Genomic DNA, 57,671 nt, shown 5'->3' on the forward strand with positions numbered 1-57,671 from the left:
GGCGCCCCAGGAGGCACGACCAGTGCCGTTGGTTGGCGAGCCATGGCCCGGCATCCCGGTCCGCGGGCGCAATGCCTCGGCACGGGCTGACGCGTGCTGGGCCCCGATCGCCAGGGGGCTCACCCCCCACGGTCTCCGCCACTCCCACCGGACCCACATGGAGGACGTCGGCACGGAGAAGGTCCTCATGGACGAGCGCATGGGCCACATCGACGGCTCGGTCTCCGCCCGCTATGCCCACGTCACACCCAGCATGCGGAAGCGCCTGCTGCTCGCCCTTACCGAACAGTGGGACGAGGCACTCGAGGCCCGCCTGGAGATGAGCCCCCGCTCACCGGTCCGCGTATTCGACGCGCTCCTGCGGGCACGCCACGCGGCGCTGTAGCCACAGGCAGGTGGGCGTCGTGCCCTGTAGCAGGGCACGACGCCCATCGAGGACGGTTCCTCGGTGGATTGGGCCGGGATGACATCGAGGTTCGGGTGCTTCTTTGAACAGGTGCACCAGGTTGCCGCCGTCGAGAAGTTCGAGCCGTCCGTGCTCGTTGGCGAAGGCTTCGCTGCGCCGCCCGAACCAGGAGGTCGTCACCAGAATGCCCTTGGCGGCTCGTTTGTGTTCCACGACGCCGGCGAGCGCGGACACCGTCTCGAACCGCACCACGTTCTTGATGCGCTTGGCCGGATCGCACCCATTGGCCGCCCTACTCCTCGCAGTATCCCCACAGTCGACGGCGTCAGTTGGTGTTTGTAGGGGCCGCCCTGTTCTGATCGGCCTTCGGCCGTTCACCTGGTGCTCGGTGGAGTCGGCCACGGGGTCCCGTGGGCAGAGGCGTCGAGGACGTCCCCCAGCCGGAGCCATGCTGTGGGACCTGAGTAGGAGGCGGGACTCGACGCGAAGCGTTCCCACGCCTTGTCGCTGCCACCGAGCGCATGCATCACGACGGTGGTGACGGCCTTGTGCGTAGTGCTGTAGCGGGAACCTCCGCCCACCGTTAGGGCGGTCCAGGCGGGAAGCGCACGGATCAATTCCGGATTGATGTCGGGCAAAGCGAGCACCTCTCGTGCCCATGCCTCCCGGTAACTCGGGGAACCGCCCAGGCGGCGCCGGAGATGGGTGGTGATATCCATCAGAGCGGCCTGGGGCGCGGAGTGGCGGGCCAGCACGTCGGTGAAGGTGGGCTTCGGTCGGGAGGAACCTGAGGCGAAGGCGAGAAGCGCCTTCTCGACCAGCTCGTCGTTACCGCCGTGCCGCGTCAGATAGTCCTCCAGCACCTCCCCGGTTGCGCCGGAGAGGTCCCGCACGGTGACGGTGTTCGGATCGCCAAGCGCGGTCTTGCGGCTCGCTGCCGAAGGGTCGCCGATGATGCGCACGATCGAGGCACGGGTCTCGGACAACTGTCGCTCTTGGTCCAGGGCTGTGTAGCCATGGGCCCGGGTGTACGGATTCGGGCGCGAGTCCGCCAAAATGGCACGCACCCAGGTCTCCACCTTGTCCGTCACGGTGGGCAGGTGCACCAATGTGGAGTGAACCCAGCGTAGGTCGGACTGAGCTCGGTGAGCCGTGGTTTTCTGGGGTTCCCAGAGCTTCAGGGCTTCGACGCCCACCTCCGCGAATCGCCGGCTCAGGGAGCGCAGGAGTTCGTCTGGAGAGCGCCAGGTGTGAGGCTCGCCGTAGCGCTGTTTGGCCTCTGCGGGGTTGAGGATGTATCGCCAGTTGCTCTTCGCTGCGTTTTCCACCCACGAGGTGGTGGCGTGCTCGCCATGTTCTCGGAGGTCCGCCACGTTGAGGATGTATTCCTCAACGTGGCGGAGGCTTTCGGGCTTCAACGCGCTGAGCTCATCCCCAAAGTGGGAACGTACCTGCTGCTCGGAGGCGCCGTCCCTGGACATCCGACACACACGGGTGAGCAGTGAGCTGTCCTGGAAGTGCGCGAGATCATCTTTCGCGATTTCTTCCAGGAGGCTTGGCTCGACGTCCCAGGGGATGGTGCCGAGCAGGTGCTTGCGGATGACGTGGTCGGCATCGGATTTCTCGGCCCAGGCCACAAGCTGTCGGTGGCGCGTGGTGTGGGTGGACACCACCTGTTCCCACATCTTCTCCCAGGCGTTCCTTTCGGCCATGTATGCGTCCCACCAGGCGGTGAAGTCCTCTACCTCGCCTTGGCGCGTGGGGCGGGGGAACGTCGGAAGAAGATCGAGGGCCGTGGCGAAAACCACGTCGTGCACATCCGCCTGCCGCAAGATCATTTGTGCGGTATCCGGCTCCTTCAACAGCTCCGGATTCATAGGCTGACTGTGAGGTCCGCGCCGTCGTAGTTCGGCCGCGATCCCGTGGGCAACCGGGTCCGTGCACCCAGCGCGACCAAGGCTGCCGAGCTGCGGCACGGAGCAACGACGGAGGGCCTCCATGCGCTGCGTTTCGGTGCACGAGGGGTTGGACAGGGCTGCGGAAGCCAGTTTCATGGACCCGCCCCAGCACGGCTCAGTCGTTCGTCTCAGGTCTTGGTCGATCGCAGTCTGGAGCAGCCAATCCGGGGCGCCGTCCCTGAGCGCTCCCCCCAGTAGCGCCAATACGAGGTCATCGCGCGCGACGCCCTCCGACAGAGCACGTACGTGCTCTACGGCCGCACGTGTTGGAGGGGACTCGGGCCCTGACTCCGCGACGACGGCGCGAAGGAACTCGACCGGAAGCCCGGCGCGCGGCCCGTTCATACTCACAGCAGCCCCCACAGGTATCGAACCGTATGTCCGCCATCGTGCCGGACAACACTGACAGTTGCGGTCGACAGCTGAAAGGCCATGCACGGATACCTGGAATGACGAGATCTCGTTGATGGGCATCCGGCGGCGCCGTCGACCTGGCTCAATAGGGGCATGGAGACCGGGGAGTGCTGGGCCTACCGAGCCAGGCCGAAGGAACTGGGTGGCGCTCTGCGCCAGGTGGAGATCGTCCGGGTAGGCGCCTCGGGCAGAGCCGGGCGGGTTCACGTGCGGTTCCTGGACGGTGATGAGACCGGGCTCCAGGAGTGGGTGAGCGGCGGCTGTCTGGTCACGCCTTGGTCCGACGTTGAGCCGTTCCGGGTGGATGATGCGGCCGAGCTGGTGCTGGCTGAGGCATCGAGGGAGGTGCGGGGGAGTGCTGAGTTCGAAGCGGCCCGGATGATCCTGGGCTTTGTCCGGCCCAAGGGCCGGCTGCGGCTGCGCAAGGCGGTCGCCGACGCAGGTGTCTTGGAGTTTGGCCATCTCGACGAGACGGCGCCGCTCGTCGGCGTGGACTCTGTCGAACTGCGGGGCGATCCGATGGTCTACGAGGACCGCAACGGCCTCTGCACGCTCGGCTGGCCGGTCACCGAGCGGGTCGCCAAGCAGGCTGCACAGCGCCTGGCCGAGGAGATCCTGCCGGAGGTGGACCGGCGGCAGCAGGCCCTGGAGGAGGAGCGCGGCCAGTCCTCCTGGTACGGATATCGCCGCCGGGACGACCGCAAATTGGATGCTGAGGCAGCCTCCCTGCGCACGGTCCGGGAGTGGTGCGGGCAGGAGAAGGCGGAGCGTTACGACGAGCTGATCGCCCTACGCGCCGAAGTACTGCGACTCGGCGAAGTGGGTGAGCGGGCCGTGAAGGCGCTCCGCGACCGCGGCCATGGCGTCATCGCCTCCACCATTGAGCGCGACCTGGGTGTCCATATCTCCAGCCTTGGTCCTGACGTGCGTCGTTGAAGCCGTTACGCCCCCGCTCGGGTTCCGGCCTGGTCGGTACGGGCTCCGCCGGTGGTTTCACCTTCTCCGGGCGTTGTGGGTGCCAGCCGGCGAGGAACGGCCGCAACTCGTCGCCTGTCGGCTCCGCATGGAAGTTGCGGGTGCCGAGGCCCCTCCCGTTCAGGGTGGGGTCGAGCCGGTCGGCCTCCGCCCTGCCCCACGCCGACCATTCCCGCAGCCGCTCGGCCTCGAAAGGGTCCCCGGCCTGGGCGGCGGTCTCGTCCAGGGCGATGCAGAAGGTCCGGATCTCTCCGGCGGCTCGCCACTGCTCCAGGGCTGTGCCGAAGTGTTCGGCCCGGGTGGCATCCACCGCCTTGATCGAGGCCACGCTGACTGCGGCCTCCCACTCGCGCTGAGTGCGCTCTCGCTGTTCGGCCTCCTCCCGGCGACGTTCAGCGTCCTGCCGCTCCCGTTCCTGCTGCTGCCGGCGCTGCTCCGCCTCACGATTCAGCCGTGCCCGCTCCTGTTCCTCAGCGCGGGTCTTCAGCGCCCGAAGTATGGAGCCGATCTGTTCCTCAAGCGGCTTCTTGGGAGTGTCTGCCCACTCCTTCTTCCAGCCGTAGCTGTAGTTGTCTTGCTGGGAAAGCTGCAGCTCCAGCTCGCCGGAAGGCTCGAACCGCCGCGCCGGTACGACCCGCTGCCAGTCGTACGTGCGACGACCCTCCTTCTTGGGTACATACCGGACCTGCTTCTGGCGCTCCTTGAAGCCGATCTCGAACGTCCTGCCATGGACCGTGAGCAGCGGCCTCGGCTGCCTGCGCTTCTTGGACACCGCGATCTCCCCATGGAGAGGAAGAACCTGCTCGGTGAGAAGGCGGAGCAGAGCCAGCACCCGGGGGAGCACTCCGTCGGAGACCTCGAAGGCGCTGTGGTCCGCAGTCACGGCGGCGATGACGTCGTCCACGTCGGTGATCACCCGACTGCGTGCCAGGCGGATCCGGTTCCACTCCGTGTCGTCCTCGCCGGTCACCCGCAGCAGCCCCAGGAAGAAATCCCCCTTGGCCCGCCCGCTGTACTTCAGGTGGAACCCGGCAGGCGCACACTGACGCGCGGCGTCGAAAGCCCTGCGGTATCGGGCCCGCACCGCCTCGTCCGGGTCAGGGATACGCAGGAAGCGCCCGGCCTGCTGCACCTCCGCGATCAAAGCCGGCCCGACGGCTACCGGAGAAGGCCGTGGGGTTTTGGCGACGCTCCGCGCAGGGGGCTTCTGCTGAGCAGCGGCCGTCTGCTCGGGGCGGTCCGATTCCGGCTGCCCAGGCTCGGGGTTCGCCGGTCGGGACATTCGTGGTGCTGGCTCAGGCCGGTCCGGGTGATGCCCGTGCTGGAGGTAGAAGCGCCCGGCGTCGGTAATCTCCGCCTGCCACTTCCCACCCGCCTTGGGCATGATGATGTGCCCCCGCTCCTTGAGGGCCTTGGCGGTGAGGGCAAGTTCAGGGGCGTCTGATGTGACGGGGTCGACACCCTCCCCGATGCGGGTGAGGAGGACGAGCTGGCGATCGTTGAGCGGTGACCAACGGTGCATGTGATGGTCGTACCGTCAGAGCTAATGCCGGCACAAGCTGTGCGGTGAGCTCTGCTCGTCGGTCGCTCCCTGGGAGCCGGATCGAGAACGACTCCCAAACGGCTCCCAAGATCCCCTGGAAACGAGACAGGGCCCAGATTCTCAGTGAGAATCCGGACCCTGACCTGCTGCTACACCGTCGGGGTGGCGGAATTGGCCTTTTCGTTTCGATGCGGTCGGGACAAGATCGCTAGCTGGGCGGTTGGTGTCGCTGCTGGTCAGGGGGTTGGGCTGAATAAGTCTGGGGCGGCATCGGACTCAGGGAGGGGATCGGCTCCCAGCCCGGGGTGACACGCAGTAGGCGTATCGCCAGCGCCTCACCCCATCCGGTTCCGTTGGGCTTGTTGGGCCGCGTCGAAACAGGATCGGAGGTCTGCGGTGCCGTCAGCCATCCTGGCGCCCTCTTTTCACCAGCCGGTCTCATAGCTCAAACAGTCCGTCTCCCGTGTCCGATGCCGCCCTCAATGGCTTGGCCGCCTCCGGGGGGACGGGAAGGATCCCCGCCGTGGTCAGGTCCGTCACCGTGATCAGCGGGCTCGTGCACACGTCATCGAGGAGCGCGGCCTGTGCAGGTTCCTCGCGTATGAGCAGGCCCAGGACGTTGAGCAGTCCGAGTAGTTCAGTGGTCCAGACGGGGAGCCAGCGCTGAGCGACCACGTGGTCCAGTTCGAGGCGTCGTTTACCGGCAGGCTCCTTTCTGCGGTATCCGAACCACTTGTCGAGGACGTTCATTCCGGACACCTCGTACTCCCGGACTGTGCGGGGAACCGGGCTGATCCGCCCGGCGCCGATCCACAGATCCTGGGTGACAGGGTCGTACTCCAGCTTCTCCGGCATCGCTTCGGGATCGTCCGGGATCTCCTCCACGCACCGGGGGCGGTCGCGCGGCAACAGCACTCTCCCGTAAGGGCGTCCGGCCGCATCGTCGGCGTACCGCTCGCCGTAGGTATGCAGCCACAGAACGCGTCGACCGATGCCGACTGCTTGCTCCCACAGGCGCGAATCGGCTGTGAGGGGTATCCGCGCGCCAGGGACTTCCAGGTCTTCCTTGAACCGCGCGGAGTAGTCCGGGTGTGACGCGACTGCGGCGATGTAGGCCAGGAGATCCTCTGGTGTGAGCGGCACGCCGAGTCGCTCGGTGAGCAGGGAGAGCAACCCGGGGGCCAGGTTGGGCAGCGTAGCGGCCGCGTTGCGATAGAGAGGTCGGGCGCAACCGCTTCGGTTGTTGTAGTAGTCCATGTCGGTAATGAGGGCGCTGAAGACCAGTCCCGGTCCGTTGATGACCGGGTGGGCGTTCTGCTCGACGGTGTAGATCTGTTCGTCGCTGCGGACTCGCCAGAGGTCGGCTCTGCCTCGCTCCATTAATCGGCTGTCCGGCAGGACGTATTGCCGGTCGAACGACCGGAACCCGATGCGCACCGGTTTGGCGTTTGCCCTGTGCTCAGCGGCAAGCGGTGTCCGGCCATGAGAAGCGACCCCTGGCAACGGTGGGAGGTTGTCCTCAGGCGTTCGCTCCCCGGAGTCTCCCAGCATCGCGCGTCGCTGCTCGGTGTCGGCTGCGAGGAAGCGTCGCCATCGATCCTGAAGCGTCTCCTCGTCCGGGGCGTAGACCCACATACGCCCCGGGGTGACGCCGCGTGATGACCACGGCATCAGGTCTTTCAAGCTCGGGCTGGACTCCCACAAGTCGCTGCCGGGCGGCAGAAAGGGGTCTGTGGGCCCCGATGCGCAGTAGCGCCATTCTGGATCGTTGAGCGTGAGGGCCGTCAGGCGTTCGACCTTTTCGTGGCGGCGTCCGAAGACCTTGACGTGTCGTACCTTTGCGGTCTTCCGAACCGTGGGCGGCCGGGGGCTGTCCCGCCACCGTACGAAGATCGCGATGCACAGTTCCTGAGCGACCTCGGGGAAGATGCGGGTCGCGACGTCCGCACGGTGGCCCTGTGGGGACAAGTCGATGATCCACCCCTCGTCGGCTGTCTCCCGTAGGTAGCGGCGCATACCCGCGAACGCCGGCCCTTTGAGCCATGACTTCGGCGTGATCAGCGCAACTACGCCGAAGGGTGCGTCGTCGTGTGCATCGAAAACCTTCCAGGTGGCCCAACGCCAGAAGTAGACGTAGAGGTTGGCGATCTTCGACTCGTATCTGCCGTTGCCCGGCTGTCGGAAGCTGTCCAGCGGGGCCGGGATACCCGCTTCTGGATCACCTCGTTCCACCCATTTGCCGGCGCCCCGGCGCACGGCGTCGTGCGGCGGGTTGCCCATGACGACCATGACGCGCTCGTCTCGCTTGACGTGGTTGGCCTGACGGCGTGATTCAGCGAGCGCCCGGTAAGTGTGGGGAATCCAGTTGAACTCTGCTGTCGGACTGTCCAGGGCATCTGCCACCAGCAGCCTGAGGCCCGCGGCAGGGGCCGCGGACCCGTACTTCTTGAGCATGGCGTGCATACGCAGTTCTGCGACCGCGAACGGGCCGACCTGCATCTCGAATCCGACCAGCCGACGCCCGACCATCTCCCGCAGGCGCGGGCCCACGGCTCCCGGGCCCTCGTCCTCGGCAATGGTTCGCGCGGCAAGTTCCAAGGCCGACAGCAGGAATGTCCCGGTGCCCATGGCTGGATCAACAAGAACCACGTCGGGGGAGGCGAAGCCGGACGGGATACGGAAGCCATCCCGCCGCAGGACGTCCTCGACGAGCCTGGCCATCGCCGAGACGACGCCGTGCGGTGTGTAGTACGAGCCTGTGCGGATCCGCAGGTCCGGATCGTAGATATGGAGGAACTGCTCGTACAGCAGGAAGTAGGCGTCTCCGGTGCCGTCGTCCAGTACTTCCCATCTGACCGCGCCAATGACCCGGAGCAGCGTGTTCAGTGTGGTGGACAGTCCAGTAACCGAGTCTCCGGCAAGGACATCCAGCGCCTGGCCCATCAGGGAGTGCTTCTTGCCGAGCTTCGAGGCGATGCCGCGCACGGTATCGCCTTCGAACACGATCCCCTCGACCCGGGCAAGCAACAGCGCGAACACCACGGCCTGGCCGTACTGTTCGATGAATTCGGCGTCGCTAGTCTCCGGGAAGAGCAGATGACGCCAATCCTTGGCGAGCGTCGTGAAGGTCGGCGGACGACGTCGCTGCTTTTCCTGCGTGATCGCCTCTCCGACTTCCTCCGAAAGCAGTTGGCAGAGGCCGGCGATTGCTCGGATAAGTTGACTCGTCGTCCGGGGTGTCTGCGGCTCCCACGTGAGGAAGTCGTACAGCACACGGGCCAGCGCCCCGTCTGCTGGCGCAAGCCGGTCGCCGGAGGTGAGGACCGAGCCCCTCATATGGGCTACTTCACCGACCCGTTGGCCGTTCTGGTGGACTGAGAACTCGTTGCCGTCGCAGAGCAGTACGTTGTTGAGCAGCCGCAGCTTTCTCCACTGCTCGGCGTTGCGTCCTGTGTAGACGGACGGGTCAGCCTGGGTGCCAGGTTTCTTGAGTTCGATGTAGCCGACGAGAGCGCCGCCTACCTTGACCTCGTAGTCAGGACGGGCGCGCAGGTCGACGAGCGGGACCTCGCCGGTGAGAGTGACCTCAAGGCCCAGGCCATGGCACACGGACCAGACCAAGTTCTCCAACGGCCCCCGAAGCTGATCCTCCTGCCATCCACTGCCTCTGAGCTTGGGCGTGACCTCTGCTCCGAACGCGGACACAGCGGACTGAACTGCCTGTTCGTAGCTGTCATGGATCCTGCGTCGGGAACTCATGCCGCCCCCATCCCCATGGCGGCAGAGCTGGCCGACGTCAGGCCAGTGCGGTCACCTGCCGCACCCTGCTCCCCGTCGGAGCCGGACTAATTTCCGACCCTCGCTCTCAATGACAGTACGAAGGGAGCAGGGGCGCTTGGAGGGTGCATGCGGGAGCGCGTGGAGGCACGACTGCACGCGCTCCATGCGCTGGCGCACGCTGAAGCGCAGCGACAGTGCCGAACGTCCCAAGCTCCCCTGCTGAGGCGCCACTTTCCGGATGGCGGAGGGAATTCCGTCGCCCACGTCTCGACATCGTTTACCCGAGGAAGGCAGATTCAGGCTTCTGTGCTGGGGTGAGCGGCGGGAAGGCTACTGCCAGGCGGGGGATGGTGCCGCAGTTGCGCCAGGCGAGACGGCTACCAGGGCTGCGCGATAACGCCGAAGGAGCGCTGCTGGCAGGCGACGGCGCTGGGTGGGGCGGCCTGCCGTCCACGTCACGAGTCGGTGAATACGGCGACGTAGCGGAACTCGCCGCGAGGTCCGTCTTGCAGTGAGTACGGCTGCCAGTTGAGGGGGTAGGAGCCGTGCAGGGCTCGTGTGTTCGACTTGTAGTCGCCGCCACCCCAGAGGAGTTGGCCGGCCAGGGCGCGGCCCTCATGGATACGGAAGTCGCGGTCCCGGGTGGGCTTGCCGCCTGGCTTCGGAGGCGTCCACAGGCCAGCTGCGTTGGTGATGAGGAGGGCCAAGCCGTTCTGGTCGGGGCGGTTGCCGAAGCGCTCAAGCCTGGCGATGTCGGAGACGAAGCCGAGCCTGGCCAGGTCGGTGGCTGCGTACGACTTCAGCGCGTACTCCTCCGGGACGGATCCGGCTGCTCCAGTCCAGTTCGCCGTGAAGTACTTGAACTCGATGGCCGTGCGGGCCGAGGGGCCGATGCAGAGCAGGTCGAGGTACTCGGCGCCGGCGGCGTCGGGTGCGTGCTGGCGCACCTCCAGCCTGGACTGGATCTTGGGCGCCAGGTCCCACAGCACGCGCGCGAAGCTGTGCTGGAGGTCCGCCTCCGAGTGGAACACCGGCCGGTCTTGCCGGAGCCGGGCCATGACCTCGGCCAGCGGCATTTCTCCGGCTAGCAGAGGCTCGGCACTCATCGTGGCCTCCATACCCCATGCCGCTGCTCTCGCTGATTTGTACCGCGCATGCTTCCCCCAGCTGCCGACGTATCCGTCGTGGCGACCGTAGCGCCGACACGGGGACTATCTCAGGCGTTCCGCCCGGCAGGGCCGTTCCCACCCGGGAGCCGGATTTCGAGAACGGCTCCCAAACGGCTCCCAAGAGAGCCTGGAAACGAGACAGGACCCCGATCCTCAATGAGAATCAGGGCCCTGACCTGCTGCTATACCGTCGGGGTGGCGGGATTTGAACCCACGGCCTCTTCGTCCCGAATCACGGGCACAGCGATCGTTGAGGCCATCTACGCACGTCAGAGGTAGTGCAAGGGTCGTTGGCGGTCGCTGCCGGTCGGGCCGGTTGCTGTACTTCGCTGCTGTACTTCCGATGCATCACCAGGAGAACGCCGAACCCCGCGAGGACTGCCCCGAATACCGGCGCTTAGCCGGCGCCCCGCCGGGATCCACCCGCCGGTATATGGATCGCTGGACCCTAACCCACTACAGCTGGCTCGCTCATGAGTTGAAACCGGGGCGGCGGACACCCTTGTGGATGTCCGTCGCCCCGGTTGTGACATTGGGCCTAGCGCCTGCCCGTCATCTCACCAAGGCAGAGGGCAGACTGGTCTTCTCGCGTGTCACGGACGATCCGGAGAACCGGAGATCGGTGCGTGACCGTCGGTCTCGGTAGCTGGCCGCACGCCCACGGCGCAGTGGTAACACAGGTACTCGATCTCGTCGTGCCGGTACCACTCATGCGCGCCGCAGTCCTTCGAGCCCTTCGGGAAGAGCCGTCCGAATGCGGAGGGGAGGATGCCTCTCGCTCTTGTGCGCCATCTGTACTTGGCCATACTGGCTCATTTCCGTATCTGTCGAGAATGGCTGGGGTCACGTCACCATGAGAAGGCCCAGGATCCCAGCGCACCCAATCCCAACCCTGCCCCGACGATTTCGCAACCACCGAAGAAGCACGCGGCACCGGCTGCTGCGACCCCCAGTCCCCCCAGCCCCCACTTCGCGTAGGTGCGTAGGTGATGATGAGCACGGTGGTGCTGTCGGTTGTTCCGCCCCTGTGACTTCTTCGAATTGCTGCTACGCGATCCCCTGCTGCCGCGGGCCTTTTGTTCCTTCTTGATCTTCTGCTTCATCGCTTTGGGCGTGCTCGGTTGCCGATAGAAGTGCTCAAGTTCGGTATCGGACCAGTCCTTGAACTCGCTGCTGCGCTGGTTACCTCGGGCCGTGCGCCCGTCCAGATCGAGCCCGTTCAGCGGGTCCTGGTTGGCGTAGTCGTAGGCGTTGGAGCTGCCACCGGGAACCGGGTCGGTGGACAGGAAGCGGCCGGTGGTGGGGTCGTAGAGGCGTACACCCATGAGGGTGAGGCCAGTGGGGGTTTCGTCCGAGCGTTGCTTGCCACCGAGCCAGGCGTAGCGGGTTGCGATCTGGCCGGCCCGAGGGTTGCCGTATTCGTCAGCGTCCAGGACGGTGGGCGCGACGCTGGTGTCGACGGGTAGTTGCATGGTGATGTCGCCGTGCAAGTTGGCGAGTTGGAGGATGGTTCCGCCGGTTTTGGTTGTGGTGGCGGCAATGTTGCCGTCGAGACCATCGACGTCGCGGGTGATGCTGCCGGCAGTGTCCTCAGTAACCCAACGGGGAATGTCGGAGGTGGAGTCGTAGTGGTTGACCTTCGAGCCGGTCTGCGTCCAGGTGCCGGCGTTGTTGCTTTCGGTGGTGTAGGTGCGAAAGCGCAGGGCGGAGTCGATGGTCCAGGTCTGCCGCTGGGTTCCAGCGGTCTGCTGCTGGGCCAGGTCGTTGGCGTAGTACGCCAACGCCGTGCCGGGTTTGGCGGAGGTGCGGCCGAGGGCGTCGTAGGTGTAGCCGGAGTTCACCAGTCGGTCTGCGGTGTCGTAGGTGTTGGTGACGGTGGTGCCACCGGTGGTGGTGCAGTCGGCGTTGGGGCCCGCAGTGGCGGTGTTCAGGGTCTTGCGGTTGGTGTTCTTGTCGAAGGTGTAGCTGCGGGTTGTGCAGACCGCGTCGGTGCCGGTGTCCTGGGCCTGGGTGAGGCGGCCGATCTTGTCGTAGGTGTAGTTCTGCGACGCGGTCACACCGGGGGTGCCGGTGTGCGTGGCCCACTGGCCGTTAATGGTTTCGGTGATGCTGTCGGAGACCAGGACGGTGCCGTCGCCGTTGCGCGTGTAGGTGCGCGTGGTGGCCTCGCCGATGGGGTCCTGGTTCTCGGTCATGGTGTAGCCGCCGGGCAGACCCTGCGAGGCGAGGTCGCCGTCAGCGTCATAGGTGGCGGTGATGGGGCCGGCGACTGAGTCGGAGACCTTTGTGGTGATCCCGCGCGGATCGAGCGCGGTGTCGTAGGTGTACGTGGTGGTCGACGGCACTGTGTCGGTCACCGTCGTGGGCCGGTCGAGTGTGTCGTACTGGGTGGAAGTGGTGGCGCCGTCAGCGTCGGTGTACGACATCTGGCGGCCGAGCTGGTCGTACGTCTTGGTGATCGTGCCGCCGGCCGTCGAGGTCTGGGTGAGCACCGCCCCGGTTGCGGTGTCGTAGGCCGTGGTCACGGCGGGCACCGCAGTGCCCAGGCCGCCAGTGATGGTGACAGTGGTCGGGCGTCCAGCACCGTCGTAGCCGGTGGTGGTGGTGCGCGTGACGCTGTTGGCCGTTTCGGTAAGGACGGTTGGGTCGCCCCACACGTTGTACTGGGTGGTTGTGGTGGGGAGCTGGGTGGGGTTCGTGCCGCCGCCAGCAATTGCGGCTGCCGGTGCGGTCTGGCAGACCGTGTCGGCCCACTCCGGCCTTCCGCCGCAGGGGGCGCTGCCGGTGCCGGTGTAGTAGGTGGTGGTAGTGGCGCCGGCGTCGGTGCCGGTGGAAGCGGGCTGGGTGGTCTGGGTGACCCGGCCCTGGTCGTCGTATGCGGTGGTGGTGGTCAGCGCCAGGCTGCCGGGATCCTTCGTAGTGCTGGTGGGCAGGCCCTTGACCCAGTCGTATCCGGTGGTGGTCACCCTTGGGTCAGCGAGCAGGTCAGGCCATGCGCGGGCTTGGGCGCCGGTGGTCTGCTTGGTGACCTGGTTTTTAACGGTTGCGGTGCCGTCGGTGGGGCGGCCGGTGTCGTACTCATTGAGCGTATGGGCGCGTGCCGTCACCCCGGTGCCGGCAGTGGCCACAGTGGTGCTACCGCTGACCAAGTTCGCCGCTAGGGCGACCTGGTGCAGGGGGCCGTAGGTGTCGGTCACGCGCTGGCCTGTTGCGTCGTACACCGATGTCGTGGAGAGCAGTTGGGCGCGTTCGCCGGCGGACAGGGCGTTGATGCCCAGGTCCGTGAGTTCGCTCTTCTGCGCTGTGGTGGTGCCCAGAGCCAGTTCACGGTTGCCGGCGTTCAGGGAACGGATCGTGTTGCCATACCGGTCGTATTCGGTGGCCGTGATGTGGTGACCAGGTTCGGCTTTGTTTACTTCTTGGGCGGAGGCATCCAGGTAGTGGAGCGTGGCGCGGGTGTAGCTGCCCGAGTCGAGGGTCGTTCCGTCGTTGGAGGCGGGGACCTGGTCGGCAGGGAAGACCGCGGTGGCGTCGGTGGGCAGATCACTCTGACCCCACGAGGCTGTCGCGGTCGGTCCGAGGTCGTTGGGTGCGCTGGTCCCGGTCAGGGGCACTCCGTAGACGACGGTGGTGGTGGCGGTTCCGTTGGTGGTGCTGGCGCTGCCGGGGGCCAAGGTGGAGCGGTAGGCGGTCAAGAGCATGCCTGGTCCGGCGGTCGCGGCGGTGCCGACCTGGCCGTAGGTGAAGTTCCACGGCAGCAGGGAGTGATCCTGCTGGTAGGTCACGCGCCCGGCGCTGTCGTAGGCGTACTGGGTCTGGGTGTTCTGAGCCAGCCGTGGATCCCACTCCTGCCGCAGGCTGCCGCCGATGTCATACCGGTACTGCGCCACCGTGGTGGCCGTCGCGGAGGCCGCGCTGGGGGCGGTTGCCCACAGCTTGATGGACGAGACCTGGCCGGTGTAGTCGCCGAAGTCGGCGGAGGTGGCGCTGCCGGTCGCGGTCGTGGTGGTGGCGTAGGTGAATTCCAGGACCCGGCAACCCTTGATCGAGGGATCCGCGTCGCAGGCCGCCAGCGTGGTGGCCGTGGTGGCGGAGATGATCCGCTTCGGGCGGGCCAGAGTCTTGCCCCCCAGCACGACAGCCTCGGAGACCACCTTCGTGGTGGAGTTCGTCAGCCCGTCGAGTAGCGAACTACTCACTGTCCAGGTGGTTGCCGCAGCGCCGACCTTGGTGAAGGTCGTCACCGTGCCCCCCGTGTCGGACAGGGTGAAGTCACCTGAGGCGAAAGCACCGGTCAGAGTCAGGTCCTCGGCGCCCGTTTCCGGAACCCAGCCGTTCTGGCTCGCGTTCGCGGTGAACTTGATCGTCGAACCGTCGCTGATCACCACGTCGAGCGAGGTGTTAGAGGTCTTGCGGATCTCGGTGTAGTCCGAGTTAGTGGTCTCGGCCGTGGTGCCGGACAGCCACTGCGTGCCGAAAATCGGCGCCTGCCCGTCCAGCCCAGCCCCGGCCTGTGGCGATCGTGAGGACGAGGTGCGGCTGACCGTCATACCGAAGAACGACGCGTCTGTGCGCGACAGCGTGTAGTCGCCCGTGAGCAGGTTCACCGCGCCCGGGCCGATGCTGTCAGTGGTCGCGCCGTCGGCAGTGCGGTCGACGATCACGCTGATCGGGTCGGAGGAGACGGCGGAGTTGTTCGGGCCGGTGAAGTCAGCCCGGACCTGGACTGTGCTGTCGGGGTTGACCGTCGAGGTGGCGTTCCAGGTCAACTGCGGGCTCTTGCCGCCGGACAGAGCAACCGGCCAGGACTGCAGAGCCGTACCGGAGTTGGCGACATCTCCTGCCGGGACCGGAGTCCAGGTGTCGGCGTCGCCGCGACGCCAGGAGAAGGCGACGTGGTCGTACTTGGAACTGTCAGCCTCTGCGGTCAGCGGGACACGGGCGGCGGTCCGGGTGCCCTCGTCGGGGCTAGTCACACCGCCCGGTCCGACGTGAAAGGTGTAGGACACGGACTCGGACTTGTTTTCCGCCTTGTCCGTCGAACGAACCTGGAGGGTGTTCGTACCGGCCTTCGTCGGATTGATCGCCACGACGACCGGAGTCGCGCTCCCGCCCGTGCTGATCTTGGTCCAGGTGGTGCCGTCGAGGGACCACTCCACACCGCTCTGGTCTCCAGCAGGCGGGGTGACAGTGAAGTTGCCAGATTGGCCGACACCCTTGACCCAGGCACTGCTCGGGTAGTCCGTCGAGGTCACGGACGTGGGCGCGGAAGGAGCGGAGGTATCCACGGTGAACAATGCGTAGGGAGACCAGCCGAGGTTGTAGTGCGTGCCGTCGTAGGAGTTGGTGTGGAACTTGTAGGTCTTGCCGTTGGTAAGCAGCCCGGCCGGTACGGTCACCGACGCAGGTTGTCCCGCCGGTACGTAGGGCGACACCAGGAGGTTGCCGACCTGGGTGCCGGTGGTGTTGTCGAAGATCTGGAAGGTGCCGTCAACCTTGTCATTGTTCGGGTCGGCGAAGGTGTCGCGCAGGGTGGGGGTCAAGGTGTTGACCTGCCAGGTACCGGTGGTGTCCTTGAAGAAGGGCGGTCCGGCCTGCTGGTCGGTGCCGGTGCGCGGCCGGTAGTTGTAGGTGACGACCAGCTTCGGCGGGTTCGTGGCCGCGTTGGCGGAGTTCACCCGCTTCCACTGGGCGATGACCGTTTCGCTGGAGGCGCGCAGGCCCATCCCGGAGGTGGCGTTCTTCAATGACGCCCAGGTCTGGGCGAGGGTGGTGACGTCGGCGTTGATCCATCCGTCGGGTGCCGCGGTGCACGACGGGTTGCCACGGGTCTCCGTCGAGGTGGCGGACTTGGTGTGCCAGACCGGCTGTGCCGGCCACCGGGTGGAGGTAGATGCCTTGTCGACGTCCCACACCTCCCACGGGTACGCCGCACAGTCGACGTTATTGCCCGCGTGGAAGTCCCACAGGCTCAGCTTCGCGTTCGTCACCAGGGCATCCGCGAACGGTGCGGTGTTCCAGGTGATGAAGGAGCGCGCTGTGCGTGGCGTGCCGTCGGTGTTCGTGGTGCCCGGGTTGCCCAGGTCCAGCTCGGTGTCTGTCGACTCGTCGACCGTGACGCCTTGCTGTGCGTAGGTGTCGAATACGTTCCCGAGGGTCGCGGTGGACGGGTCCACCGTGACGGGGAACTTCGTGGAGGGGTCCGCCAGGAACTTGGTGTCCGGGGTGAAGACCAGGTCGACCGAGCCCTTGTGCGCGACGACCTTCAACGCCACCGGCGCCTGGTGCGTGTGCAAGCCGGAGACCGGATCGACCTGCGCGTCCCACATGGTGGGGGCGGGCATCACGGCCTGCTTGTTGTTCTTGGCGTCGGTGAACTGCAGACTGCCGTCGGCGAGCTGCTTGACGCTCAGGCCCTTGGTCTTCAGCGGCAGCGTATAGGCGAAGCCCCCTGCGGCGGGCCGCTGGGCGATGTCGACGAACTGCTCGAAACCGGTACGGGTGGCCTCCACGACCAGGTTCGCGCCCGGAACGGCGTTGACGTACGTGGCGCGGGTCCCGCTGAGTGTCGGCTTGGGCAGACCGCCCTTCCACTGGAGGGCGATCTGCTGATCACCCGCACCCAGCGTTACCAGGTCACGAGCGGGCGCGGTGCCGGCATCGGTCAGCGAGCGGGCTGTGGTGCCGCCCCCACCGGCCAGCTTCAAACCCCGCGGGTGGGCCTTGGGCGCGATGCTGCCATCACCGTTCTGCACCAGGTCCAGATCGACGGGCCGCCACTGGCCGTTGTCCTTGAAGCGGATCGGACCGGCAGAAACCTCCGTCGTCAGCGAACCATTCGCGTTCACCCACGTCGTGGACGTCTCCGTCCGCTCCGCCAACGCCTCTACCTGCTTGCCCGACAGCCGCGCCGCGACTCGTGCGGACGGAATGTCCGCCGCTGTCGTCGCGTAGTGGCCGGCTGTCTGTTGCGGAACGGGCGTCTGCGGCGCGGCTACGGCTCCGCTGGTGCCGTCCAGCATGGTGACGGCCATCGCGACCGCCACGGACACGGCTATGCGCCGCGTCCACTGGCCCCCCGGATTGGGCCAGGCGTTCCCACGCCAAGCCCGCATCCCTCTGGCTCTCATGTGTCCCTACAGTCTGTGACGGGTCCATGACTTGGACCATTCAACGCGAACCGTAGCGGGGACAAAAAGATGCTTTGAGCTGCTAAAAAGGACTTGTTGATCTTTACGGGACCCACACATGCGCAATCTTTGCCTACTGATGGGAACCGTCCTACGCGGCGAGGGTGTACTGCCCATCCAGTGGACTGGTCAATGGCCCGGCCGGAGTCCAAACACACGACCCGCCGGATGATTTGAAGAGGTCTTGCACCGGTGCCCGATGGTCGCATTCCCCCTTCCCGCTGCTAGCGTCTGCCTGTCTTTGACATGACACACAGGGGGCGCCTGGGCGCGCCAGAAGATCGAGGCAGGTCGTTGACTCGTAGACATCGCCGGTCGGGGAAGTTTCTGCCGATCGGCATAGCGGCCACGCTCATCGCGGGATCCGTGGCGGCGATAGGGACGTTCGCGTTGGCGGATTCGTCCGGCAGCGCTGCTCCTGCGCTGGATCCGGCTGCGGGGTTGCAGCGGGAGTTCGCGGACGCCGCGCAGGAGTTTGACGTACCGCAGAGTGTTTTGATGGCTGTTTCGTACCATATGACCCGGTGGGAGACGCATCAGGGTCAGCCCAGTACGGCCGGGAACTACAACGTCATGGGCCTGACGCAGGTGACGCCCAAGGACGTGGAGGCGCCGACGCGGGCGGAGCGGCTGTCGCATCTGAACATGAGCGGCGATCCGGCCCGGATGAAGAAGTTCAACCCGGCCCGGGCCCTGCAGGGCAGCGATGACCAAGCCGACACCTCCGACCCCCGGCTGCACACCCTGGAAGCGGCTGCGAAGCTGACCGATGAGCCTGTCGGCTCCTTGCGCAGTGATCGTGCGGAGAGTGTGCGGGGCGGGGCGGCGCTGCTGGCGCAGTACGAGAAGGAAGCGATGGGTTCGCTGCCCAAGGCTGCGGGGCAGTGGTACGCGGCCGTCGCGCGCTACAGCCAGGCCCCGGATGCCAAGGGCGCCCAGTTGTTCACGCAGCGCGTCTTCCAGACCATCAACCGTGGGAGCAGCCGGGTCACTGCCGACGGGCAGCGGGTCACCCTGGCCGCCGACCGGTCGGTCACGCCGGTGAAGCCGGCGAAGATGAAACTGGCTGCGACGTTCGCCAGCACCGCGGTCGCTCCGGTCCCCGAGTGCCCGTCGGGTCTGAACTGCGATTTCCGCCCGGCGGCGTTCCAGAAGAACAGCACGGATCCGGCGGACTACGGCAACTACGACGTCACGAACCGGCCCGCCGACGGTGTCGACATCCGATACATCGTCATCCACGACACCGAGGGCGGCTACGAAGGTTCGCTGAGTGTCTTCCAGAACCCGGCGAAGTCCGCCAGCGCGCACTACCTGATCCGCGCCTCGGACGGTCTGGTCACGCAGCTGGTGCCCACCAAGGACACCGCCTGGCAGGCCGGCAACAAGACCCTCAACATGCATTCGGTCGGCATCGAGCACGAGGGCTTCGCGATCAAGGCCGGGTCCTGGTACAGCGAATCCCAGTACGAGTCATCCGCCGCGCTGGTGAAGTACCTCGCCACCCGCTTCGGCATCCCGCTGGACCGTGAGCACATCATCGGCCACGACGAGGTCCCCGGCCCGATCGACGCCAACGTGGCCGGCATGCACTGGGACCCGGGCCCCTACTGGGACTGGAACCACTACTTCTCCCTGATGGGCGCGCCGACCGGCGACGCGGGCGCGGGCAGCCCGGTGCTGGCCGGCCAGGAGATCACCATCGCACCGCCGTTCACGACGGCCAACCAGCCGGCCATCGTGTACTGCACCCCCACCTGTGCCACCCAGACGCCGCGGCCGGCGAACTTCCTCTACCTCTACTCCGATGCCTCCACCAGCTCGCCGCTGATCGCGGACGCGTATCTTCGCTCGGGCGCCGCGGGCAGCACGCAGGGACCGGACTGGGCCGCCAAGGCCGTCACCGGCGGCCACTACGTGGTCGCAGCGGTTAAGGGCGACTGGACGGCGATCTGGTACGGCGGCCGCATGGGCTGGTTCTACAACCCCGGCGGCCAGCGAACCGCCCCAGTGGGTACCACCGCGCAGCCGGTCGTGACCCCGAAGGCGGGACTCGCCTCGATTCCCGTGTACGGCAGGGCGTACCCGCAGACGGCCGACTACACCGGCACCCAGGTGCCGGTCCAGACCGACACCGACAAGGCGCTGACGAAGTACACCCTCAAGGCAGGCCAGGTCTACGTGCCCGGCGGCCCGGCCGTTGCCGGGGACTACTTCTACGCCATGAACTTCGACAACAGCGCCCCCGGCGACCACACACTGGTCACCGGAACCACGAAGTTCATCCCGATTAGGTTCAATCACCGCCTCGCCTGGGTCCGAGCCGATGACGTGCGGCAGATCAGCAGCACCCGACCGGCGAGCGGTGCGACCCGTTCCGACCTGGTCGCACTCGACAAGTCCGGCGTGCTGTGGCAGTACCAGGGCAGCGGGAGCCCGAGCGCCCCGTTCCTGTACCGCTACCGTCTCGGTGCCGGCTGGCAGGGCTACAACGCCCTGTTCGACCTGTCCGGACTGCACGCCAACGCAACGGGCGACCTGCTCGCCCGGGATCCGGCGGGCACCTTGTGGTACTACAAGGCCACCGGCAATATCTCGGCCCCCTTCGCGCCACGCGTCAACGCCGGATCCGGCTGGCAGATCTACAACGCCCTGGTGGGCGTGGGCGACGTCACCGGAGACGGAAACCCCGACCTGATCGCCCGGGATACCGCAGGGATCCTCTGGCTCTACCGCGGCACCGGCAACCCGGCGGCACCCTTCGCCACCCGGCTCAAGGTCGGCACCGGCTGGCAGATGCACAACATGCTGGTCGGCGGAGGCGATCTGACCGGCGACGGAAAACCCGACCTGATCGCCCGCGACACCACCGGCGGCCTCTGGCTCTACCGCGGCACCGGCAACCCCTCCGCACCTTGGGCCGCTCGCCTCAAGGTCGGCACCGGCTGGCAGATGCACAACCTCCTCGTCGGCACATCCGACCTGACCAACGACGGCAAAGCGGATCTCCTGGCCCGGGACACCACCGGCAGCCTCTGGCTCTACCGCGGCACCGGCAACCCCGCCGCACCCTTCGCCGCCCGCACGCTCGTCACCACCGGCTGGCAGATGTACAACGCCCTCGTCGGCTGACCCACCCGTCGGAAACCTCTCAGGCCGCCGGTCTTCCGCGCGCCCGCCAGGCAGCCGCCCCTACTGGGGCCACGGCCTGGCGGGCGCACACGTTTCCCACCAGCGCCTTTGAAGGCTGCGGTGAGGTAGGTCTCTGAGGAATCTCGGGCTCCGGTACCGCTGTCGCCATCTCGCGGTGCGGGCTTGTGAGACCAGGATGCCGAGGGGCTGGGCGCCGGCTGCAGCGGGTCAGGATGTGGTGTGGCGGCCGAGGGCCAGGTGCGGGTAGCCGGCGTGGATGCGTTTGCCGAGCTCGGCACCGAGGGTGGCGATGAAGTCGTCCAGGCGGGTGGTGGCGGCTTCGATGCTGTCGGCTTCGCCCTTGAACTCGAATTCGATGAAGGTGCCGAGGCCGGCCACGTCATCGAAGGCGACGGCGATGTCCCCGTCGCTGGTGGTCCATTCCTCGCGGACCTTGTCGACGGTGGCGATCTCCTTGTAGTCGAGTGCGTCCAGGAGCAGGGTGACGGCCTTCGGATCCGTGACAGCCGACTCGTACTCGTCGCAGTGCGTCTTCACCTCGGCTTCGATCGGGTGCCACCGCTTGAAGTTGAGGGACGCGGTGTTGTCCTCGACGCGGACCCGCAGCCATTCGGAGATCGTCGTGGGGGCGAGGAAGTCCCGGTGGGGTGCGTTGTAGTAGGTGTCGATCTGGCGGGACGCCTTGCCGGGCTTGGCTTCCATGCGGGTCAGGGTGTCCTTGACCGAATGGGCTGGGACAGCGAGCCGGTACTTCTGCTCGACCTCGGTGTACTCCACGGTGTGTCCTTTGCTGCTGGGGGTGCTGGGTCAATTCTTTCGACGGCCGATGGTGTTGGACGGAAAATCGGTCATCTTCTCCCGCACGGGTGACATGACGTCGTGCAGGAAGTCCATGTCCTCGTCGGTGATCGGCTCGTGTGCACGGGCCAGGGTGGTGCTGATCTGGGATGCGTCCCGGAATCCGATGAGGGCGACGGCTTTCGGGGCATCGTGGAGGGCGTACTGCACTGCGGCTCTGGCCAGGTCATGAGGGGCGGTGCCGAACCGTCGTCCGATCCGGTCCACCGCGGCTTCCAGCAGGCGTAGAAGATCGGTGGCGACCGGCTTGGCCGAGCGGTGGTCGGAGGCGCTGAACGCGCGTTCGGACCTGGGAGTGCGGGTGCCTAGGAGGAGGCCCTGTCCGAGGACTTGCTTGATCAGGACGCCGATTCCTTCGGCGCGCGCGAAGGCGAAGATGTCGGTCTCGCCGGGTGAGTACCGGGGGCTCATCAGGTTGTGGCGGACGGTGAGCACGTCCGGGCGTACGGACCGGAACAGGTGCAGGAAGCGGCTCGTCTCGGCCGCCTGCGGGTGGTTGGGCTGGTCTGCCCATTCCAGAGCGAACCGGTGGGGTGCCCGCATACCCACGGCCCGGATCAGGCCCTGGTCGCGTAACTGGAGGATGGTGGTGATTGCTGGTTGCAGGTAGGCGTCGCGGTCGCCGAAGTCGCTGCTGTGCAGGTGGTACAGGTCCAGGTAGCCGGTTCCCAGGTTGTCCAGGGTCGTGGCGAACTGGCGGTGTATCTGGCTGGGGAGGTAGGGGTGTCGGGCGGTGCCGGCGAAGTACCCGACCTTGCTGGAGATCACGAGGTCCCTACGGGTGGTCTCGCGTAGGAGGCGGCCGATGAGGCGTTCGGATCGGCCGAGCCCGTAGACGTCTGCGGTGTCGAAGAGGGTGACGCCGAGCTCGTGTGCGCGGACCAGTCCTTCGTAGGCGGCGTCTTCGTCCACAGCATCCCAGCCGATGGGTGTCCCGTTGTTGACGGCGGGACCGCCGATGGTCCAGCAGCCCGCGCCGATCCGTGACACCCTCCGTCCGAGACCTGGCATGTTGTGGTGGTCCATCTGATCCTCCCTAGGTTCCGCAGGGGTCTGAGGCGTTGATCAGCTGCCAGCCGGTGGCGGACTCCCACCTGCTGTGTTCGTGGTAGAGCATCTTGGCGTGCTCTCCGCGCAGTCGCGCTCCCACCTGCTCGACGGTGGACGCCATGCGTTCGCGCAACCGATCGATCCGGGCCTCCAGCAAGGTGCCGATGAGGACGGTGAGCTGCTGGACGGCGTGGTCGTCGACCGGGATCAGGGGGTGGGTCTCGATGACGGCGATCATCTCGCCCAGGACGGTAAAGGCGGCATCCTTGAGTACCACGCGGGCTGCGCGCACCGCGTCTCGCTGGTCACCGTCGAGGATCTTCTCCAGTGACTTGAGCGTGTAGTCCAGGGCGAAGTTCCGGTCTACCCAGCGCTGTGCCCAGGTGCTGGCAATGCCGATGCGCCAGTCTGCGAACCGGGCGTCGATTCGGCCCATCGATGGCCGTACGGAGCCGGTCAGTCCGCGTTCCTGGGCTTTGCGGGTGTAGGCAGCCCCGATCAGGCACTCCATTGAGACGAGCATGTAGGAGATGCCCGTGTGCAGAGGGCGGCCGGTCGCCGCCTGAGCCACGAACGCCTCATCCCGTACCCCTCGCACGATGTCGGCCGGCGCCAGGTGCGGCTGCGGGTGCAGTAGGAGATCGGTGCGGCCCTGAAAGGCGTAGGTGGCTCTCAGCTCCTCCAGCGTCATCAGGTGGTCGAAGGTGATGTACGTAAAGCGCGTGGGGACGCCGAGCGCGGACAAGGTGCGGATGGCCAGGGCGTTCTGCTCACCGCCGGTCTCCTTGTTGAACCGGGCCAGGATGGAGTCGACGCCCGATTCCACGCCGAACAGCATCCGACGCAGGCCCCGGTTCACGAGCGTGCGCCACATATCGGCCCGCTCCACGTGCCACGCGGCGTCGCGGTCGGTCCGTACGACCTGGTCCACCCGGCAGCTCGACTCCCAGGCGAACCCGGCTTCGTGCAGCACCCGGCCGACGTCCAGCGCACGGGAGACCGCATCGTCACCGCGGCCGATGAACTCCTCGTCGACCAGGTACAGGGTCCGCGACACATCCGGATACCGGTCGTAGACCTTCCGCAATTCGCCCAGCATCCACGGCAGACGATCCGGGGCGGCTCCAGACCAGGTGCCCTTGTGGCCGCGCGGGCAGAACGAGCAAAAATTGGTGCACCCCCGGCTCGCCTCCAGCTGGGCCACCCCGTGGTGCTCGAACGTCGCTGGGAGGAGATCGAGTTCGGGGAAGATGTCCGCCGTCGCGTCGCGCGCTATCGGCTTGGCGGTGCGGCGCCGGGCGATGGCTATGCCGCCTCCTCGGGCCGTTCCGTTGTAGCCCAGCGCCGGGACGTGCTGGCGCTCAAGGTTGCCGTGCCAGTGTCCGAGGAGTCCCTCGATCGTGGCTTCCCCTCCGGCACGGGCGACCAGCAGATCCGGATAGCGCTCCAGGAGCAAGCCTTCGTTGCGTGCGGTGAGGCTTCCACCGACCACGATGACGGGCGGCTCCGGCAGGGCGAAGGCCGTGTCCAGCAGTGTGATCAGGAGGTCGTGCTGGCCGAAGGTTGCGGACACTCCCAGGATGTCGGGGGCCTCGATTTGCACCCGGGTGATCAGATCTTCCAACGTGATGCCGAGCTGCATGTCTGCTAGGGACACGGTGCCCAGGAGGGTCGAGCGGGCGGCACGCGCCACATCGGAGATGCCTAACGGGAAGCGGGGCAAGGGGAAGTACTCCGGGTGGTACAGGGCGGCGAGCAGCACACGCGGGCGGCTGAACCGGCCGACGGCGTGCTCGTCCAGATCTGCTAGCGATAGCCAGGATCCGGCGTCGTCGAGGTGGACGTGCCCGTCCAGCCAGGCCGGCCAGACCCGCGTCTCATGCGGCTGTCCGGACAGATCCGCGACGACCCACTGCCGGTCCGGACGCTCCAGGAGCACCAGGCGACGTTCGAGCGTGCCGGTGACGTGGACCCGGCCGGTGTGGCAGGACGCGAGGGCTGAGCGCAGGGCTTCGGGGGCGATCGACAGGCCGTGGATGTCTTCTTCGGCCAAACGGTGTTGGTCGTCGGGCGATCCAGCCAGCCGGAGGATTTCTCGCAGTCTGGCGCCTGTGTCGAGGGACATGGACAGGGGTCCTTCCGGGAGGGAGGGGCGGGAGGTGGAATCCGGCGGCCGGGCGGGACGTGGCACCGCGCAGCCGTCGGGGTCTGTGGCGGGTGAACAAGGAGCAGGACGAACAGCCGGCGCACGGCTCACCGAGACGCTGGGTTCACACCGGCAGGTGTGCGGGTTCGCCGGCGTGCGGCGGCAGGTCAGGGCGGGCGGCTGCCACGGGGACTCGCGCCGCTTCCGTCACGTGCGGGGCGAGGATCAGCGCTGGCGGGAGGAGCCCCAACAAGCCGAGCAGAGCCACCGCCAACCCAGGTTTCGAGGATCGTGGGGCAGCCGCGTGCGCGCCGCTCACCGGCGGCCACCTGTCTGCGACAGGGCGACGTAGCGGGCCAGATGGTCAACGGCCTTGGCCAGCAGACGGAGGTTCGCGGCAGGGTCCTGTACGGGGTCCTGCACTACAGCGCGGGCATGGCGGACGGTGTTCATCGCGATGTCGCGAGCCCGGGAATCCGAGAGGTTCGCGGCGTAGGTGTCGGCCGGGTCCAGAAGGGCACCGATGTAGGTACGGAGGCGTCCACGCAGTTCATCGGCGGCAGGTCCCGTTGGGCGGCCTGCGGCCAGGGCCAGGGCGAGCCGGACGTCACTGGCCATGTCGGCGGCGCTGATCGGGGTCGTCATCGGGACTCCGCGGGCAGCAACAGCACGCAAGTTGCGGAGATACAGACGCAGACGCTTTTGGTGGGGGTTCTGTCGGTGGTGTGCACGAGTGTGATCACCGTTTTCCGTTCGATGAGCGAGCACGTTCTCTGTGCTGTTCAGTCAACGAGCGGGTACGCACGGTGAGGAGGTGCCAGGCTGTAGGCCAGTCGTAGGCCCGTGTAGGCCAGCTCAGGGCGGACATGAGGTCCTGCCGTGTCAGGGGAGGGAGGGGCGAGGTGCCCGACAGCCCGGAGATCGGCTTACTGATCCAGCAGGCGTGTGCGGCACGTGGTTGGGGTCCGGCCAAGCTCGCCCGGGAGCTGGGGATCGCCGAGGGGCGAGGGCCCGCCGGCCTCGACCGGCAATCCGTCCGCCGGTGGATGGTGGGCAAACGGAAGCCGGATTATTGGATGCCGTACATCGTCGAGGTTCTCGAACTGGACGATCACTCGGTTGCGGCACCGGAATACGCCGAGCCCGGATCAGCGGTCACGGATACCGTGGCGTCAGTCATCGAGTTGGGAAGGAGCGACGTGCTACGGCGGAACTTCCTCGCCGCGACGAGCGCATACGCCCTTGGCGCCATCAACCTTCCGGACCCGGAGGGCATCGTGCGCCGGACCAACCGTGTCGGAGCCGTACGGGTCGGCACCGGCGAGGTCGCCGCAGTCCGGCAAATGTCCCAGGTCCTCGGCGACGCGGCAGCCGAGCTCGGCGGCGGCCACGCCCGGCACCTGGCCGTGCGCTACCTGATCGAAGACGTCGGCCCGTGGCTCAACGGCAACTACACGGAAAAGACCGGCCGGGACCTGTTCGCCGCGACCTCCCAACTCGTCCACCTCGCCGGCTGGATGGCCCAGGACGAAGGCAACCAGGGCATGGCCCAGCGCTACTACGCGCACGCCTACCGCCTCGCGGCCGAAGCCGGCGACCCCGAACTGTCAGCGACCGCCCTCCGCGGCCTGGCCGTACAGGCCATCGACCTCGGCCCGAGATTCCACGCCGTCGCTCTGCGGCTGTCCGAACGATGCGTCGACGCGGCGAAGACCCTGGACGACGCGCGAGCCGTCTCCTACTACCAAACCACCCTCGCCGACGCCGCAGCGCTCGACGGTGACCGCCGACTTGCGACCAAGGCGCTTGCGGCATCGCAGACGGCAATTGAGAAATCCCCCGACGCACCGCCGGGGGATTCGTGGGCCTCGCACTTCAGCATCGGGCGGTGGGCTCACCACTCGGGCATGATCCTCGCCAGGCTCGGCGACCTCGACGGGGCGACCGAGCACCTGCACCAGTCCCTGGAGATCCACGGTCTCGACCGCCGCCGCAGCCGCGCGATCGTCCTCGCTGACCTCGGACAGGTCCACGTGCGGCAAGGCGACCTCGACGCGGCACTGTCCACGTGGACGGCGTTCCTCGACTGTGCGGACGGCATCAGGTCGGTGAAGGTCGGCGAGGCGGTCGAGGACATGTACGCCCGGCTGGACCGCTACAGGAACGTGCCCGAGGCGGAGGACCTCCGGCAGAGAGCAGAACCTCTGCGGCCCGCAGCGGAAGCCTGACGGAAGTCCGGGATGCTCCGGGCGTCATGGACGCGACGAGCTGGGTTAACACCGGGCTGTGCGTACTCCAGTTCGCTAGGAGGCAACGGGATGGCGGATCCCCGCAGTTGCCACGACGACCTTGAGGCTTAGGTTGCCGCCTGACGTGCCGCCTCGAACGGTGTTCGGTCGAAGAGGAACCGACTGTAGGTGATCTTGCCGTCCTTCACGGTGACGCATTCGGCGCCTGGCGCGTGCTGCACCGGGACCGTCTCGGTGGCGTACATGACCAGCGCGGTCTCGTCGTCGCCGAAGGCCGCGATCATTTCCGCGCTGATGAGCATCTGCACGAACGGGCCCATGAAGGCGCGGTACGCCGCAGCGCCCTCGATACGCCCTGCAGGCGCGTCGCAAATGATGTCGTCGGCGATGTACGTCATGGCCCGTTCGAAGTCCTTGCCGGTCCACGCGTCGTGGTACGCCAGCGCGGTCTTCAGGGCTGGGCTGGGGTGGTCGGTCATCGTCATCGTCGTTCCTCTCTGGTCACGAAGTCGCGCGCCTCCTTGAGATACGCGACACAGGCGTGTTCGTCGGTCGGGCTGAGGCGGACCCATTGCCGCATGGGGTGTCCACCGCGCGGATCGCAGGTATGCCCCGCACCGGCGGCAATGAGCTCGGTGACCCGCGCTGCAGGAAGCTTGACGACGAGGTCATGCCGGGTGGTAAACGCATAGAACCGTCCGGCTGCCTTCAGACCCGGGCTGTGCAGCATGCGGCCCAGCTCGTCGCGCGGGTGCAGTTCGAGAAACAGTTCGAATGCCTGTCCAAAGGTATCCACATGTGTTGAGACACCGCTGCTGCCTCCAACGGAACGGTGCAAGGATGCGATCATGACCGAGGACACCCTGGCCAGCGCCCAGGCCGGCGATCCGGAGGCGTTCGGCAAGCTCACCGACCCGTACCGTGGCGAGCTGCAACTGCACTGCTACCGGATACTCGGCTCGCTGACCGATGCCGAAGACATGCTGCAGGAGACGCTGCTGGCGGCCTGGCGCGGCCTGGAGGGCTTCGAGGGTCGGGCGTCGCTGCGGGCCTGGCTGTATCGCATCGCCACCAACCGATGCCTCAACGCCCTCCGCGACGCGCGGCGACGCACCCCACCCACGCCGATCCCACCGTTCGAGCCGCCCGAACCCACCCGTCGCGGCGAGACCACCTGGCTCGAGCCGTACCCGGACACGTTGCTCCAACAGATTCCCGACGCCCGCCCCAGGCCGGACGCGCGCTACCAGAGCAAGGAGGCGGTGGAACTCGCGTTTGTCACCGCGCTCCAACAGCTGCCGCCCCGCCAGACGGCGACGCTGGTGCTGCGCGACGTGCTCGGCTACTCCACGGCCGAGGTCGCTGAGATGCTGGACACGACCGAGACCGCCGTCAAAGGCGTCCTGCAGCGCGCACGCGCCGGCCTGGACGAACGCCGCGGCTCCGTGGCCACAGTTCGACCCGGCTCCGCTCAGGAGCGCGACCTCACCCGGCGCTTCGCCGAGGCATTCACCGCCGACGACATCGACGGGGTCGTCGCTCTGCTCATCGACGACGCGTGGCTGACGATGCCGCCGGCACCGCACGAGTACCGAGGTGCGGCGGCGATCGCCTCGTTCCTCCGGACCGGTGCGGCCTGGCGTGAGGGTCACCGGTTCCGGCTCGTACCCACCCGAGCCAACACCCAGCCCGCGTTCGGCTGCTACCTCCCCGATACCTCCCAGCCGATCGCGTACCCGGCCGGGCTGATCGTGCTCACCATGGGGGGTGACCGGATCATCGCCATCACCCGGTTCCTCGACAACGATCTGCTGCCCCGATTCGGGCTCCCCGAGAAGGTCACCCTGCCCGCATAGGCACCGTAGGAGGGAGACCCGCTGCCGCAGAGGACTCCGGCCACTCGGAGAGGCACCTTTTCGTCGGGTCTCCCGCAGGCAATGGAAGCGGCCTGGGCTGGGCGCCGTACCGGCGGGAGTCGGCCGTCGACTCGCTGACCACGGAACGGGCTTCGCTGGGGCGTGAATTCGACCGGATGAGACGCGTACGACGTCTGCGGCATCGGCACGGAGGGAGAGGCAGGGTCGGCCACTTGGCGGTGACCGGCCCTGCTGCTGGGACGGAGGCTCTACCGGCGGTGCCGGTGGGCCCTATCGGTGTCCGTGGGGCGTGCGGCAGATTGCGAGGTTCCGTTCTGCTGGGTAAGAACCGGCATTCCAGTGATGGTTGAGCGGAGGCGGGCGGCGGCGGCTCGTGGGTTGGGTGCGGGGTTGCGGGCGGTGTGTTGGATGCGGGCGATCAGGACTCGGGCGGGTTGGCGGGCGGTGGTCAGTTCACGCTGTGCGGCAGCTTCCTTCAGGAGTTGGTGGGGTTTGTGTCCGCCGGCTTCGGCGTCGGCGAGGACGGTGGCGAGGGCGGGCCAGGTGGGGTCGGTGAGGATGCGGGTGGCGTGGTCGGGGATGGCTGCCCTTACGTCGTTGGCGAGGGCCTTGGTGCTGTCTTGCTGGGGCTGGCGCCTGCTGAGTTCAGCGAGCTGCGGTGCGGCGGCCTGGTCGTAGGCGGCTTGCAGGTGCTGGAGGGTCAGGTGGGCGGCGGCGGCCTGCTGTGCGTGGCCTCGGGCTTGGTGCCAGCGGCTGGCGAGGATGGTGGCCCAGACTAGGGCGGCGAGCAGGACCGCTGTGGTGCTGTCCTTGCCGCCTGCGGTGTTCAGCAGGTCACGGGCGGCGGTGCGCAGGCCGGCTGCGGCGGCGTGTTCGGCGCGGACCTGGGAGCGCTGGGCGCGGGCGAACGCTTCCGATGCAGTCCGGAGTTCGGCCCGGCGTTCCGCTGGGGCGGCTTGGGAGGTGGCTTCGATGAGTTCGCCGAGCGCGGCGATCTGCGCCTGTGCCGTCCTGCCGCTCGCGTTGGTGTCGGTGAGGGCAGCCGTCACACCGTCGAGGGCGTCGGTGGCGCGTTGCCAGGGTGTGCTGGGCCGGTCGCGGCGGGCGGTGGGGTGTTCCTCAGGGGTGCTGGTTTCCAGGCGGGCCTTGAGCTGGGGCAGGGACAGGTCCGGGGCGATCTTCCCGCCGGGGTGGAAGATCTGCTCGCCGTTCTTGTTCAGGTCGCCGGGGCGGCCGACGGCGTAGCCGAGGAGTTCGCCGGAAGGTCCGCGCCTAGGTTTGACCTCGACGCCGTCGGCTTGGAGGTAGGCGAGGAGATCCTCGGCCGTGGTGGTGTGGGGGATGGCGGCGCGGAGGCGGTCCTGGAGCCAGGCGCGGGAGGTCTGCTCCCAGCCCAGGCGGGCGGCTTTGTGCATCTCGCCCTGGGTGGGACGCCGGGCAGCGGTGCGGTCGCCCTTGTTCAGGCGCCGTAGCCCGTAGTCTTCCTCGATCTTGCGGCACTCGGCGCCGACCCGCAGGCCGCTGTCGTGGAGCTTGGGGCGGCGGCCGTCTTCGCGGACGGTGGTGGCGACGATGTGGATGTGGTCTTCCGCGTGGCGGACGGCGATCCAGCGGCATCCCAGGTCGTCGCTGTCGGGGGCGATGCCGGCTGCCTGGACGATGCGCTGCGCGATCTGGCCCCATTCGGCGTCGGACAGGTAGCGGTCTTCGGGGGCGGCGCGGACCGGGCAGTGCCAGACGTGGTCGGTGACGGGCTTGCCGAACTCGCTGTTGCGCAAGGTCACGGGTTCGTCGAGGTGGTGGGCGAGAGCGGTGAGGGTCGCGTTCTCGTCGCGGCCGGGATCGGGCATGCCGAGGGTGGCGAAGGCGGCGACGAGGTGTGGGTCGAGGTGTTCGTCGTGGGTTCCGGGGCCGTAGAGGTAGGCGAGCAGACCGCGGGTCTTGGCGCCGGAGGGCTTGATGGCGGCGATCATTCCGGTCGGCCCTCCGTCGGGTCGGAGGGCTGGCACAGAGCCTGGGCGATGTCCGTGAGCAGGTGGTGCAGTTCGTCGAGGCGCTGGGTGATGTCGGGCGGGGTGTAGCCGGTGTTGAGGGCGCGGGCGATCTGGTTGACGTTCGAGCCGGTGCGGTTGAGTGCGCGCAGCACCTGGGCGCGGAAGATATGCGTGCGACGCCGGTCCTCGCTGAGGGGGAGATTGGCGGTGAACCGGCCGGTAATGAAGGCGAGGACGATGTCGGCGGCGAAGCCGGATTCGCCCTTGTAGTTGTGCTCGGCGGCGGCCTCCTGGAGGCGGGTGCGCTGCTGGTCGGTGAAACGCAAGGGGCCGACGCGCATGGTTCGTTTATCGCCGGTGAAGCGGCGGATCGTGGGCTGTACACCCTGCACCGGCGACTCGCCGGCGGCAGGGGCATCGGCGCGTACGGGGTACAGGATCGCTTGTTGCGCGGCGTGGAGGGTGTCGGGGTCGGGGCCGCCCTCGGTCCCGGCTTCCTGGCCCGGCGCCCCCTGGCGCCGGGCCGTCTCCGCCACCCCTGGGGCGGAGATCCCCCGATTCCGGCCGCGAGTCGGACTCGGGGTACTACTGGCTCCGCCAGGGGCTGTCTTCCCGAACGCCGACCACAAGAGTTCCTTCATCGTAGGGCGCTTGGAGACCTGCTCGCGTCCCTCTCCGGTGTCGTCTGCGATGTGTTGGTCCTTCGTCATCTTGGGGTCTCCTGGCGGAGGGTTCGGTGTTGCGAACGAGGCGGATTCGGACGGGTGGACCCGTGGTGATGGTCCGGATGCCTGGCGGTTTGGTGCGGCCCGAACGATGGGATAGAGGGGCGGCGCGGCTTCCGGCTGACTGGGAGCCGCACCGCGCGGTCCCTGGTCAGCGGAGGGTGAGCTGCTCGGCGCTCTCTTCCGCGCGGAGGCGGTCCATGACGGCGGTGAGCCGGTCGCTGGACAAGGTGATTCCGTGCGCCCTTACGGCCTTGGTGACCACGGTCCGGCTCAGCATCCCGGCGTCGGTCGCTGCTTGGCGGCCGATGGCGAGCAGGTCGTCCAGGGACGCCCCCGGCGGACGCCCGGCGGGCTTGCCGGCGGTCACTCCACCGGAACTTCCGGTCGGGCTGTCACCTGCTGAGGTCACCTTGTCCTGGGGTTCGCCCACAGCGGGGGGTCCGGGCACCTTCTGAACCGAGAAGCCTTGCGGCGAGGCAGGGGGCTGGCGGTCAGCGTCCCTGTCCTCGGCGAGGTCGTTGGCGGTTTCGTCAGCGGGCGGGGTGTCGGTGGCGGCCGTCGGTCCGTCGCTGCCGGGCAGGATTCCGATTGGCCCCTCTTGCCCCCTGCTGTGGTCAGCAGGGATTCCGTGCAGGGGAGCGTCCGTCGTGTGGCGGGCGATGAGGATGTGGAGGTGGACGGCCCCGGCCAGGGCGAGCGGGGCGAGCATGGCCAGGAGGCCGACGGTGGCGTCTCCAAGGTGGAGATCGCCGGTAGTGGCTTGCTGGTTGAGCCGCACCGCGTGAAGGGCGTTGGCCCAGACACTTGCCGTGGTTGCGATACCGAACAGCGCCCACACGTACAGGCGAGCGTGGAAGGGCGCGGTACGTAGGACCAGGAGTGCGCGGACGCCGTAGGCGATGAAGCCGTCGATCACTAGTGGGAAGAGGTAGGTGAGGATCCCGCGGACGTGGATGGCGACGGCCATCTGCTGGAGGGCGTCGTAGGACAAGGCGCATCCGGCGGCGCCGAGGGTCAAGATCGCTATACGGTCCCAGCCGGTGGCGCGTTGGCTGGTGCCGGTGTTGGTGGGTAGGGCGAGCGGGGTCATGCGGGGTCCTCCGTGGCTGCTTTCAGTGGCGTTCACGGCGTTCACGGCAGGGGCGTACACGCGAGCCCCCTTCTAAAGGGGGGCTCGCGCGTGAACGCTGGGGTGCGTGGACGGCGTGTACGGTCGCGTGAACGTTTGACCTGCGGTTTTGCGGCGAGCGTGGACGCTCTGGGCGCGCTGTGGACCCGTGTGCGCGGGAGGGGTGCGTGTACGCCCCCGTGTACGGTCCTGACGCCCATCGGGCGGGCTAGGACACCGCGCCGATGTGGCGGACCGAGGCGCGGTAGCGGGCCTGCTGGCCGCCTCCGCTGCCGCCTGCGGCGCCTTCGGCCTTGACCGCGAGTCCGGCTTTGGCGAGGCGCTCCAGGGTGCGCCTGGCCTTCTCGCTGGCGGCGCGGTCGGGGTTGCTGTCGCCGCTTTGGATCGTGGCGAGCTCGCGGACGGTCAGGCCGTCGGGGCGCTGGCGCAGGATCGCGATCGGGTCGAGGGCTGGGTCGACCTGCGAGGTGCCGTGTTCGTGGTCGTGGAGGACTTGGAGGGGGCCGACTTCACCGGTCGGGCACTTGAGGTGGTGGAGCGTGACGGCGGGGTCACCTGCCTCTCCTCCGATGAACAGGATGCTGCCTGCCCCGGAGGTGAGCCAGGTGGAGCCGTAGACGCGGTCGAGGGTCGGCCGCTGGGCGCGGGGTGCGCCTTCGGTGGCCTTGCGCTGGTGGTGGAGCTCCATGACCTCGACGCCCTGGCGGATGGCTCGCTGGCGGGCGTTGTTGTAGGCGACGGCGAGGGCGTCGTCGACCAGGGTGCTGACCGCGTCCTTGAGGCTGTCGATCACGATCGTGTCGGCCTGGTGGGCGGCGGCGAGGTCGGCGAGGAGGTCGGGTTCCCTGTCCAGGGTGGCGGGCAGCGGGCCCTGCCAGACGGCCAGCCCGTCGCGCACGCGCGACATGTGCTCGGGCTCGATCCGTCGGGCCAGGGCTCGGGCGATCTGCTGGGGCCGGTCCATGGCCAGGTACAGCACGCGCTTGCCCGGCGCGACCGGCATGTCCAGCACACCGCTTGCCAGACCCAGGCGGGCCATGACCACCTGATGGGCCAGGGTCGTCTTCCCGACGCCAGGAGCTCCGACGATCATCAGACTCTCACCGGACGCCCAGACCGTCTGCGCGCTCGTCCCCCACAGGGGCTGCTTGTCGGCGCCGGTCTCGGTGACGAACCGCCAGCCATCGACGATGTAGCGCGACAGCCGTCCCTGTCCTGAGGCCAGGGCGCGCTCACGCTCGGCCCGGACCTCCGACTCGACCTCGCTGCGGATCAGGTCCGGGTCCGCTCCGGGTTCCATCGTGCGCTGGACGGTGCGGATGCTGGAGGTGCGCAGGCGCCGCAGGTCGGCGAGCTTGCGCACGATGCTGGCGTAGTGCTCGGCGCCGCTGACCGAGGGTGTGGCGCCGGCGATCTGGTGCAGGTAGGAGGCGCCGCCGACCCGCTGCAGGTCGTCCTGCTCGCGCAGCTGGTTGCACAGGACGATCGGATCGGTGGGCTTGTCCTCGCTGCGCAAGGTGAGGAGGGCGAGCCAGATCGACTCGTGGGCCGGGCGGTAGAAGTCGGCGCCGTCCAGCAGGTGACGCACCGCGTCGATCACGTCCGGGTGATGCATACAGGCGCCGAGCACAGCGGCCTCTGCGGCCACGTCGTGCGGGGGTACTGCTGTTATGTCCGGAGATGGCGGGTGGCTGCCGTTCTCCCGGAGGTGTGGCGCGTTCGACCGGGGTTCGTCCATACTGGACACGAAGCTCCTCGCTCGCGGGCCATACGGGACGGCGAATCCCAGGCCACGCGGGTAAATCGTTCAGGGATGGGCGGTTGTGAGTGTGCGAGCTTGGCCCTCGGCGTTCGTAGCGCCGGGGGCTTTTTGCGTTCACCTCCGTACGGGGGCAACGACCACGGTACCGGAAACGTTCCGCATTGCAACGCTTGCATTCGTCTCCGCAATGGTGTTTCCTTGTCATCATCGCCCCGGCTGTCCGCCGGGCCCGGTCGAGGAGGTGGAGCCGTGAGCGACGAAGGCGCGTCTCGTGCAGGGCAGGACCGGCCGCTGCCGGAGGAGTACGTTGCCGAGCGCATCAAGCTCGAACGCGAGGCGCGCGGCTGGAGCACGGTCACGCTCGCCGAGCGGATGGCCGAGGCCGGGCATGTCGTCAACCAGTCCGCGATCTGGCGCATCGAGAGCGGCAAGCCCCGTCGGCGGGTCAACCTCGACGAGGCGCTCGGCTTCTGCAAGGTCTTCGACCTCACCCTCGAAGAGCTGAGCAGCCCGCCCGGCCAGCTAGCCAATCCGCTGGTCCGCCGTCTTATCGGCGAGTACGTCGACAGATGGAAGGAATGGCGGGCGCTGGGCAAGGACATGCGCCGGATCCAGGACGACCTCAAGGCGTACACCGACGCCAACCCGAACCAGGAAGACATGGTCAAGGGGCTCCTCACGCATGAGATGGCCGTCGCCTCCAACGGCGAGTTCCATCACCACAACGCCGCTCCGCCCAAGCTCCGCAGTTTCCTCGGCGACCGTATGAACGGCCCGACCGACAACAACTGAAACGGTGCCGCGCTGCTACGAACAGCGCGGCATCTGTTCGAACCAGTCGCCCATCCCTGAACGATTTCACCGGCCGACCCCGGGATTCGCCGTCCCACGGTCAGCCAGAAGAGGAACCTCCCATGCCCGCCAGCACTGCCACCACCGTCATCGAGCGGAAGTGGTTCACCACCGCCGAGGTCGCCGAGATGCTCAACTTCGGCCTGTCCAAGACCAAGGCACTCGTCCACTCGGGCGCCATCCGCTCAGTCCTCATCGGCCGCAGCCGCCGCATCCTGCCCGTCTGGGTCGACGAGTACGTTGCCCGGGTCGTCGCCGACGACATGGAGCTGACGGCATGAGCGGCAAACGCGGTAACGGCGAGGGGTCCATCTACCCCTACAAGAACGGCTTCGCCGCCTACGCCTGGGTGACCACGCCCATGGGCAAGCGCGCCCGCAAGTACGTCTACGGCAAGACCCGCCCCGAGGTCCACGACAAGTGGCTCAAGCTCCACACGGCGGCCAAGGCCGGCCCGGTGGCCACCAGCACACCGACGCTGGAGAGCTTCCTCGCCCACTGGCTGAAGGCCGAGGTGGAGGTCAACCTCAAGCCGCTCACCGCCGCGACCTACGAGACGGTGGTCCGCCTCTACATAACGCCCCTCCTCGGCGCCAAGCGCGTTGACCGGCTCAACGTCCGAGACGTGCGCGAGTGGCTGAACAAGCTCGCCGCCACCTGCCAATGCTGCGCGCAGGGCAAGGACGAGGCCCGACCCGAGGAGCGACGCCGCTGCTGCGCGGTCGGCAAATGTTGCGGCAAGGTGCTGGCCAAGCGGTCGGTCGGCGACGCCCGGACCGTGCTGCGCAGCGCCCTCACCTACGCGATGAGCGAGGAGATGATCTCCCGCAACGTCGCCCAGCTCGTCAAAATGGCCAAGCCCCGCAGCCGCAAGGTCATCCCCTGGTCGGTCGAGGAGGCCAGCCGCTTCCTCGAATCAGCGCGCACCGCCCGTGACCCGCTTTACGGCGCGTACGTGATGATCCTGGTCCTGGGGCTCCGCAAGGGGGAGGTGCTCGGGCTGGAATGGTCGAACGTGCTGCTCGACCGCAACGAGGTCCTCATCCAGAAGCAGCTCCAGCGGGTACGCCGCCAGCTGCTGCACTCGGAGACCAAGACCGACGCCTCGGAGGCACTGCTCCCGCTGCCGGACATCTGCCGCGCCGCGCTGCTGCTGCGCCAGAAGAGCCGCGACGCCCACAAGCTCGCCGCCCGCGAGCTGTGGACTGAGTCGGACATGGTCTTCACCACCCGCTACGGAACTCCGGTCGAGCCCCGGAACTTCAACCGGCGCTTCGCATTCCGCTGCGCCGAAGCCGGGGTCCGACTGATCCGCGTCCACGACACCCGCCACACCTGCGGCTCGCTGCTGGCGGCCCTGGACGTCCACCCGCGCATCGCGATGCAGATCCTCCGGCACACACAGATCTCGGTGACCATGGAGGTCTACACGCACATTCCGTCCGAGCAGACCCGCGACGCCCTGCGCAAGCTCGGGGCAACGCTCGAAGGCGGGCTGGCAGATCTGGCGGCGGCCGAGCTGGACGAGGGCCTGCCTGATCCGGCAGCTGAGGAAGGACGCCAACCGCCGGAGTAGGTTGCTGTACCTCGCTGCGTAACCGCACGCCAGAGGCCCCATCGGATGACTCCGATGGGGCCTCTGGCCTAGGTCAGGACACCGCTGCCCTTCGTCAGAAGGTGTTGGCGGTGAAGGGGCGCACGGGTTCCGCTACAAAGCCGAGCAGACGCTCGAATTCGGTGTACTCGTCCTTGCTCATGAGCTCGACGGCGTTGCCGAGGTTCTTCTCGGTGAGCTGCTGCATGAAGGGGGCGAGGAAGCGCTGCAGAGTCTCCGGCGCGTCCACCGCTTCCTGCAGGTAATTCCGGTACCGGGTGTGCTGCATGCGTACTTCTTCACGTTCGGCACGGGTTGCCTCAAGGACACGAGCCTGTTCCTCCCTGCTGAACGGGCGTCCGTCGCGGTGGGTCCATATGTCGGTGTTGGACAGGCGAATGAAGTCCGCGCTGCAGAGAAGGGCGATGATGTCGGGTCGGGGTGTGGGCGTGGTCATGCGGGGTGATGCTCCTCGTTGGTTGGGGAACACCAATGGTTCGGAGAATCGCCGGTTGGGCTAACCGGCGATCGTCGGCTATGTTGCGCCCGCCTCCCCGGGCCAATGCCGACAGCTGGAGGGGTTCGACCCGGGCGGCCGCTGTTGCGGTTAAGGCCGCCGGCCATCTCGCCAGGGTGCTGTCTGGGGCGGCGCTGCTGCTGCACCACAAGCGCGACCCGCATGGCTCGCTCCCCGCGAGCCGTCCGAGGAGATTCGCGGCGACCTGCGCGAGCTCGGGGCGACGCGCGAAGGCGGGCTGGCGGCGGCTGAGCTGGAAGAGGCGGCCGTCCGCCCCGGCGGTCGATGAAGGTCGCCAGCGGCCGGAGTGGTTGCTGTACTTTCCTGCGGTACAACGTGAAAGAGGCCCTATCGGATCTCTCCGATAGGGCCTCTGACCTGGGTCGGGGTGGCGGGATTTGAACCCACGGCCTCTTCGTCCCGAACGAAGCGCGCTACCAAGCTGCGCCACACCCCGGTGCAACGAGATTTACTTTAGCGGACGGGAAGCCGGAGACGAAATCCGGTTTTCCTGGGTGGGGAGGCGGGGGCGGGTGCGGTCGAGGGTGATGAGGAGGAGGGCGAGGGCGGAGAAGGCGAGGGCGAGGACGGCGGCGTTGCGGAGGACGGCGGGGTAGCCGTGCAGGTCGACGTCGAGGAAGGGGTAGGGGTAGCGGTTCGGGGGGTCGATCAGGAGGCCGCGGAGGAGGGCGAAGGCGGCGTACGCGAGGGGGAGGGCGAGCCACTGGTAGGCGTAGCGCCACTGGAAGCGGGCCGGGGTGGTGAGGAGGAGCCAGTCGAGGGTGACTGTGACGGGTGTCACGGTGTGCAGCAGCTGGTTGGAGAGGATCAGGTCGCCGGTGCGCTGGGCGAGGTTCTCCGCCTCGGAGAAGCCGCTGGACTCGTTCGCCAGCACGAGGTGGTAGACGAGACCGGTGATCACGATGCAGAGCAGGACCGCGCCGGTGATGCGCGGGGACAGCGGCGGGCGGCCGGTCCAGGCGCGGTGCGCGGACCAGGCGAAGGTGATCGCGATGGCGGCGTTCGTCAGGATGGTGAAGAAGGTGAAGACGCGCAGCGGGTCGGTGTGCACGCACTCGATGGTGATGCCGGTGACGGCGGCCGCGGCGATGAGGGCGCGGCAGAGGGCGATGTAGGGACGACGGAGCGCCGGCTCGGACATCACCTCACCGTACGGGGCGGCCTGCCTTCCGGGCGGTCAGCGTGAGGAGTGTCGCCTCCGGAGGGCAGGCGAAGCGGACCGGGGTGTAGCGGTTGGCGCCGCAGCCCGCGGAGACGTGGAGGTAGGAGCGCTCGCCGCCCGCGGTGTGGGCGGACAGGCCCTTCACGCGCTTGGCGTCCAGGTCGCAGTTGGTGACGAGGGCACCGTAGAAGGGGATGCAGAGCTGGCCGCCGTGGGTGTGGCCGGCGAGGATCAGCGGGTAGCGGTCGGCCGCGAAGGCGTCCAGGACCCGCAGGTACGGGGCGTGGACGATGGCGAGGCTGAGGTCCGCGGCCGGGTCGGGGCCGCCGGCCACGCCCGCGTAGCGGTCGCGCTTGATGTGCGGGTCGTCGAGGCCGGTGAGGGCGATCTCGATGCCGTCGTCGAGCTTGAGGTGGCCGCGGGTGTTGCTGAGGCCCACCCAGCCGGCGGCGTCGAACGCGTCGCGCAGATCGCCCCACGGGTTGCGGACCACATTGGTGACCGGTTCCGTCTTGCCGTTGAGCCCGTGCTGACTGCGGGACTTCTCGATGAGGTACCGGGCCGGGTTGCGGAACCGGGGCCCGTAGTAGTCGTTCGAGCCGAAGACGTACGCGCCGGGGAAATCCATCAGCGGGCCGAGCGCGTCCAGGACCTCGGGGACGCCCTCCGGGTCGGAGAGGTTGTCACCGGTGTTGACGACGAGATCCGGGCGCAGCCCCGCCAGGGACTGCAGCCAGCGGCGCTTCCTGTTCTGGCCGGTGACCATGTGGATGTCGGAGACCTGCAGGATCCGGATCGGCCGCATCCCGGCGGGCAGCACCGGGACCTCGAAGCGGCGCAGCCGGAAGGCCTGCGGTTCGATTGCCGTGGCATAGGCCACGCACGCCGCGCCGACTGCCGTTACGCCGAGGGGAACTCCGTATCGCGCTCGCATATGTCCATCGTCGCAGATGAGATGAGGGCCGCCAGAGCATGCGGCGCTCCGCTGCCGCCCCGGAAGCCGGGAAAGGCGTTGATATCGACGATGAGCGGGGTCCCGGACCGGTCGGCGATCACGTCCACGCCGTAGACGTCGAGGGCGAAGACCTTGCCCGCCTGCAGCGCCAGATCGTGGGCCCCGGGGGGCGGCGGAGGCGGCGGGGGCTGGCCCCCGGGCTCAGCTGCCGCGCTGTCCGCGCTGTCCGCGCCGTGTGCGCCGTCCGCGCCGTGCGCGCTGTCCGGGCCGTCCGCGCTGTCCAGGGCTCCCAGGGGGGACGGGCGCAGGCCGGTGAAGACCTGGCCGGCGATCACCCACAGCTTGTGGTCCCAGCCGTCGCCCGGCGTGAAGTCCTGGACGACGACCAGCTCGTCCGGCCACCTGCGGGCGAGGTCCCGCAGCCCGGCGGCGTCGTCGACCCTGGCGACGACATCGCCGCGCCGGTTGGCCCGGCTCTTGACGATGAACGGATAGCCCGACGGCGGCGGAGCGGTGAGCCGTGACAGCGGAGCGACGGTCCGGGTCACGGGGAACGGGAGGCCCGCGGCCAGCGCGGTCTCCGCCATCCGGACCCGGTCCTGGCACAGCTCGGTCGACGCGGCCGAGTTGACGACACGCGCACCGCGCCGCTCCAGGGCCCGGGCGAGCCGGATCGCTTGCGGCGTATGGGACTTGAGGAGGTAGACGTCGGCGAGCGCGGCTGGTGCGGGTTCCGTGGCGTGGGCCGGGTCGGTGAACTCGACGTGGGTGTGGTGACGGTCCGCCAGCAGGGTGGCGGTGGCGGCCAGCAGCGGGTGGTCCGGCTTGTCCGTCAGGAAACAGACGCGCTGTCCGGTGGAATCAGCGGTGTTCATGTGCCGGCCTGTGCGGGGACGAAGGCCGCAGCCTGGGGAGTGAGTCCGGCGTGCCCGCCCGCTCCGCCCGTCCTGGCCAGGTCGAGCACGGCCCGCGCCACCCGGGCGACGGCGTCGGGCACCTTGCGGAAGCTCGGGAAGTCGTTGATGTCGACGACGACCGGACCGTCCGGCCCGAGCAGCACGTCGATCCCGTACAGGTCCAGGCCGAAGACGGCGCCGATCTCGGCCGCCAGCCCCGCCACCTCGCGGGGGAGCGGCACGAGCCGTTCGTCCACGGCGAGTTCCGGGCGCAGCGGCGAGGCCCGTACGGTCGCGAACGCCTCACCGCCGACGCAGTACACCTTCAGGTCCGTCCCGGAGTTGGGCACGTACGGCTGGGCTATGAGCAGACCACCGTCCTCAGGACCGGGGCCCGGGCCGGGACCGGAGGCCGCTTCGCCGCTGTCGCCGGACCCCGTGAGCTGGTCCGGCGTGTGCACCAGCCGCACCCCGCGCCCCGAGCTGCCCGCCGCGGGCTTCACGACCAGCGGGAAGTGCTCCTCGGGGACCTCCGCGAACAGTTCGGCCCTGGCGGCCGCGTACGTCACCGGCATCGGCAGACCGTGCTGCTGCGCGACGAGCGCGGTGAGTGCCTTGTCGCGGACCGCCCGGATCGCGCGGGCGTCGTTGACCGTGGTCAGGCCGAGTGCCGCCGCGCCTTCGAGGAGGGTCAGGCCGGGGCCGCCGGAGACGGTCTTCAGCACCCAGGCGTCGTGCGCGCCCGACTGCACCGCGGCGGAGAGCCCGGACAGTTCGGAGAACTCGGACAGCCGGATGAGAGAACCGCCGGGGCGGATGACGTCCACCTGGTGTCCCCAGGCGCCCAGTTGCCTGACCACGTCGAGAGGCATGCCGTCGTGACGGTAGTGCTCCTCGACGAGGAAACAGAGCCTCATCTGGTCCCCTTGCCCCCCGGACGTCCGCCGATCCGTCCGGCAGAGCTGTGACCGAACAGGATGCCATGGGGCGCTTGGTGTTCCGGCGCGCGGGACCGGTCCGGGACACCTCCGGGACCTGGACGGGACCTGGGCGGGACGCGGATGAGAGGCGGGCGGGACGCGGATGGGACCCGGACTGGACCCGACGGGACGTCGACAGGACCCGACGGAACGCCGACGGGACCCTGGACGCAGGCGTTAATGGGCGGCAGCACCGCCCCGCGGGTGCGAGACTCGACGGCATGACCACCACGCTCAAACAGCGACTGCACGACGACCTCATCGCGGCCATGAAGGGCCGCGACGAACTTCGCTCCGCCACGCTCCGCCTCACGCTGACCGCGATCACCAAGAAGGAGGTCGCGGGCACGACCGCCCGTGAACTCTCCGACGACGAGGTGCTCAAGGTGATCGCCGGTGAGGCGAAGAAGCGCCGCGAGGCGGCCGAAGCCTTCGCCCTGGGCAACCGTCCCGCCTCGGCCGAGCGCGAGCTGGCCGAGGGGGAGGTGCTCGACGCGTACCTGCCGAAGCAGCTGTCGGACGAGGAGCTGGTCGGGATCGTCACCGCCGCCGTGGCCGAGGCGAAGGCGGCCGGCGCCGAGGGCCCGCGCGCCATGGGCGCGATCATGAAGATCGTGAACCCGAAGGTCGCCGGTCTCGCCGAGGGCGGCCGCGTCGCGGCCGAGGTGAAGAAGCAGCTCGCGGGCTGATCCACCCGGTATCGCACGATCGCACGCGTGAGGGGCGTCACCCGAAGATTCCGGGTGGCGCCCCTCAGCCGTTCCGGCCGTTCCGATCGCAGTCGTTCCGGGCCCCCGCCGTCAGCGGTTGCCGCCCGTCACGCCGCCCGAGTGCCCGTTCCCGCCGCCGATGATGCCCGGCGGGATGGTGAACGAGGGGAAGGGGTTCGGGCTGGCCGGCGGCTTGCCGGTGCCGGCGGTCGTGGCGCCGGTGGTGTGGCCGGGCTTGCCCGGGTTGCCGGGGTTGGGCGGGGGCGTGCCGACCGGCTTGTCGGGGATGTTCAGCGGTACCTCGTTGAACGACTCTTCCGGTTTGCCCTCCAGGGCGCCGCTGACGGCGTCCTTCCAGATCGGTGCCGGGCCGGTGGCGCCGAACACCTTGTCGTAGTACTGGCCGCCGAAGGTGATCCCCGTCATCTTGATCGGCTTGACGCCCGGGTCACCGATCCACACCGCGGCGGACATGTTCGGGGTGTAGCCGACGAACCAGGCGGCCTTGCGGTCGTCGGTCGTACCGGTCTTGCCCGCGCTGTCGCGGTCGGTCAGGCCGGCCGCCTGGCCGGTACCGTCGTCGACCACGCCCTTGAGCATCGTGTTGACGGTGTCCGCCGTCGTCTGCGACATGGCCGTGGAGCACAGCGGCTGCGGGACCGGGATCGCCTTGTTGTCCGCGTCCTTGGCGGACTCGATCGCGATCGGCGCGCAGAAGGTGCCGCGGGCGGCGAAGGCGGCGTACGCGGCGGCCATGTCCAGCGGGGACATCTCGTTGACGCCGAGGGTGAACGACGCGCCGAGCCCGAAGGCCGTGCCGCCGGCCCGCTTGGTGATGCCCAGCTTGTTGACCATCTGGGTCACCGGGCAGAGGCCGACGTCGGCCTCCAGCGTCACGAAGTAGGTGTTGACCGACTTCTTGAGCGCTTCGGGCATGGCGTACGGGCCGACTTCCGACTCGCTCTCGTTCGGTACGGTGCCGGTGCCGGGATACTGCGCGCCGGAGCAGTCGCTCACCGACGGGTACGGGATCTCGTTCGGCGAGGGGTAGGTCTGGCTCGGCTGGTAGCCCGCCTCCAGCGCGGCGGCGGCGGTGAACGCCTTGAACGTCGAGCCGGACTGGTACCCGGCCCCGCCGCCCATGCCCCGGTCGACCGAGAGGTTGATCTGCGTCTCGTTCTTGCCGAAGCCGTACGGCCGGGACTGCGCCATCGCCCGGATCTTGCCCGTCCCCGGCTCCACCAGCGTGACCGCGGACGCGACCGGGTCGTCCTTGTAGACGTGCTTGGCGATGCCGTTCTGTGTCGACGCCTGCGCCTGCGGGTCCAGCGTCGTCTTGATCGTCAGGCCGCCCTGGCGCCAGCGCTTCGCGCGGGCTTCCTTCGTCTTGCCGAAGGCCGCGTTCTGCAGGAACGTGTTGCGGACGTAGTCGCAGAAGAAGCCGGCGCCGTTCACGGCGGTGATGCAGCCGTTCTTCGGCTTGCTGATCTTGAGGCCGAGCGGCAGCTTCTTCGTGGCGTCGGCCTGGGCCTGGGTGATGTCCTTCAGGTCGGCCATCCGCTGCAGTACGAGATTGCGGCGCTTGATCGATTCCTGCTCGTCGTTGACCGGGTCGAAGCGGCTGGGCGACTGGACGATGCCGGCCAGCATCGCGGCCTCGCCGACGGTCAGGTCCTTGGCGTGCTTGCTGAAGTACCGCTTGGCCGCGGCCTCGACGCCGTAGGCCTGCTCGCCGAAGAACGTGATGTTGAGGTAGTTCTCCAGGATCTGCTGCTTGCCGAGTTCCTTCTCGACCTGGATCGCGTACTTCATTTCCTTGATCTTGCGGCCGACGGTCTGCTGGACCGCCTGCGCGACCTTGTCCGGGTCGTCGCCGGCCTGCTCGATGAAGACGTTCTTCACGTACTGCTGGGTGAGGGTGGAGGCGCCCTCGGAGACGCCGCCGTCCTGCGCGTTCTTGTTGAGCGCGCGCAGGATGCCCTTGAGGTCGATCGCCCCGTGCTCGAAGTAGCGGGCGTCCTCGATCGCGACGATGGCCTTCAGTATGTTCGGGCTCATCTGCTGGATCGGGATGACGGTGCGGTCGCGCGAGTAGACGGTCGCGATCAGTCCGCCGTTGGCGTCGAGGATCTTCGAGGCCTGGCTGAGCGGCGGCCGCTTCAGCTCACCGGGCAGGTCCTGGAACCCTGAGGCGGTGCCCTTCGCCGACAGGCCGAGGGCGCCGGCGGCCGGCAGGGCGATTCCTGCCAGTACCACTCCGGACAGGACACTGACACCGAGGAACTTGGCGGCCTGCTGGGCCGTCGAGAGACCCCCGCCCGATCGCTTGTGAGGCATGGAGGCAGCCTACGTTGCGATTCCCCGGACGTGCGCCCATCTGTTCGCCTACTCTGTAACGGACAGGCGCGGTCGCTGAGCGTGCGCCTGTCCTCCATCGTCACTCTTGTGGGTGATGAGAACTGCCCGAATTCCTGTCATATGCCGGGCGACTTGGGCGATATGCCAGGCGCAGTGACCGCTCTGCCCCATAAGTCCGAAATGGGTGCCGCTCACTCCGTTGGGTGATCTGCCGCGCACCCATAGTCCATTCGGGCCATCGAAGATTGGGCCTGAAAGGGCTGTTGCGTCACGCCTACCTTCCGTAACGTCCTCAACTGGCAACGGTGAATATGCCGGTTGCCGCCGTGGGGGAGCCTCGATTCGGGAGAGGACGGCGCCAGCATGAGCAGCTGGGTAACCGACTGGAGCACGCAGGCAGCGTGCAAGACGACTGATCCGGACGAGCTTTTCGTCCAGGGAGCGGCCCAGAACAGGGCCAAGGCGGTATGCACCGGATGCCCGGTGCGGACGGAGTGCCTGGCGGACGCACTCGACAACCGGGTCGAGTTCGGCGTGTGGGGCGGGATGACGGAACGCGAGCGCAGGGCACTGCTGCGACGCCGTCCAACGGTGACCTCGTGGCGCAGGCTGCTCGAGACCGCCCGTACCGAGTACGAGCGGAGCACCGGCATCCTGCCGCTGGACGAAGAGGACGACTACGCCGCCGCGGGGTGATCCCCGGCAAGCCGTTCGCCGATCGAGCGCAAGCCGTCCAGATCGTGCACGTCGCCCGGTAGGGCCGCTACGTCGACCATCGGCACCTCAGGGTGCACGGAGACGAAACGGTCCCTGGTGCGGCGTTCGCGCGCGACCACGCGCATGCGCTCGGCGTGCAGCCGCAGCAGCCCGGCGGCAAGCCTCTGCTCGGGCGGAATCGTCATGTCGTCGGCCGCTTCGGCCGGGGTCTTCGGGTCCGTCCCGTCGTCGGTCCCGTCGGCAACGGAGTCAGCCTTCCCGGCCTCACGATCCACAATGCCGCCGTCCACAAGATTTTCCCGCGGCTCCTCGAGCGCCTGGGCGGCGGCCAGCGCCCGCTCCGCCGTGAGCTGCGGCGCTCCGCTGCCGTGCACCCGGTTCAGCACCAGGCCGGCCAGCGGCATGCGCTCGGCGGCCAGCCGCTCGACGAAGTACGCGGCCTCGCGCAGCGCGTCCCGCTCAGGCGCGGCCACCACGAGGAACGCCGTCCCGGGGGCCTGCAACAGCTTGTACGTGGCGTCCGCGCGCTTGCGGAAGCCGCCGAACATGGTGTCCATTGCGGCGATGAAGGTCTGCACGTCACCCAGCAGATGCGCGCCCATCACCTTGCTCAGGACGCCCGTCATCATCGACATGCCGACATTGAGGAACTTCATCCCGGCCCGGCCGCCGACCTTCGCGGGCGCCATCAGCAGCTTGATGAACTTCCCGTCCAGGAACGAGCCGAGGCGCTGCGGGGCGTCCAGGAAGTCCAGCGCGGACCGGCTCGGCGGGGTGTCGACGATGATCAGGTCCCAGGCGTCCAGCGCGCGCAGCTGGCCCAGCTTCTCCATCGCCATGTACTCCTGCGTGCCCGCGAAGCCGGCCGACAGGGACTGGTAGAAGGGGTTGTCGAGGATCGCGCGGGCCCGCTCGGGGTCCGAGTGCTGGAGCACGACCTCGTCGAAGGTCCGCTTCATGTCGAGCATCATCGCGTGCAGCGTGCCGCCCGCGGACTCGTCGATGTCGGTGACCGGGCGCGGTGTGTTGTCCAGCTCGCTGAGGCCCATCGACTGCGCGAGCCGGCGGGCCGGGTCGATGGTCAGGACGACGCACTTGCGGCCGCGTTCCGCGGCACGCACTCCCAGCGCGGCGGCGGTCGTGGTCTTGCCGACGCCGCCGGAGCCGCAGCAGACGATGATGCGGGTCTTGGGATCGTCGAGGAGCGGGTCGATCGCCAGCACCGGACTCTCCAGATCCCCCGGATTCTCCAGGCTCATGTCAGTTCCCCCCGCCGACGTGCCCATGTCGGTTCTCCTCGCCGGCTCCTACCCATGTCAGCTCTCCCCGCCCGTCATTCCCTGCTTGCGCAGGCTGTCGGCCAGCCGGTAGAGGCCGCCGAGGTCGACGCCCTCGCCGCGCAGTTCCAGTTCGTACGTCGGCAGGCCGAGGGTGGCGATCTCGGCGCGCTCGCGGCGCTCCAGCAGGACGCGCTGGGCGTGCTCGTGGGCCTGCGCGAGCAGCGGGTCGACGAGCCGCTCCGCCTGCCCGCCCTTGCGGGCACCGCCCAGGCCGGCCTGGGACAGTGCCTTGGCGACGGCGGTGCGCCGGCCGTTGGCGGCCGATTCGAGGTCCGCGTCGTCCAGCAGCACCGGGCGCAGCATGTTGACCACGACGGCTCCCACGGGCAGCCCGGCCGCCCGCAGTTCCGCGACGCCGTCCACGGTCTCCTGGACCGGCATCTCCTCCAGCAGCGTCACCAGGTGCACCGCGGTCTCGGTGGACTTCAGCACCCGCATCACGGCCTGCGCCTGGTTGTATATCGGCCCGATCCTGGCCAGTCCCGCGACCTCGTCGTTGACGTTGAGGAAGCGGGTGATGCGGCCGGTCGGCGGGGCGTCCATCACGACCGCGTCGTACGCCCGCCAGCCCGCGTTGTCCTTGCGGCGCACGGCCTCGCACGCCTTGCCGGTCAGCAGGACGTCCCGCAGACCGGGGGCGACGGTCGTCGCGAAATCGATCGCGCCGAGCTTCTTGAGGGCGCGGCCCGCCCGGCCGAGTTTGTAGAACATGTCCAGGTAGTCCAGCAGCGCGAGCTCGGGGTCGATGGCGAGCGCGCGCACCTCGCCACCGCCGGGCGCGACGGCGATCTTCCGCTCCTCGTAGGGCAGCGCCCCGGTCTCGAAGACCTGGGCGATGCCCTGCCGTCCCTCGACCTCGATCAGCAGCGTGCGGCGGCCTTCGGCGGCGAGGGCGAGCGCCAGAGCGGCGGCGACCGTGGTCTTCCCGGTGCCGCCCTTGCCCGTGACGATATGGAGCCTGGTGGGGGTGGACTGTTGAGGGCTCACACTTCGAGCCTAACCACTCGGCCTTCGGCCCAAGCAGTCCACTGCCCAGGTGTGGCCTCTATCTCCCGGCGGGACCTCGCCGGGCAGCGCTGGCGGGTGCTGGCCGGGGCGGGTGGGAGCAGGCGTTACAGTCGGCTCCATGGCTAAGTGGGAATACGCGACCGTGCCGCTTCTTGTGCACGCGACGAAGCAGATTCTGGACACGTGGGGCGAGGACGGCTGGGAGCTGGTCCAGGTCGTACCCAATGGGAACAACGCGGAACAGCTGGTGGCCTACTTCAAGCGGGAGAAGCAGGCGTGAGCGCGGTCGAGGACAGGATCGCCTCGCTCGGGATGACGCTGCCCGCCGTGGTGCCGCCGCTGGCCGCGTACCAGCCGGCCGTGCAGTCGGGTGTGTACGTGTACACGTCCGGCCAGCTGCCGATGGTGGACGGCAAGCTGACGGTGACCGGCAAGGTCGGCGCCGAGGTGACGCCCGAGGAGGCCAAGGACCTGGCCCGTACGTGCGCGCTGAACGCGCTCGCGGCGGTCAAGTCGGTCGTCGGTGACCTGGACCGCATCAAGCGGGTCGTGAAGGTCGTCGGTTTCGTCGCCTCGGCGACGGACTTCACCGGGCAGCCGGCCGTGATCAACGGTGCGAGCGAGCTCCTCGGCGAGGTGCTCGGCGAGAAGGGCGTGCACGCGCGCAGCGCCGTCGGCGTGGCCGTGCTGCCGCTGGACGCTCCGGTCGAGGTCGAGATCCAGGTCGAGCTGGTCTGACGCCGGGTCGCGCTGGTCCGAGCGCTCCGCAGGCCGGGCCGGGTGCCCGGCCGCGGAGACTCACCCTCGAACATCAGGGCGGCAGGACGTACGATCCCGCCCATGACCACGAGCAGCGGCGGCACGAGTGACGGACAGTGGTTCCCGGCCTCCTGGCCGGACCGGATCCGGGCGCTGGCGAACGGGGATCTGACCCCCGTGACCCCGCGCAGGGCCGCGACCGTACTGCTCCTGCGGGACAGCCCGGACGGTACGAGCGACGGCCCGGCCGTCCACATGCTGCGCAGACGCGCCTCCATGGCCTTCGCCGGGGGCGCGTACGCGTATCCGGGCGGTGGGGTCGACCCGCGGGACGAGAAGCCGGTCCGGTGGGCCGGCCCGTCGCTCGCGCAGTGGTCGGCCGCCCTCGGGGTGGACCCGGTGTCGGCGCAGGCGGTGGTCTGCGCGGCGGTGCGGGAGACGTTCGAGGAGTCGGGCGTCCTGCTGGCGGGTCCGGACGGTGACAGCGTCGTGGCGGACACCACCGGCGAGAGCTGGGAGGCCGACCGGGAGGCACTGGTCAGCCGGGAGCTGTCGTTCGCCGACTTCCTGGCCCGGCGCGAGCTGGTGCTGCGCTCCGATCTGCTCGGCCCGTGGGCGCGCTGGATCACCCCGGAGTTCGAGGAGCGCCGTTACGACACCTGGTTCTTCGTCGCGATGATGCCGGCCGGGCAGCGCACCCTGGACGTCTCGGGCGAGGCCGACCACACGGTGTGGCTGCGCCCGGCCGAGGCCGTGGAGGGCTACCGGCGCGGCGAGATGGTGATGATGCCGCCGACCATCGCGACGCTGCGCGCGCTGCTCCCGTACGACTCGGTGAAGGCGGCCCTGGCGGGCGCGGCCGGCCGGGATCTGACGCCGGTGCTGGCGCGGGCGGTGCTCGAAGAGGGGCAGATCGTGCTGAGCTGGCCGGGGCACGAGGAATTCACCAAGCACATTCCGCAAGGATCCGGGCAAGGATCCGGGCAAGGATCCGGGCAAGGATCCGGGCAAGGATCCGGGCAAGGATCCGAGCAAGGACCCAACTCGTCGCAAGGAGCAGCTGAATGACGTCGGCGATCCTGCCCGGCAGGCCGCAGCCGACGGTCGGCGGCCCCGCGACGGCACGTGCCGTCTGCGTCCTGGCCCCGAACCCGTCGCCGATGACCCTGGACGGCACCAACACCTGGCTGCTCTCCGAGCCGGGTTCCGATCTCGCGGTCGTCATCGACCCGGGCCCGCTCGACGACGCGCATCTGCGCAACGTCGTCGCGACCGCCGAGGCGGCCGGCAAGCGCGTCGCGCTGACACTCCTCACCCACGGCCACCCGGACCACGCGGAGGGCGCCGCGCGCTTCGCCGAGCTGACGGGGACGAAGGTCCGGGCGCTCGACCCGGCGCTGCGGCTGGGCGACGAGGGGCTGGCGGCGGGCGACGTCATCACCACCGGCGGTCTGGAGCTGCGCGTCGTCGGCACGCCCGGGCACACCGCGGATTCGCTCTCCTTCCATCTGCCGGCCGACAGCGCCGTCCTGACCGGTGACACGGTGCTGGGGCGCGGCACGACGATCGTGGTGCACCCGGACGGCCGGCTCGGCGACTACCTCGACTCCCTGCGCCGTCTGCAGGCGATGACGATGGCCGGCGTCGACACGGTGCTGCCCGGCCACGGCCCGGTGCTGAAGGACGCGCGCGGCGCCGTCGAGTACTACCTCGCGCACCGCGCGAGCCGGCTGGCGCAGGTGGAGACCGCCGTGGAGGCGGGCTGTCTGACGCCCGCCCAGGTGGTCGCGCACGTCTACTACGACGTCGACCGGTCGCTGTGGCCGGCGGCGGAGCTGTCGGTGCGGGCGCAGCTGGACTATCTGCGCGAGCACGGGCTGATCGAGGACCGGCGGACCTACTGATGACGGATCGACCGATGAGCGGCCAGGAGACGTCCGGCCCGGCGGTGAAGGAGTTCGACCCGTGGTCCGCCGCGTTCGTCGCGGACCCGTATCCGGCGTACGAGGCGCTGCGCGCGGCGGGCCGCGCGCACTGGTTCGAGCCCACCCGGCAGTGGCTGATCCCGCACTACGACGATGTGAGCGCGCTGCTGCGCGACCGCCGGCTGGGGCGTACGTATCTGCACCGGTTCACCCACGAGGAGTTCGGCCGCGAGGCGCCGCCGGCCGGGCACGAGCCGTTCCACGTCCTCAACGACAACGGCCTGCTGGACCTGGAGGCCCCCGACCACACCCGGATCCGCCGGCTGGTCGCGAAGGCGTTCACCCCGCGCACCGTCGAGCGGCTCGCGCCGACCGTGCAACGGCTGGCCGACGAGCTGGTCGATGGTCTGCAGGCGGACGGCGGCGGTGACCTGCTGGCCCGGGTCGCGGAACCGCTGCCCGTCGCGGTCATCGCGGAGATGCTCGGCATCCCGCCCGGCGACCGGCAGCCGCTGCGGCCCTGGTCGGCGGACATCTGCGGGATGTACGAGCTGAACCCGGACGAGGAGACCGCCCGGCGGGCGGTGCGGGCGAGCGAGGAGTTCTCGGAGTATCTGCGCGGGCTGATCGCCGAGCGCCGCCGTACACCGGGCGAGGACCTGATCAGCGCCTTGATCGCCGCCTACGAGGACGGGGACACGCTCAGCGAGCAGGAGATGGTCTCCACCTGCGTGCTGCTGCTCAACGCCGGCCACGAGGCGACGGTGAACACCACAGCGAACGGCTGGTTCACCCTGTTCCGCCATCCTGATCAGCTCGAACTGCTCCGCGCGGAACCCGGGCTGCTCCGCGACGCCATCGAGGAACTGCTGCGGTACGACACCCCGCTGCAGATGTTCGAGCGCTGGGTCCTGGACGACATCCAGGTCGGCGACACGGTGATCCCGCGGGGTTCCGAGGTCGCGCTGCTCTTCGGGTCCGCCAACCGCGACCCGTCGCGCTTCCCCGACCCCGGCCGGCTGGACCTGCGCCGCCCGGCCGCCGACAACCGGCATCTCACCTTCGGTGCCGGTATTCACTACTGCCTGGGCGCGCCGCTGGCCCGCATCGAACTGGCCGCGTCCTTCGGCACGCTGCTGAGCCGCGCGCCGGGTCTGCGGCTCGCCGCCGAACCGCGCTGGAAGCCCGGCTACGTCATCCGGGGCCTGGAGGAACTGCTCGTCAGCTGGTGACGCGCCCGGCTCCCGGCGTGATCTGCGTCTCTTCCTCAGGCGCGGGGCACCGTGAGCCGCCAGGCGCCCGGCTGGACCGTCCAGGTGCGGGTCCTGACCGGTCCGGCGAGGGCGGAATCCGCGCGGTAGCGGAAGTCCCGGCCCGAGACGGTGACGGTCGCGGCCTCCACGCACAGCGGTTCCGGGCTGTCGGGAAGGCTCACCCGGACCTCGATGAGCCCCGGGTTCACCGTCCGGAACGACACCTCGTGCACGGGGTGGTCCAGGTCCACCAGCACCACCCCGTCCGCCTCGATCCGCAGCCGCTGGCGCGGCGCGTGCCCGTGGCCGTGCCCCGGCCCGTGCGCGTTCGAGGGCGCCGGCATCGTCAGCGTCCGGACCAGCGACCGGGCGGTGCGCCCACCCGTCACCCGCCACCACCCTTTCAACGAATCGCTTGGCTCCCCATCCCTGTTCGGCGACCACCAGTGCGACGAGGATCCCGCGCCGTTGGAGGGGATCTGCAGCGTGCCCAGCACGATGCCGTCGCTGTCGTCGACCAGCAGGTCCAGCTCGCGGTCCATGCCGTCGAGCACCGCCCGCGCCGCGGGCAGCACCTGGCCCGGCACGCCCAGCGCCCGGGCGAGCGAGGAGCGCGGCCCGATCGGCACCAGCGCCAGCGGGCCCTCGCCGAGTGCCCGCTCATGGTGCAGTGCCCGCACCGCCCGCAGCAGGGTCCGGTCGTCGCCCAGCACCACCAGACGGCGCCGGCCGCGATGGGCCAGCACCCGGGCCACCTCTTCGGCCGAATCCGGAAGAGCGATTTTTACGGAGGACGCGCCCGCACACAGGACATCCTTCGCGATGCGGACGGATTCGCCGTCGACGGCACGTGCCGCGGGGTCGATGACCACGAGCAATTGACGCCCGTCAGGTGGCTGAGCCGACACCTTGGTCCTTCCTCAGGTAAAATCTCGGTGCAAGAGCCCCTTGCGCCGTTGCGTCAGGGGCTTGGTCTATTCCGGGGCACCGGTTCGACGGCTCTCTGCACGTTGGACATGCCCCGCCCGGAAGGGGTGTACGCCTGTGCCCGCACTTGTGCTGCTCGGTGCTCAGTGGGGTGACGAAGGCAAGGGGAAGGCCACTGACCTGCTCGGTGGCTCCGTGGACTATGTCGTGCGTTACCAGGGCGGCAACAATGCCGGCCACACGGTCGTCGTCGGCGACCAGAAGTACGCACTGCATCTCCTCCCCTCCGGAATCCTGTCGCCGGGGTGTACCCCGGTCATTGGTAACGGTGTCGTCGTGGACCCGGCGGTCCTGCTCTCCGAGCTGAGCGGACTGAACGACCGCGGCGTCGATACGTCCAAGCTTCTGATCAGCGGGAACGCCCATCTGATCACTCCGTATCACCAGACCATCGACAAGGTGACGGAGCGGTTCCTCGGCAGCCGCAAGATCGGTACGACCGGGCGCGGTATCGGCCCGGCCTACGCCGACAAGATCAACCGCGTCGGGATCCGCGTGCAGGACCTCTTCGACGAGTCGATCCTGCACCAGAAGGTGGAGGCCGCACTCCACGAGAAGAACCAGCTCCTGGTCAAGCTCTTCAACCGGCGTGCGATCAGCGTCGACCAGGTCGTCGAGGAATACCTCGGTTACGCGGAGCAGATCAAGGACTTCGTCGCCGACACCGGTCTGATTCTGAACAAGGCGCTGGACGAGGGCAAGGTCGTGCTGATGGAGGGCGGCCAGGGCACGCTGCTCGACGTCGACCACGGCACCTATCCCTTCGTCACCTCGTCGAACCCGACCGCCGGCGGTGCCTGCACGGGCTCCGGCATCGGCCCGACGAAGATCAGCCGTGTGATCGGCATCCTCAAGGCCTATACGACGCGAGTCGGCGCCGGTCCGTTCCCGACCGAGCTGTTCGACGAGGACGGCGAGAAGCTGCGGGTCATCGGCCACGAGCGCGGGGTCACCACCGGCCGCGACCGTCGCTGCGGCTGGTTCGACGCGGTCATCGCGCGGTACGCGACCCGCGTCAACGGCCTGACGGACTTCTTCCTCACCAAGCTCGACATCCTCACCGGCTGGGAGCAGATCCCGGTCTGCGTGGCCTACGAGATCGACGGCAAGCGCGTCGAGGAGCTGCCCTACAACCAGAGCGACTTCCACCACGCGAAGCCGATCTACGAGATGCTCCCCGGCTGGTCCGAGGACATCACGAAGGCGCAGACCTTCGACGACCTGCCGAAGAACGCGCAGGCGTACGTCAAGGCGCTCGAAGAGATGTCGGGCGCGCCGATCTCCGCGATCGGCGTGGGTCCCGGCCGTACCGAGACGATCGAGATCAACTCGTTCCTCTGACGGACGGCGGCCGGTCAGGCCGACGGCATCGACGCGGCGCGCCCCGGTGGCAGGACCACCGGGGCGCGCCGCGTTCTGCCGTCCGTGGACCAGCTGTGCGTCGTTCCGCGCCGTCAGTCGATCTTCGTGTAGGTGAGCGGGGCCTTGCCCGGCTCACGGGAGTCGCGCAGCAGATGGGAGTCGTCGATCGCCGTGAGCGTCGAGGACAGCCCCGGGTTGCAGGAGGTGGCGGGCACCGCGCTGGTCAGGAGCGAAGGGCTCAGCGCCAGCGGCGGACCGGCCGACGTCATGTGCATCGTCCACTCGCACTGATAGGTGCTTCCGGTGCCGGCCAGCGTGACGGTGCCGTTCCGCCGGATCGTCAGCGTGCGGGTGTTGGTGCCGTTGCTGTCGAACCCCGCCTGCCAGGTGCCGACGAGCCGGTCGGGTACCTCACCGGGCGGGGTGGAGGCGGTCTCCGACGTGGACGGCGAGTTCTGCGGCGTACCGGAGCCGGACGGGGTGCCCGTCCCGGGACCGCCGCCGAGGCCCTGGTTGCCCGTGCTGTCGCCCTTGCCCTTGCCGAGGTCGAGTGCGACGACGGCCGCACCGGCGCCCGCGAGCACCGCGACCGCCACCGCGACGGCGATCAGCACACCCTGCCGCCGCCGGCGCGGCGGCGGGGCCGCGTACTCCGGCGGGTGTCCGTATCCGGGGTGCGGGTAGCCGTAGCCGCCGGGCGCGTACGGGGACGGGGCCGGTGGGGCCGGGTCGACCACGGTCGGCCGGGCGGGCAGCGACGGCGCGGAGGCAGGGGCCGGGGTCGGGAGGGGAGCGGAGCCGGATTCCGGCTCGGGTGCGGGCCGCGCGGCCGGGGGCGCCGGGCTGGCACCTCCGTCGTGCGGGTTCTCGGCCTCCAGCAGCCGCACGGCGTGCCGGCCGAGCTGCGCGACGATCGCGCTGGGCAGCCAGGTCCTGCCGTCCTCCGGCGGGTGGGCGGCGATCCGCTCCAGCACCGCGTCCAGGTCCGGCCGCTGGTCGGCCGCCTTGACCAGACACTCCGCGACCAGCTCGCGCAACGCGCCGGGCAGCTCGTCCAGGTCCGGCGGCTCCTGCGCGATCCGGAACATCTGGGCGTGCACCCCGCTGCTCGCGGCGCCGAACGGCTGTTTCCCGGTCGCCGCGTACGCCAGCACCGAGCCCAGGCAGAAGACGTCGCAGGCCGGGGTGACCCGGTCGCCGCGCACCTGCTCCGGCGACATGAAGCCCGGCGAGCCGACCAGCGCGCCGGTGCTCGTCACCCCGCCGGTGACGGTCTCCAGGGCGCGGGCGATGCCGAAGTCGATGACCCGTGGGCCATCGATCGTGATCATGACATTCGAGGGCTTCAGATCGCGGTGGACGAGCCCGGCGGCGTGGATGTCCTTGAGCGCGTGGGCCAGCCCGGCCGCCAGCACCCACACCGAGCGCTCCGGCAGCGGGCCGTACTCCTTGGCGATGACGTGCTGCAGCGTCGGCCCGGCGATGTAGCCGGTGGCGACCCAGGGGATCTCGGTCTCGGTGTCGGCGTCGAGGACCGGCGCCGTCCATGCGCCGCCGACCCGGCGGGCCGCCTGGACCTCCTGCCGGAAGCGGGCCCTGAACTCGTCCTGGGCGGCCAGTTCGGCCCGCACCAGCTTCACCGCGACGGTCCGGCCGCGTTCCGAACGGGCCAGGAAGACCCGCCCCATACCGCCGGTGCCGAGCCGGCCCAGCAGCCGGTACGCGCCGATCCACTGCGGATCGCCGGCCCTGAGTTCTTCCATGCCCCCCGTGCCTCCTCCCGGCCTTCCGGCCGACCCGTAGCCGAAGAATAGTCTGACCGTTCGAGCGGGTCCCCGGGGCGGGTGGCCCGGGCCTGAAAGGCGCCCGCACCGGGTCCACGTAAGGTCCCGCGCCGGATTCCCGGGACCCCGTTCCGGGAGCTCCGTGGGACCGGATCCCATGACAGGCTGTCGGGGAACGTGGCGTGTGCCATACAAGGTGACCGTGTCCCTGACCGGCGGGGATCCTTAGCCTGGAGCGCATGACCCCTCCTTTCGCCGTCGCCGATCCCGAGACCGGAGCCGCCGTCAAGGCCGCCGACCGGGCGCACGTCTTCCACTCGTGGTCCGCGCAGGCGGTCATCGATCCGCTGGCCGTGGCCGGGGCCGAGGGCTCGTACTTCTGGGACTACGACGGCAACCGCTATCTGGACTTCTCGTCCCAGCTGGTGAACACCAACATCGGGCACCAGCACCCGAAGGTCGTCGCCGCGATCCAGGAGCAGGCCGCCAAGCTCTGCACCATCGCGCCGGGCTTCGCCGTCGACGTCCGCTCCGAGGCGGCCCGGCTGATCGCCGAGGTCACCCCCGGCGATCTGAACCAGGTCTTCTTCACCAACGGCGGCGCCGAGGCGGTCGAGAACGCCGTCCGCATGGCCCGGCTGCACACCGGCCGGCACAAGGTGTTCAGCGCCTACCGCTCCTACCACGGCGCCACCTCCACCGCGATCAACCTCACCGGCGACCCGCGCCGCTGGCCGTCGGACACCGCCTCGGCGGGCGTCGTGCACTTCTGGGGCCCGTACCTGTACCGCTCGCAGTTCCACGCGACGAGCGAGGAGCAGGAGTGCGAGCGCGCGCTGGAGCACCTGGAGCAGCTCGTCGCGTTCGAGGGCCCGCAGTCCGTCGCCGCGATCATCCTGGAGTCGGTGGTCGGCACCGCGGGCATCCTGGTGCCGCCGGCCGGCTACCTCGCCGGCGTGCGGGAGATCTGCGACCGGTACGGGATCGTCTTCATCCTCGACGAGGTCATGTCCGGCTTCGGCCGTACCGGCGCGTGGTTCGCCGCCGACCACTGGGGCGTCGTCCCGGACCTGCTGACCTTCGCCAAGGGCGTCAACTCCGGCTACGTGCCGCTCGGCGGCGTCGCCATCTCCCCGGAGATCGCCGCGACCTTCGCCACCCGCGCCTACCCGGGCGGTCTCACCTACTCCGGCCACCCGCTGGCCTGCGCCTCCGCCGTCGCGACCATCAACGCGATGCGCGAGGAGCGGATCGTGGAGAACGCCGCCGACATCGGTGAACGGGTCATCGGCCCGGCGCTGCGCGACATCGCCGCCCGGCACGCCTCGGTCGGCGAGGTGCGCGGCCTCGGTGTCTTCTGGGCCCTCGACCTCGTCAAGGACAAGGCGACGCACGAGCCGCTCGTGCCGTACAACGCGGCCGGCGCCGACAACGCGCCGATGGCCGAGTTCGCGGCGGCGTGCAAGAAGGGCGGTCTGTGGCCCTTCGTCAACATGAACCGCACGCATGTCGTCCCGCCGTGCACGGTGACCGAGGCCGAGGCCAAGGAGGGCCTGGCGGCACTGGACGAGGCGCTCGCCGTGACCGACCGGTACGCCGTCAACGGATAGCGCTTGCCCCCGGCGACCGCCCGGCAACGGCCCGCCGACCCCCGGTAGCGGCCTCCGCCGGCCGTCAACACCGCGTGGCTCATCGCGAAATGCACATAACCCCCACACGCTTCCCTCCCCGGACGTGCGGTTGATTTCCGAACCTTCGCCTATCGTGTGCGGAGTAATCGGAGTGAAACGTACGTTCGGGCGAGGAGGCGGCAGTGCTTGCGGACACCACACCGGTGAAGCGCAACAGCCTGCGGCAGCAGATCGCCGACGCACTCCGCGACGAGGTGCTCACCGGCCGGCTCCCGGCCGGGCGGGACTTCACCGTCAAGGAGATCGCGGAGCTGTACGGCGTCTCCGCCACGCCCGTCCGTGAGGCCCTGGTCGACCTGGCCGCGCAGGGCCTGCTCGACGTCGAGCAGCACCGCGGCTTCCAGGTCCGGCGGTTCGGCCCCGACGACTTCGTCTCCATGGTCGAGGCCCGCAACCTGGTGACCGAGGGGATCTTCCGG

44 protein-coding genes and 1 tRNA gene (2 of these 45 cut by a window edge) are annotated in these 57,671 nt (G+C 68.8%); 18 read left to right on the forward strand and 27 right to left on the reverse strand.

The features are described 5' to 3' along the window. Positions 1–385 carry the final stretch of a LacI family DNA-binding transcriptional regulator gene (locus G3I60_RS15995; protein WP_164607294.1) on the forward strand. The gene continues 1,130 nt to the left of window position 1, outside the view, so the window shows 385 of its 1,515 coding nt (coding positions 1,131–1,515); the start codon falls outside the window, past its left edge; the stop codon is at positions 383–385. Here the strand turns inward: G3I60_RS15995 and G3I60_RS16000 are convergent. Continuing rightward, a complete protein-coding gene (locus G3I60_RS16000) occupies positions 332–856 on the reverse strand; it encodes a restriction endonuclease (RefSeq protein WP_239069882.1) in 525 nt (174 codons plus the stop codon). The two genes, G3I60_RS15995 and G3I60_RS16000, sit on opposite strands and share 54 nt — an antisense overlap. Beyond that, positions 781–2,283, reverse strand: coding sequence for a hypothetical protein (locus G3I60_RS45445; RefSeq protein ID WP_239069884.1), 1,503 nt, complete (start codon positions 2,281–2,283; stop codon positions 781–783). Before G3I60_RS45445 ends, G3I60_RS16000 begins: the two co-directional genes overlap by 76 nt. Before the next feature lie 588 nt (positions 2,284–2,871). Here G3I60_RS45445 and G3I60_RS16005 point away from each other — a divergent pair. After that, the gene (locus G3I60_RS16005) at positions 2,872–3,714 is read left to right on the forward strand and encodes a PE-PGRS family protein (RefSeq protein WP_164607299.1); all 843 of its coding nucleotides are present in this window, start codon (positions 2,872–2,874) and stop codon (positions 3,712–3,714) included. On the opposite strand, the gene G3I60_RS16010 is transcribed toward G3I60_RS16005, so the two are convergent. The 4 genes from G3I60_RS16010 to G3I60_RS16025 all read right to left on the reverse strand — a co-directional run bounded on the left by G3I60_RS16010 (position 3,644) and on the right by G3I60_RS16025 (position 17,279). Next, the gene (locus tag G3I60_RS16010; protein WP_343241948.1) at positions 3,644–4,885 is read right to left on the reverse strand and encodes a hypothetical protein; all 1,242 of its coding nucleotides are present in this window, start codon (positions 4,883–4,885) and stop codon (positions 3,644–3,646) included. The two genes, G3I60_RS16005 and G3I60_RS16010, sit on opposite strands and share 71 nt — an antisense overlap. An 849-nt stretch (positions 4,886–5,734) precedes the next feature. Further along, positions 5,735–9,055: a type ISP restriction/modification enzyme gene (locus G3I60_RS16015; protein WP_164607303.1), complete on the reverse strand. Its 3,321-nt coding sequence runs from the start codon at positions 9,053–9,055 to the stop codon at positions 5,735–5,737. A gap of 476 nt (positions 9,056–9,531) precedes the next feature. After that, a complete protein-coding gene (locus tag G3I60_RS16020) occupies positions 9,532–10,182 on the reverse strand; it encodes a hypothetical protein (RefSeq protein WP_164607305.1) in 651 nt (216 codons plus the stop codon). Between the two features lie 911 nt (positions 10,183–11,093). Further along, a complete protein-coding gene (locus G3I60_RS16025) occupies positions 11,094–17,279 on the reverse strand; it encodes an RHS repeat-associated core domain-containing protein (protein WP_164607378.1) in 6,186 nt (2,061 codons plus the stop codon). Between the two features lie 654 nt (positions 17,280–17,933). Here G3I60_RS16025 and G3I60_RS16030 point away from each other — a divergent pair. Beyond that, positions 17,934–20,567: an N-acetylmuramoyl-L-alanine amidase gene (locus tag G3I60_RS16030; protein WP_239069887.1), complete on the forward strand. Its 2,634-nt coding sequence runs from the start codon at positions 17,934–17,936 to the stop codon at positions 20,565–20,567. Between the two features lie 228 nt (positions 20,568–20,795). On the opposite strand, the gene cyaB is transcribed toward G3I60_RS16030, so the two are convergent. From cyaB to G3I60_RS16050, 4 genes are all read right to left on the reverse strand, one after another. After that, positions 20,796–21,365, reverse strand: a complete 570-nt coding sequence (gene cyaB, locus G3I60_RS16035) for a class IV adenylate cyclase (protein WP_164607309.1) — start codon at positions 21,363–21,365, stop codon at positions 20,796–20,798. Positions 21,366–21,395: 30 nt separating this feature from the next. Next, the gene (locus tag G3I60_RS16040; protein ID WP_164607311.1) at positions 21,396–22,472 is read right to left on the reverse strand and encodes an aldo/keto reductase; all 1,077 of its coding nucleotides are present in this window, start codon (positions 22,470–22,472) and stop codon (positions 21,396–21,398) included. Positions 22,473–22,482: 10 nt separating this feature from the next. Further along, the gene (locus tag G3I60_RS16045) at positions 22,483–24,621 is read right to left on the reverse strand and encodes a radical SAM protein (RefSeq protein ID WP_239069890.1); all 2,139 of its coding nucleotides are present in this window, start codon (positions 24,619–24,621) and stop codon (positions 22,483–22,485) included. A 336-nt stretch (positions 24,622–24,957) separates the two neighbouring features. After that, positions 24,958–25,287: a DUF6415 family natural product biosynthesis protein gene (locus G3I60_RS16050; protein ID WP_164607313.1), complete on the reverse strand. Its 330-nt coding sequence runs from the start codon at positions 25,285–25,287 to the stop codon at positions 24,958–24,960. Between the two features lie 257 nt (positions 25,288–25,544). On the opposite strand from G3I60_RS16050, the gene G3I60_RS16055 reads away from it, so the two are divergent. Then, positions 25,545–26,870, forward strand: coding sequence for a tetratricopeptide repeat protein (locus G3I60_RS16055; RefSeq protein ID WP_343241949.1), 1,326 nt, complete (start codon positions 25,545–25,547; stop codon positions 26,868–26,870). Positions 26,871–26,998: 128 nt separating this feature from the next. Here the strand turns inward: G3I60_RS16055 and G3I60_RS16060 are convergent, their stop codons facing one another. Then, positions 26,999–27,376, reverse strand: coding sequence for a nuclear transport factor 2 family protein (locus G3I60_RS16060; protein ID WP_203673059.1), 378 nt, complete (start codon positions 27,374–27,376; stop codon positions 26,999–27,001). Beyond that, the gene (locus G3I60_RS16065) at positions 27,373–27,741 is read right to left on the reverse strand and encodes a hypothetical protein (RefSeq protein ID WP_164607315.1); all 369 of its coding nucleotides are present in this window, start codon (positions 27,739–27,741) and stop codon (positions 27,373–27,375) included. Before G3I60_RS16065 ends, G3I60_RS16060 begins: the two co-directional genes overlap by 4 nt. Between G3I60_RS16065 and G3I60_RS16070 the strand changes: the two genes are divergently transcribed. Then, positions 27,740–28,747 carry an RNA polymerase subunit sigma-70 gene (locus tag G3I60_RS16070; RefSeq protein ID WP_164607317.1) on the forward strand — a complete coding sequence of 336 codons (1,008 nt, stop codon included), beginning with the start codon at positions 27,740–27,742 and terminating at the stop codon, positions 28,745–28,747. The genes G3I60_RS16065 and G3I60_RS16070 overlap by 2 nt on opposite strands. 269 nt (positions 28,748–29,016) lie before the next feature. Here the strand turns inward: G3I60_RS16070 and G3I60_RS16075 are convergent, their stop codons facing one another. The 4 genes from G3I60_RS16075 to G3I60_RS16090 all read right to left on the reverse strand — a co-directional run bounded on the left by G3I60_RS16075 (position 29,017) and on the right by G3I60_RS16090 (position 34,267). Then, positions 29,017–30,741, reverse strand: a complete 1,725-nt coding sequence (locus G3I60_RS16075; protein ID WP_164607319.1) for a mobilization protein — start codon at positions 30,739–30,741, stop codon at positions 29,017–29,019. After that, entirely contained in the window at positions 30,738–31,298 is a 561-nt protein-coding gene (mobC, locus tag G3I60_RS45450) for a plasmid mobilization relaxosome protein MobC (RefSeq protein ID WP_164607321.1), read from the reverse strand. The genes G3I60_RS16075 and mobC overlap by 4 nt, the downstream gene beginning before the upstream one ends. A 340-nt stretch (positions 31,299–31,638) precedes the next feature. Beyond that, positions 31,639–32,580, reverse strand: a complete 942-nt coding sequence (locus G3I60_RS16085; protein ID WP_164607323.1) for a DUF2637 domain-containing protein — start codon at positions 32,578–32,580, stop codon at positions 31,639–31,641. A gap of 247 nt (positions 32,581–32,827) precedes the next feature. Next, a complete protein-coding gene (locus tag G3I60_RS16090; protein ID WP_343241950.1) occupies positions 32,828–34,267 on the reverse strand; it encodes a DnaB-like helicase N-terminal domain-containing protein in 1,440 nt (479 codons plus the stop codon). Between the two features lie 363 nt (positions 34,268–34,630). Here G3I60_RS16090 and G3I60_RS16095 point away from each other — a divergent pair, with 363 nt between their 5' ends. The 3 genes from G3I60_RS16095 (at position 34,631) to xerC (ending at position 36,809) form a co-directional block, all read left to right on the forward strand. Continuing rightward, entirely contained in the window at positions 34,631–35,173 is a 543-nt protein-coding gene (locus G3I60_RS16095; RefSeq protein ID WP_269275705.1) for a helix-turn-helix transcriptional regulator, read from the forward strand. 122 nt (positions 35,174–35,295) lie between these two features. Next, positions 35,296–35,514 (forward strand): helix-turn-helix domain-containing protein, encoded by a 219-nt coding sequence (locus G3I60_RS16100; protein ID WP_164607325.1) that lies wholly within the window; start codon positions 35,296–35,298, stop codon positions 35,512–35,514. Further along, positions 35,511–36,809 (forward strand): tyrosine recombinase XerC, encoded by a 1,299-nt coding sequence (gene xerC, locus G3I60_RS16105; protein ID WP_164607327.1) that lies wholly within the window; start codon positions 35,511–35,513, stop codon positions 36,807–36,809. The genes G3I60_RS16100 and xerC overlap by 4 nt, the downstream gene beginning before the upstream one ends. A gap of 94 nt (positions 36,810–36,903) precedes the next feature. On the opposite strand, the gene G3I60_RS16110 is transcribed toward xerC, so the two are convergent. From G3I60_RS16110 to G3I60_RS16135, 6 genes are all read right to left on the reverse strand, one after another. Beyond that, positions 36,904–37,284 carry a hypothetical protein gene (locus G3I60_RS16110; protein WP_164607329.1) on the reverse strand — a complete coding sequence of 127 codons (381 nt, stop codon included), beginning with the start codon at positions 37,282–37,284 and terminating at the stop codon, positions 36,904–36,906. Positions 37,285–37,727: 443 nt separating this feature from the next. Next, a tRNA-Pro gene (locus G3I60_RS16115) sits at positions 37,728–37,801 on the reverse strand. A gap of 12 nt (positions 37,802–37,813) precedes the next feature. Further along, complete coding sequence (locus G3I60_RS16120) at positions 37,814–38,506, reverse strand: Pr6Pr family membrane protein (RefSeq protein ID WP_164295165.1); 693 nt, start codon at positions 38,504–38,506, stop codon at positions 37,814–37,816. A 4-nt stretch (positions 38,507–38,510) separates the two neighbouring features. Then, positions 38,511–39,461 (reverse strand): metallophosphoesterase, encoded by a 951-nt coding sequence (locus tag G3I60_RS16125; RefSeq protein ID WP_164607331.1) that lies wholly within the window; start codon positions 39,459–39,461, stop codon positions 38,511–38,513. Next, complete coding sequence (locus G3I60_RS16130) at positions 39,428–40,357, reverse strand: RimK family alpha-L-glutamate ligase (RefSeq protein WP_164295163.1); 930 nt, start codon at positions 40,355–40,357, stop codon at positions 39,428–39,430. The genes G3I60_RS16125 and G3I60_RS16130 overlap by 34 nt, the downstream gene beginning before the upstream one ends. Further along, positions 40,354–41,295 carry a RimK family alpha-L-glutamate ligase gene (locus G3I60_RS16135; protein ID WP_138358710.1) on the reverse strand — a complete coding sequence of 314 codons (942 nt, stop codon included), beginning with the start codon at positions 41,293–41,295 and terminating at the stop codon, positions 40,354–40,356. The genes G3I60_RS16130 and G3I60_RS16135 overlap by 4 nt, the downstream gene beginning before the upstream one ends. A gap of 284 nt (positions 41,296–41,579) precedes the next feature. On the opposite strand from G3I60_RS16135, the gene G3I60_RS16140 reads away from it, so the two are divergent. Further along, positions 41,580–42,047, forward strand: coding sequence for a GatB/YqeY domain-containing protein (locus G3I60_RS16140; protein WP_138358708.1), 468 nt, complete (start codon positions 41,580–41,582; stop codon positions 42,045–42,047). A 111-nt stretch (positions 42,048–42,158) separates the two neighbouring features. Here G3I60_RS16140 and G3I60_RS16145 read toward each other — a convergent pair whose 3' ends face one another. Further along, positions 42,159–44,405, reverse strand: a complete 2,247-nt coding sequence (locus G3I60_RS16145) for a transglycosylase domain-containing protein (RefSeq protein ID WP_164295162.1) — start codon at positions 44,403–44,405, stop codon at positions 42,159–42,161. 384 nt (positions 44,406–44,789) lie between these two features. Here G3I60_RS16145 and G3I60_RS16150 point away from each other — a divergent pair, with 384 nt between their 5' ends. Continuing rightward, positions 44,790–45,122, forward strand: a complete 333-nt coding sequence (locus tag G3I60_RS16150; protein WP_138358704.1) for a WhiB family transcriptional regulator — start codon at positions 44,790–44,792, stop codon at positions 45,120–45,122. Here G3I60_RS16150 and G3I60_RS16155 read toward each other — a convergent pair. Together G3I60_RS16155 and G3I60_RS16160 are read right to left on the reverse strand one after the other, a co-directional pair. Continuing rightward, entirely contained in the window at positions 45,104–46,402 is a 1,299-nt protein-coding gene (locus tag G3I60_RS16155) for an ArsA family ATPase (protein ID WP_164295161.1), read from the reverse strand. The two genes, G3I60_RS16150 and G3I60_RS16155, sit on opposite strands and share 19 nt — an antisense overlap. 57 nt (positions 46,403–46,459) lie before the next feature. Further along, positions 46,460–47,470 (reverse strand): ArsA-related P-loop ATPase, encoded by a 1,011-nt coding sequence (locus tag G3I60_RS16160; RefSeq protein WP_138358700.1) that lies wholly within the window; start codon positions 47,468–47,470, stop codon positions 46,460–46,462. A 139-nt stretch (positions 47,471–47,609) separates the two neighbouring features. Here G3I60_RS16160 and G3I60_RS16165 point away from each other — a divergent pair, with 139 nt between their 5' ends. From G3I60_RS16165 to G3I60_RS16185, 5 genes are all read left to right on the forward strand, one after another. Then, positions 47,610–47,771 (forward strand): DUF4177 domain-containing protein, encoded by a 162-nt coding sequence (locus tag G3I60_RS16165; RefSeq protein WP_138358698.1) that lies wholly within the window; start codon positions 47,610–47,612, stop codon positions 47,769–47,771. Beyond that, positions 47,768–48,229 carry a RidA family protein gene (locus tag G3I60_RS16170; RefSeq protein ID WP_138358696.1) on the forward strand — a complete coding sequence of 154 codons (462 nt, stop codon included), beginning with the start codon at positions 47,768–47,770 and terminating at the stop codon, positions 48,227–48,229. Before G3I60_RS16165 ends, G3I60_RS16170 begins: the two co-directional genes overlap by 4 nt. A 102-nt stretch (positions 48,230–48,331) precedes the next feature. Beyond that, complete coding sequence (locus G3I60_RS16175) at positions 48,332–49,318, forward strand: NUDIX hydrolase (RefSeq protein ID WP_239069892.1); 987 nt, start codon at positions 48,332–48,334, stop codon at positions 49,316–49,318. Continuing rightward, a complete protein-coding gene (locus G3I60_RS16180; protein ID WP_138358692.1) occupies positions 49,315–50,154 on the forward strand; it encodes an MBL fold metallo-hydrolase in 840 nt (279 codons plus the stop codon). Before G3I60_RS16175 ends, G3I60_RS16180 begins: the two co-directional genes overlap by 4 nt. Then, positions 50,154–51,407, forward strand: coding sequence for a cytochrome P450 (locus G3I60_RS16185; RefSeq protein ID WP_239069893.1), 1,254 nt, complete (start codon positions 50,154–50,156; stop codon positions 51,405–51,407). Before G3I60_RS16180 ends, G3I60_RS16185 begins: the two co-directional genes overlap by 1 nt. A 35-nt stretch (positions 51,408–51,442) precedes the next feature. Here the strand turns inward: G3I60_RS16185 and G3I60_RS16190 are convergent, their stop codons facing one another. Beyond that, positions 51,443–52,336, reverse strand: coding sequence for a diacylglycerol kinase family protein (locus G3I60_RS16190; RefSeq protein WP_343241257.1), 894 nt, complete (start codon positions 52,334–52,336; stop codon positions 51,443–51,445). Between the two features lie 136 nt (positions 52,337–52,472). Between G3I60_RS16190 and G3I60_RS16195 the strand changes: the two genes are divergently transcribed. Beyond that, entirely contained in the window at positions 52,473–53,756 is a 1,284-nt protein-coding gene (locus G3I60_RS16195; protein ID WP_138358690.1) for an adenylosuccinate synthase, read from the forward strand. Positions 53,757–53,869: 113 nt separating this feature from the next. Here G3I60_RS16195 and G3I60_RS16200 read toward each other — a convergent pair whose 3' ends face one another. Further along, positions 53,870–55,540 carry a serine/threonine-protein kinase gene (locus G3I60_RS16200; protein WP_164295160.1) on the reverse strand — a complete coding sequence of 557 codons (1,671 nt, stop codon included), beginning with the start codon at positions 55,538–55,540 and terminating at the stop codon, positions 53,870–53,872. A 260-nt stretch (positions 55,541–55,800) separates the two neighbouring features. Between G3I60_RS16200 and G3I60_RS16205 the strand changes: the two genes are divergently transcribed. Then, positions 55,801–57,171 (forward strand): aspartate aminotransferase family protein, encoded by a 1,371-nt coding sequence (locus tag G3I60_RS16205; RefSeq protein WP_138355840.1) that lies wholly within the window; start codon positions 55,801–55,803, stop codon positions 57,169–57,171. A gap of 203 nt (positions 57,172–57,374) precedes the next feature. Further along, on the forward strand, positions 57,375–57,671 hold the 5' portion of the coding sequence (locus tag G3I60_RS16210; RefSeq protein WP_138355839.1) for a GntR family transcriptional regulator. 381 nt of this gene lie beyond the right edge of the window; the window shows 297 of its 678 coding nt (coding positions 1–297); the start codon lies at positions 57,375–57,377; the stop codon falls past the right edge of the window.

The sequence above is a fragment of the Streptomyces sp. SID13666 genome, assembly GCF_010548325.1.
GTDB lineage: Bacteria > Actinomycetota > Actinomycetes > Streptomycetales > Streptomycetaceae > Actinacidiphila > Actinacidiphila fildesensis.

Excerpts from the sequence above, each read along its gene's own strand:
- G3I60_RS16065 (WP_164607315.1), bottom strand. The coding sequence starts at position 27,741 with ATGATCGCATCCTTGCACCGTTCCGTTGGAGGCAGCAGCGGTGTCTCA.
- G3I60_RS45445 (WP_239069884.1), bottom strand. The coding sequence starts at position 2,283 with ATGAATCCGGAGCTGTTGAAGGAGCCGGATACCGCACAAATGATCTTG.
- G3I60_RS16135 (WP_138358710.1), bottom strand. The coding sequence starts at position 41,295 with ATGAGGCTCTGTTTCCTCGTCGAGGAGCACTACCGTCACGACGGCATG.
- G3I60_RS16185 (WP_239069893.1), top strand. The coding sequence starts at position 50,154 with ATGACGGATCGACCGATGAGCGGCCAGGAGACGTCCGGCCCGGCGGTG.
- G3I60_RS16000 (WP_239069882.1), bottom strand. The coding sequence starts at position 856 with ATGGCTCCGGCTGGGGGACGTCCTCGACGCCTCTGCCCACGGGACCCC.
- G3I60_RS16045 (WP_239069890.1), bottom strand. The coding sequence starts at position 24,621 with ATGTCCCTCGACACAGGCGCCAGACTGCGAGAAATCCTCCGGCTGGCT.
- G3I60_RS16200 (WP_164295160.1), bottom strand. The coding sequence starts at position 55,540 with ATGGAAGAACTCAGGGCCGGCGATCCGCAGTGGATCGGCGCGTACCGG.
- G3I60_RS16100 (WP_164607325.1), top strand. The coding sequence starts at position 35,296 with ATGCCCGCCAGCACTGCCACCACCGTCATCGAGCGGAAGTGGTTCACC.
- G3I60_RS16040 (WP_164607311.1), bottom strand. The coding sequence starts at position 22,472 with ATGGACCACCACAACATGCCAGGTCTCGGACGGAGGGTGTCACGGATC.
- G3I60_RS16025 (WP_164607378.1), bottom strand. The coding sequence starts at position 17,279 with ATGGCCGTCACCATGCTGGACGGCACCAGCGGAGCCGTAGCCGCGCCG.
- xerC (WP_164607327.1), top strand. The coding sequence starts at position 35,511 with ATGAGCGGCAAACGCGGTAACGGCGAGGGGTCCATCTACCCCTACAAG.
- G3I60_RS16140 (WP_138358708.1), top strand. The coding sequence starts at position 41,580 with ATGACCACCACGCTCAAACAGCGACTGCACGACGACCTCATCGCGGCC.
- G3I60_RS16085 (WP_164607323.1), bottom strand. The coding sequence starts at position 32,580 with ATGACCCCGCTCGCCCTACCCACCAACACCGGCACCAGCCAACGCGCC.
- G3I60_RS16120 (WP_164295165.1), bottom strand. The coding sequence starts at position 38,506 with ATGTCCGAGCCGGCGCTCCGTCGTCCCTACATCGCCCTCTGCCGCGCC.
- G3I60_RS16165 (WP_138358698.1), top strand. The coding sequence starts at position 47,610 with ATGGCTAAGTGGGAATACGCGACCGTGCCGCTTCTTGTGCACGCGACG.
- G3I60_RS16150 (WP_138358704.1), top strand. The coding sequence starts at position 44,790 with ATGAGCAGCTGGGTAACCGACTGGAGCACGCAGGCAGCGTGCAAGACG.
- G3I60_RS16020 (WP_164607305.1), bottom strand. The coding sequence starts at position 10,182 with ATGAGTGCCGAGCCTCTGCTAGCCGGAGAAATGCCGCTGGCCGAGGTC.
- G3I60_RS16075 (WP_164607319.1), bottom strand. The coding sequence starts at position 30,741 with ATGATCGCCGCCATCAAGCCCTCCGGCGCCAAGACCCGCGGTCTGCTC.
- G3I60_RS16015 (WP_164607303.1), bottom strand. The coding sequence starts at position 9,055 with ATGAGTTCCCGACGCAGGATCCATGACAGCTACGAACAGGCAGTTCAG.
- G3I60_RS16110 (WP_164607329.1), bottom strand. The coding sequence starts at position 37,284 with ATGACCACGCCCACACCCCGACCCGACATCATCGCCCTTCTCTGCAGC.
- G3I60_RS16030 (WP_239069887.1), top strand. The coding sequence starts at position 17,934 with ATGGCTGTTTCGTACCATATGACCCGGTGGGAGACGCATCAGGGTCAG.
- G3I60_RS16155 (WP_164295161.1), bottom strand. The coding sequence starts at position 46,402 with ATGAGCCTGGAGAATCCGGGGGATCTGGAGAGTCCGGTGCTGGCGATC.
- G3I60_RS16050 (WP_164607313.1), bottom strand. The coding sequence starts at position 25,287 with ATGACGACCCCGATCAGCGCCGCCGACATGGCCAGTGACGTCCGGCTC.
- G3I60_RS16145 (WP_164295162.1), bottom strand. The coding sequence starts at position 44,405 with ATGCCTCACAAGCGATCGGGCGGGGGTCTCTCGACGGCCCAGCAGGCC.
- G3I60_RS16130 (WP_164295163.1), bottom strand. The coding sequence starts at position 40,357 with ATGAACACCGCTGATTCCACCGGACAGCGCGTCTGTTTCCTGACGGAC.
- G3I60_RS16005 (WP_164607299.1), top strand. The coding sequence starts at position 2,872 with ATGGAGACCGGGGAGTGCTGGGCCTACCGAGCCAGGCCGAAGGAACTG.
- G3I60_RS16180 (WP_138358692.1), top strand. The coding sequence starts at position 49,315 with ATGACGTCGGCGATCCTGCCCGGCAGGCCGCAGCCGACGGTCGGCGGC.
- G3I60_RS16060 (WP_203673059.1), bottom strand. The coding sequence starts at position 27,376 with ATGACGATGACCGACCACCCCAGCCCAGCCCTGAAGACCGCGCTGGCG.
- G3I60_RS16175 (WP_239069892.1), top strand. The coding sequence starts at position 48,332 with ATGACCACGAGCAGCGGCGGCACGAGTGACGGACAGTGGTTCCCGGCC.
- G3I60_RS16205 (WP_138355840.1), top strand. The coding sequence starts at position 55,801 with ATGACCCCTCCTTTCGCCGTCGCCGATCCCGAGACCGGAGCCGCCGTC.
- G3I60_RS16070 (WP_164607317.1), top strand. The coding sequence starts at position 27,740 with ATGACCGAGGACACCCTGGCCAGCGCCCAGGCCGGCGATCCGGAGGCG.
- G3I60_RS16125 (WP_164607331.1), bottom strand. The coding sequence starts at position 39,461 with ATGCGAGCGCGATACGGAGTTCCCCTCGGCGTAACGGCAGTCGGCGCG.